General features: G+C 69.3%; 38 protein-coding genes and 1 pseudogene (1 of these 39 running past the window's edge). 16 read left to right on the top strand and 23 right to left on the bottom strand.

Going from position 1 to position 57671, the window contains the following annotated elements; translation table 11 throughout:
- The 4 genes from ABZ818_RS29185 to ABZ818_RS29170 form a co-directional block, all read left to right on the top strand.
- Positions 1-935, top strand: partial view of a glycoside hydrolase family 2 protein gene (locus tag ABZ818_RS29185; protein ID WP_361420903.1) — the final stretch only. The gene continues 1456 nt to the left of window position 1, outside the view; only the last 935 of its 2391 coding nucleotides appear in the window; the start codon falls outside the window, past its left edge; the stop codon is at positions 933-935.
- Positions 932-1960 (top strand): LacI family DNA-binding transcriptional regulator, encoded by a 1029-nt coding sequence (locus tag ABZ818_RS29180; RefSeq protein ID WP_361420900.1) that lies wholly within the window; start codon positions 932-934, stop codon positions 1958-1960. The genes ABZ818_RS29185 and ABZ818_RS29180 overlap by 4 nt, the downstream gene beginning before the upstream one ends.
- Positions 1961-2078: 118 nt before the next feature.
- Positions 2079-3299 carry an acetyl-CoA C-acyltransferase gene (locus ABZ818_RS29175; protein WP_361420898.1) on the top strand — a complete coding sequence of 407 codons (1221 nt, stop codon included), beginning with the start codon at positions 2079-2081 and terminating at the stop codon, positions 3297-3299.
- Entirely contained in the window at positions 3296-5425 is a 2130-nt protein-coding gene (locus ABZ818_RS29170) for a 3-hydroxyacyl-CoA dehydrogenase NAD-binding domain-containing protein (RefSeq protein ID WP_361420895.1), read from the top strand. The genes ABZ818_RS29175 and ABZ818_RS29170 overlap by 4 nt, the downstream gene beginning before the upstream one ends.
- Positions 5426-5495: 70 nt before the next feature.
- Here ABZ818_RS29170 and ABZ818_RS29165 read toward each other — a convergent pair whose 3' ends face one another.
- Both ABZ818_RS29165 and ABZ818_RS29160 read right to left on the bottom strand, forming a co-directional pair.
- Complete coding sequence (locus ABZ818_RS29165; RefSeq protein ID WP_361420892.1) at positions 5496-7007, bottom strand: hypothetical protein; 1512 nt, start codon at positions 7005-7007, stop codon at positions 5496-5498.
- A gap of 43 nt (positions 7008-7050) precedes the next feature.
- Positions 7051-8292, bottom strand: coding sequence for a hypothetical protein (locus ABZ818_RS29160; RefSeq protein WP_361420889.1), 1242 nt, complete (start codon positions 8290-8292; stop codon positions 7051-7053).
- Between the two features lie 130 nt (positions 8293-8422).
- On the opposite strand from ABZ818_RS29160, the gene ABZ818_RS29155 reads away from it, so the two are divergent.
- The gene (locus ABZ818_RS29155; protein ID WP_361420886.1) at positions 8423-9334 is read left to right on the top strand and encodes an endonuclease/exonuclease/phosphatase family protein; all 912 of its coding nucleotides are present in this window, start codon (positions 8423-8425) and stop codon (positions 9332-9334) included.
- 160 nt (positions 9335-9494) lie between these two features.
- On the opposite strand, the gene ABZ818_RS29150 is transcribed toward ABZ818_RS29155, so the two are convergent.
- Positions 9495-13472: a CDP-glycerol glycerophosphotransferase family protein gene (locus ABZ818_RS29150; RefSeq protein ID WP_361420883.1), complete on the bottom strand. Its 3978-nt coding sequence runs from the start codon at positions 13470-13472 to the stop codon at positions 9495-9497.
- Positions 13473-13842: 370 nt separating this feature from the next.
- Between ABZ818_RS29150 and ABZ818_RS29145 the strand changes: the two genes are divergently transcribed.
- On the top strand, positions 13843-14919 hold the full coding sequence (locus tag ABZ818_RS29145) for an LCP family protein (RefSeq protein WP_361420880.1): 1077 nt from the start codon (positions 13843-13845) through the stop codon (positions 14917-14919).
- Between the two features lie 53 nt (positions 14920-14972).
- Here ABZ818_RS29145 and ABZ818_RS29140 read toward each other — a convergent pair whose 3' ends face one another.
- Positions 14973-16088 (bottom strand): hypothetical protein, encoded by a 1116-nt coding sequence (locus tag ABZ818_RS29140; RefSeq protein ID WP_361420877.1) that lies wholly within the window; start codon positions 16086-16088, stop codon positions 14973-14975.
- Positions 16089-16437: 349 nt separating this feature from the next.
- Here ABZ818_RS29140 and ABZ818_RS29135 point away from each other — a divergent pair, with 349 nt between their 5' ends.
- On the top strand, positions 16438-16881 hold the full coding sequence (locus ABZ818_RS29135) for an NTP pyrophosphohydrolase (protein WP_361420874.1): 444 nt from the start codon (positions 16438-16440) through the stop codon (positions 16879-16881).
- Between the two features lie 275 nt (positions 16882-17156).
- Here the strand turns inward: ABZ818_RS29135 and ABZ818_RS29130 are convergent, their stop codons facing one another.
- From ABZ818_RS29130 to ngcE, 10 genes are all read right to left on the bottom strand, one after another.
- Positions 17157-17885 (bottom strand): sulfite exporter TauE/SafE family protein, encoded by a 729-nt coding sequence (locus ABZ818_RS29130; protein ID WP_361420871.1) that lies wholly within the window; start codon positions 17883-17885, stop codon positions 17157-17159.
- Between the two features lie 190 nt (positions 17886-18075).
- Positions 18076-19587 carry an amino acid permease gene (locus ABZ818_RS29125; RefSeq protein ID WP_361420868.1) on the bottom strand — a complete coding sequence of 504 codons (1512 nt, stop codon included), beginning with the start codon at positions 19585-19587 and terminating at the stop codon, positions 18076-18078.
- Positions 19588-19771: 184 nt separating this feature from the next.
- Positions 19772-21727, bottom strand: a complete 1956-nt coding sequence (gene dxs / locus ABZ818_RS29120; RefSeq protein ID WP_361420865.1) for a 1-deoxy-D-xylulose-5-phosphate synthase — start codon at positions 21725-21727, stop codon at positions 19772-19774.
- 191 nt (positions 21728-21918) lie between these two features.
- Positions 21919-23208, bottom strand: a complete 1290-nt coding sequence (locus ABZ818_RS29115) for a sugar ABC transporter permease (RefSeq protein WP_361420862.1) — start codon at positions 23206-23208, stop codon at positions 21919-21921.
- The gene (locus ABZ818_RS29110) at positions 23205-23996 is read right to left on the bottom strand and encodes an ATP-binding cassette domain-containing protein (protein WP_141357328.1); all 792 of its coding nucleotides are present in this window, start codon (positions 23994-23996) and stop codon (positions 23205-23207) included. The genes ABZ818_RS29115 and ABZ818_RS29110 overlap by 4 nt, the downstream gene beginning before the upstream one ends.
- Before the next feature lie 208 nt (positions 23997-24204).
- Positions 24205-25305 (bottom strand): substrate-binding domain-containing protein, encoded by a 1101-nt coding sequence (locus ABZ818_RS29105; protein ID WP_361420858.1) that lies wholly within the window; start codon positions 25303-25305, stop codon positions 24205-24207.
- Positions 25306-25439: 134 nt separating this feature from the next.
- The gene (locus ABZ818_RS29100; protein ID WP_361420855.1) at positions 25440-26639 is read right to left on the bottom strand and encodes an ROK family transcriptional regulator; all 1200 of its coding nucleotides are present in this window, start codon (positions 26637-26639) and stop codon (positions 25440-25442) included.
- Positions 26640-26880: 241 nt separating this feature from the next.
- On the bottom strand, positions 26881-27804 hold the full coding sequence (locus tag ABZ818_RS29095; protein ID WP_361420852.1) for a carbohydrate ABC transporter permease: 924 nt from the start codon (positions 27802-27804) through the stop codon (positions 26881-26883).
- A gap of 2 nt (positions 27805-27806) precedes the next feature.
- A complete protein-coding gene (locus ABZ818_RS29090; protein ID WP_361420849.1) occupies positions 27807-28733 on the bottom strand; it encodes a sugar ABC transporter permease in 927 nt (308 codons plus the stop codon).
- Between the two features lie 55 nt (positions 28734-28788).
- Complete coding sequence (gene ngcE / locus ABZ818_RS29085) at positions 28789-30237, bottom strand: N-acetylglucosamine/diacetylchitobiose ABC transporter substrate-binding protein (RefSeq protein ID WP_361420846.1); 1449 nt, start codon at positions 30235-30237, stop codon at positions 28789-28791.
- 462 nt (positions 30238-30699) lie between these two features.
- On the opposite strand from ngcE, the gene ABZ818_RS29080 reads away from it, so the two are divergent.
- On the top strand, positions 30700-34503 hold the full coding sequence (locus ABZ818_RS29080) for a GH92 family glycosyl hydrolase (RefSeq protein WP_361420843.1): 3804 nt from the start codon (positions 30700-30702) through the stop codon (positions 34501-34503).
- A 271-nt stretch (positions 34504-34774) separates the two neighbouring features.
- Here ABZ818_RS29080 and acnA read toward each other — a convergent pair whose 3' ends face one another.
- On the bottom strand, positions 34775-37492 hold the full coding sequence (acnA, locus tag ABZ818_RS29075; RefSeq protein ID WP_361420840.1) for an aconitate hydratase AcnA: 2718 nt from the start codon (positions 37490-37492) through the stop codon (positions 34775-34777).
- Positions 37493-38041: 549 nt separating this feature from the next.
- Between acnA and ABZ818_RS29070 the strand changes: the two genes are divergently transcribed.
- Positions 38042-39571: a UDP-N-acetylglucosamine 1-carboxyvinyltransferase gene (locus tag ABZ818_RS29070; protein ID WP_361420837.1), complete on the top strand. Its 1530-nt coding sequence runs from the start codon at positions 38042-38044 to the stop codon at positions 39569-39571.
- Positions 39572-39587: 16 nt separating this feature from the next.
- On the opposite strand, the pseudogene ABZ818_RS29065 reads toward ABZ818_RS29070, so the two are convergent.
- From ABZ818_RS29065 to ABZ818_RS29055, 3 genes and pseudogenes are all read right to left on the bottom strand, one after another.
- Positions 39588-39776: pseudogene (locus ABZ818_RS29065) on the bottom strand (flavoprotein); the annotation flags it as partial.
- Between the two features lie 148 nt (positions 39777-39924).
- Positions 39925-40488 carry a histidine phosphatase family protein gene (locus ABZ818_RS29060; RefSeq protein WP_361420834.1) on the bottom strand — a complete coding sequence of 188 codons (564 nt, stop codon included), beginning with the start codon at positions 40486-40488 and terminating at the stop codon, positions 39925-39927.
- A gap of 252 nt (positions 40489-40740) precedes the next feature.
- Positions 40741-41136 carry a hypothetical protein gene (locus ABZ818_RS29055; RefSeq protein WP_361420831.1) on the bottom strand — a complete coding sequence of 132 codons (396 nt, stop codon included), beginning with the start codon at positions 41134-41136 and terminating at the stop codon, positions 40741-40743.
- A 182-nt stretch (positions 41137-41318) separates the two neighbouring features.
- Here ABZ818_RS29055 and ABZ818_RS29050 point away from each other — a divergent pair, with 182 nt between their 5' ends.
- A complete protein-coding gene (locus tag ABZ818_RS29050; RefSeq protein WP_361420828.1) occupies positions 41319-41675 on the top strand; it encodes a hypothetical protein in 357 nt (118 codons plus the stop codon).
- A 70-nt stretch (positions 41676-41745) separates the two neighbouring features.
- Here ABZ818_RS29050 and ABZ818_RS29045 read toward each other — a convergent pair whose 3' ends face one another.
- Positions 41746-42024 (bottom strand): hypothetical protein, encoded by a 279-nt coding sequence (locus ABZ818_RS29045; protein WP_361420825.1) that lies wholly within the window; start codon positions 42022-42024, stop codon positions 41746-41748.
- Positions 42025-42833: 809 nt separating this feature from the next.
- Here ABZ818_RS29045 and ABZ818_RS29040 point away from each other — a divergent pair.
- The 3 genes from ABZ818_RS29040 to ABZ818_RS29030 all read left to right on the top strand — a co-directional run bounded on the left by ABZ818_RS29040 (position 42834) and on the right by ABZ818_RS29030 (position 45685).
- A complete protein-coding gene (locus ABZ818_RS29040; protein ID WP_361420823.1) occupies positions 42834-44399 on the top strand; it encodes an alpha/beta hydrolase in 1566 nt (521 codons plus the stop codon).
- Between the two features lie 363 nt (positions 44400-44762).
- Positions 44763-44993: a DUF397 domain-containing protein gene (locus ABZ818_RS29035; RefSeq protein ID WP_361420820.1), complete on the top strand. Its 231-nt coding sequence runs from the start codon at positions 44763-44765 to the stop codon at positions 44991-44993.
- 263 nt (positions 44994-45256) lie between these two features.
- A complete protein-coding gene (locus ABZ818_RS29030; protein WP_361420817.1) occupies positions 45257-45685 on the top strand; it encodes a hypothetical protein in 429 nt (142 codons plus the stop codon).
- 744 nt (positions 45686-46429) lie between these two features.
- Here the strand turns inward: ABZ818_RS29030 and ABZ818_RS29025 are convergent.
- Positions 46430-47896: a DUF4173 domain-containing protein gene (locus ABZ818_RS29025; protein WP_361420909.1), complete on the bottom strand. Its 1467-nt coding sequence runs from the start codon at positions 47894-47896 to the stop codon at positions 46430-46432.
- A gap of 2009 nt (positions 47897-49905) precedes the next feature.
- Entirely contained in the window at positions 49906-50841 is a 936-nt protein-coding gene (sigJ, locus tag ABZ818_RS29020; protein ID WP_361420814.1) for an RNA polymerase sigma factor SigJ, read from the bottom strand.
- 155 nt (positions 50842-50996) lie between these two features.
- Here sigJ and wrbA point away from each other — a divergent pair, with 155 nt between their 5' ends.
- Positions 50997-51617 carry an NAD(P)H:quinone oxidoreductase gene (wrbA, locus tag ABZ818_RS29015; RefSeq protein ID WP_361420812.1) on the top strand — a complete coding sequence of 207 codons (621 nt, stop codon included), beginning with the start codon at positions 50997-50999 and terminating at the stop codon, positions 51615-51617.
- A 190-nt stretch (positions 51618-51807) separates the two neighbouring features.
- Here wrbA and ABZ818_RS29010 read toward each other — a convergent pair whose 3' ends face one another.
- Positions 51808-53436, bottom strand: a complete 1629-nt coding sequence (locus tag ABZ818_RS29010) for an NAD(P)/FAD-dependent oxidoreductase (protein WP_361420809.1) — start codon at positions 53434-53436, stop codon at positions 51808-51810.
- A 186-nt stretch (positions 53437-53622) separates the two neighbouring features.
- Positions 53623-55077, bottom strand: a complete 1455-nt coding sequence (locus ABZ818_RS29005) for an APC family permease (protein ID WP_361420806.1) — start codon at positions 55075-55077, stop codon at positions 53623-53625.
- 382 nt (positions 55078-55459) lie between these two features.
- Here ABZ818_RS29005 and ABZ818_RS29000 point away from each other — a divergent pair, with 382 nt between their 5' ends.
- The gene (locus ABZ818_RS29000) at positions 55460-56896 is read left to right on the top strand and encodes an aldehyde dehydrogenase family protein (protein WP_361420803.1); all 1437 of its coding nucleotides are present in this window, start codon (positions 55460-55462) and stop codon (positions 56894-56896) included.
- Between the two features lie 129 nt (positions 56897-57025).
- Complete coding sequence (locus tag ABZ818_RS28995; protein WP_361420800.1) at positions 57026-57559, top strand: Lrp/AsnC family transcriptional regulator; 534 nt, start codon at positions 57026-57028, stop codon at positions 57557-57559.
- Positions 57560-57671 lie beyond the last annotated feature (112 nt).

Genomic DNA, 57671 nt, shown 5'->3' with positions numbered 1-57671 from the left:
CGGACTACCGGCTGAACGTGCCGCGTTTCGTGGCCGAGTTCGGCTGGCAGGCGCCGCCCGCGTACGCGACCCTGCGCCGCGCCCTGCCGGGCGAGGAACTCGCCCCGGACTCCCCCGGCATGCTGCACCACCAGAAGGCCGACGACGGCAACGGCAAGCTGGAGCGCGGACTGGCCCCGCACTTCGCCCCGCCCGAGGGGGACTTCGACCGCTGGCACTACCTCACCCAGCTCAACCAGGCGCGGGCGGTGGCCGCCGGCATCGAGCACTGGCGCTCGCACTGGCCGGTGTGCGCGGGCACCGTTGTGTGGCAGCTGAACGACTGCTGGCCAGTGACGTCCTGGGCGGCGATCGACGGCGACGGGCGGGAGAAGCCGCTGTACCACGAGCTGAAACGGCTCTACGCGGACCGGCTGCTGGCCCTCCGGGCGCGGGACGGCGGGCTGGTGCTGGCCGCGGTCAACCAGTCGGCCGCGCCCTGGGCGGCTGAACTCACCCTGCGCCGGATGAACGTCGCGGGCGAGGTCGTCGCCTCCACGCGCACCGCCCTGCGCGCCGCGGCGCGCACGGTCGCGGACGTCGCCGTCCCGCCCGAACTGGTGCCGAACGGCCCGAAGGAGTTCCTGGTCGCGGACGCGGCCGGCTTGCGCGCCCTGCACTTCCCGGTGCCGGACCGCGACGTCCTGTGTCCGCGGCCGGAGTTCGACGTGTCCGTCGCGCCGGACGCGGTCACCGTGACCGCCCGCACCCTGGTGCGGGACCTGCTGCTCCAGGCCGACCGGCTGGACCCGGCCGCACGGGCCGACACGGGGCTGGTCACCCTGCTCCCCGGTGAACGCGTGACCATCGGGGTCGACGGATGGAGGATCCCCGGCGGCCCGGAGGCGGCCGACGCCGTGCGGTCGGCCCTGTACTGCGTGGAGCCCGCCCGGTGACGGCACCCCGCGTCACCATCAAGGACGTGGCCGCCCGTGCCGGGGTGTCCAAGGGGGCGGTGTCGCTGGCCTTCAACCGCAAGCCGGGGCTTTCGGAGGCGACCCGCGACCGCATCTTCCGGGCCGCGCGCGAGCTGGACTGGGCGCCGAACCCGGCCGCCCGGTCGCTGGCCGGCTCGCGCGTGGACGTGGTCGGGCTCGCGATCTGCCGGCCGGCCCGGCTGCTCGGGCTCGAACCCTTCTACATGGAGTTCATATCGGGGGTGGAGAGCGTCCTCGCCGAGCACTCCTGCTCGCTGCTGCTGCGGCTCGTACGCGAACCGCGGGAGGAGGCGGGCCTGCTGGAGACGTGGTGGAAGGCACGGCAGATCGCGGGCTCGATCCTGGTCGACTTCCGCACCGGCGATCCCCGCCCGGCCGTGGCACGGCGGATCGGGCTGCCCGCGGTCGCCGTGGGACACCCGTCGCTGACCGGCGGGCTCACCTCGGTGTGGACCGACGACGCCACCGCGGTCGCCGAGGCCGTGCGCTATCTGGCGGCGCTCGGGCACCGGCGGATCGCCCGGGTCTGCGGCGCGGCGGCCCTCGGGCACACGGCAATCCGCGCGGCGGCGTTCGACGCGGCGGCGCGGAGCCTCCAGCTGGCCGGGGCGTGGCAGGTGGCGACCGACTTCTCCGGCGAGACGGGGGCGCGGGCGACGCGCTCGCTGCTGTCCGCGGCCCCGCCGGAGCGGCCCACGGCGATCGTCTACGACAACGACATCATGGCGGTGGCCGCACTGTCGGTGGCGGCGGAGATGGGCCTGCGCGTCCCGGCCGACGTGTCCCTGCTGGCCTGGGACGACTCCCAGCTGTGCCGGCTGACCCACCCGACGCTGTCCGCGATGAGCCACGACGTGCACGGGTTCGGCGCGGACGTGGCCCGCACGCTGTTCGGCGCCCTGCTGGAGGAGGGTCCGGGCTCGCATCCCGTGCCGACTCCGGTGCTGACTCCGCGCGGTTCGACGGCGCCGCCGGCAGTGTGACCTTCGCCGCTGTGGGCGCGGGGACTGGGCAGTCACATTACCCATGAGTAGCATGGAGGCTGAGCGCGCGCTCAGCGCTGCGCGGCAGTGCCGTCCCGCACCCTGGAGGAGAGCCATCGTGCCTCGTACCGTCAAGGACGTCGTCTTCGTCGACGGCGTCCGCACCCCGTTCGGCAAGGCGGGCCCGAAGGGCATCTACCACGAGACTCGCGCCGACGACCTCGTCGTGAAGGCGATCCGGGAGCTGCTGCGCCGCAACCCCGGTCTCGACCCGCGGCAGGTCGACGAGGTCGCCATCGCCGCGACCACGCAGATCGGCGACCAGGGCCTGACCATCGGCCGTACCGCCGGCATCCTCGCCGGCCTGCCCACCTCGGTCCCCGGCTACTCCGTCGACCGGATGTGCGCGGGCGCGCTGACCGCCGTGACCACGGTGGCCGGTGCCGTCGCGTTCGGCGCGTACGACATCGCCATCGCGGGCGGTGTCGAGCACATGGGCCGCCACCCGATGGGCGAGGGCGTGGACCCCAACCCGCGGTTCGTCAGCGAGAAGCTGGTCGACGAGTCCGCCCTGTTCATGGGCATGACCGCGGAGAACCTGCACGACCGCTACCCGCACATCACCAAGCTGCGCGCCGACGAGTACGCGGTGCGCTCGCAGGAGAAGGCCGCCAAGGCGTACGCCAACGGCAGCATCCAGGCCGACCTGGTCCCGATCTCCGTACGCCGTACGACCCCCGAGGCCGGCGAGACCGGCTGGGGCCTGGTCACGGCGGACGAGCCGATGCGTCCGGGCACCACCCTGGAGAACCTGGCGAGCCTCAAGACGCCGTTCCGCGTGCACGGCCGGGTCACCGCGGGCAACGCGGCCGGTCTGAACGACGGCGCCACCGCCTCCCTCATCGCGAGCGAGGACTTCGCCCGCGAGCACGGACTGCCGGTCAAGATGCGCCTGGTCTCCTACGCCTTCGCGGGCGTGGAGCCGGAGGTCATGGGCTACGGCCCGATCCCGGCCACCGAGAAGGCCCTGGCCAAGGCGGGCCTGTCGATCTCCGACATCGGCCTGTTCGAGATCAACGAGGCCTTCGCCGTGCAGGTCCTGGCCTTCCTCGACCACTACGGCATCGCGGACGACGACGAGCGCGTCAACCAGTACGGCGGCGCGATCGCCTTCGGCCACCCCCTCGCCTCCTCCGGCGTCCGCCTGATGACGCAGCTGGCCCGCCAGTTCGAGGAGCAGCCGCAGGTCCGTTACGGCCTGACCACCATGTGCGTCGGCTTCGGCATGGGCGCGACGGTCATCTGGGAGAACCCGCACTTCGACGGAGGCGACAAGTGAGCACCACCGCTGAGCTGTTGAAGGGCGCGGCCGAGCTGTTCCCGGGCGAGGTCGTCACACAGGCGCACGTACGCCACTTCGACCTGCCCCGGGGCGCGGGCCGCTTCGCCCTCATCACCCTGGACAACGGCCTGGACCACACCAAGCCGACCACCTTCGGCCCGGCCTCGCTGGCCAACCTCGACTCCGCCATCGACCAGGTGGAGAAGGAGGCCGCGGACGGCGACATCGTCGGCGTCGGCATCACCGGCAAGCCGTTCATCTTCGCGGTCGGCGCCGACCTCAAGGGCGTGGAGCTGCTCAAGGAGCACGAGCACGCGCTGGCCATCGGCAGGGGCGGCCACGAGGTCTTCAAGCGGCTGTCGAAGCTGGCCGTGCCCACCTTCGCGTACTACAACGGCGCGGCGATGGGCGGCGGCGTCGAGGTCGGCCTGCACTGCACCTACCGCACGGTCTCCGCGGCCCTCCCGGCGTTCTCGCTCCCCGAGGTGTTCCTGGGCCTGGTCCCGGGCTGGGGCGGCTGCACGCTGCTGCCGAACCTGATCGGCGCCGACAGGGCCGTCACGGTCGTCATCGAGAACAGCCTCAACCAGAACAAGCAGCTCAAGGGCAAGCAGGTCCACGAACTCGGCATCGCAGACGCCCTGTTCGAGGGTGCCGACTTCCTGGAGCAGTCGCTGGTCTGGACGACGGCGGTCCTCAAGGGCGAGATCGAGGTCGAGCGCCCCGTGATCGACCGAGGCGAGGCCTGGGACCAGGCCGTCGCGCGCGGCCGGTTCATCGCCGACTCCAAGGTGCACGGCGCGGCCCCCGCCGCCTACCGCGCCCTGGACATCATCGCCGCCGCGAAGAACGGCGACCTCCAGCAGGGCTTCGACGCCGAGGACCAGGCCCTCGCCGACCTGATCATGGGTGGCGAACTGCGGTCCGGCATCTACGCGTTCAACCTGGTGCAGAAGCGCGGCAAGCGCCCGGCCGGCGCCCCGGACAAGAACCTGGCGCGCCCGGTGTCCAAGGTGGGCGTGGTCGGCGCGGGCCTGATGGCCTCCCAGCTCGCCCTGCTCTTCCTGCGCCGCCTGGAGGTGCCGGTCGTCCTGACGGACATCGACCAGGAGCGCGTCGACAAGGGCGTGGGCTACGTCCACGCCGAGATCGACAAGCTGCTCGGCAGGGGCCGTGTCAACCAGGACAAGGCCAACCGCCTCAAGGCGCTGGTGACCGGCGTCCTGGACAAGGCGGAGGGCTTCGCGGACGCGGACTTCGTCATCGAGGCCGTGTTCGAGGAGATGAGCGTCAAGCAGAAGGTGTTCGCCGAGGTCGAGGCGGTCGCCCCGGCGCACGCGATCCTCGCCACGAACACCTCCTCCCTCTCCGTGACGGAGATGGCGTCGAAGCTGAAGCACCCCGAGCGGGTCGTCGGTTTCCACTTCTTCAACCCGGTCGCGATCCTCCCCCTGCTGGAGATCGTCCGAGGCCAGCGGACGGACGACGCCTCGCTGGCGACCGCCTTCGCGGTGGCCAGGAAGCTGAAGAAGACCGCGGTCCTGGTCAAGGACGCCCCGGCGTTCGTCGTGAACCGCATCCTGACCCGCTTCATGGGCGAGATCCAGAACGTCATCGACGAGGGCACCCCGGTCGAGGTGGCGGAGCGGGCGGTGGAGCCGCTCGGCCTGCCCATGTCCCCGCTGGTCCTGCTCGAACTGGTCGGTCCGGCGATCGGCCTGCACGTCTCGGAGACCCTCAACCAGGCGTTCCCGGACCGCTTCACGGTCTCCCCGAACCTCAAGGCGGTCGTCGAGGCCGGCAAGCGCGGCTTCTACGTCTACGACAGCGGCAGGCCCGAGCTGGACCCGGAGGTCGCCGCGCTGCTCAAGCAGGGCGACACCGTCCTGACGGAGGAGCAGGTGCGGGCGCGGGTGCTCGACGCGGTCGCGCAGGAGATCGGCCTGGTGCTGGCCGAGGGCGTCGTCGCCGAGGCGCAGGACATCGACCTCTGCCTGATCACCGGCGCAGGGTGGCCCTTCCACCTGGGCGGCATCACGCCGTACCTGGACCGCGAGGGCGTGTCGGAACGTGTGAACGGCAAGCGGTTCCTGGAGCCGGGGGTGGCGAGCGTTCCGGCGTAACGGCCGCCCACGGGTGTGAGGGCCCCCGCCTCGGCGGGGGCCCTTCGCCGTCCTCACGCCGCCGGCGCGGTCAGTAGGTTCCGCCGTAGTGCGCTGTCGCCGCCCCGGGGGCCGCGGCGGCCATCACGGTGAACGGCACCTGCGTCACTGGTGATTCGGCTCCCGACGGGTCGACGGCGAAGACGTCCACGACGTGCGGTCCGCCGGACCAGGCCCAGCCGGAGTCCCACGCCCACCCGCCGTCGGCGGCGACCGCGGCGCCGCCCAGCAGCACGCCGTTCTCGCGGAACCCCACCTGGGTGGCACCCGGTGAGGTGCCGGCGAACACCACCCGCGGGTCCATCATCTGTTCATGGGCCACGGGCTCGAGCACCACAGGGGCGGTCGCACTCCGGCCGACGGTCGAGACGAAGGGGTCCGCCGGGGCCTGCCCGGCGGCAGCCGTCTCGGCCGCGTCGACCGCCACGAACTGCACCTCGGTGCGCTCGGTCTGGTAACCGGACGCGTCCACCGCGTAGACCTTCAGGGGATGCTTGCCCGTGCTCCAGGCCCTACCCAGCTCCCAGGACCAACTGCCGTCCGCGGCGACCTCGGTCTGGCCCAGGTACTTGCCGTGCTCCCAGACGATGACGCGCACGGCGCCCCGGGCATGGCCCGCGAGCCGAACGGAGTCCCTGCGCACCTCCTGCTGGAACGTCGGTGCCGTCACCACGGGCGGCGGGAACTCCGGGCCCCTGACGACCGAGGTGGAGGCGAGGTAGGAGGTGAGAGCCGAACCGTCCCGCTCCGGTTCCTCGTAGCCGTTGCGCACGAAGCCGAAGCGCGGCGGGATGCCGTCCGCGAGCAGGTTCACGATGCCCATGAGCGCGGGCACATTGCGCCGGGTGACCTGGGTGTGGTCGGTGATGAACGGCGATTCGCTGTAGATGAAGTTGAAGTTCTCGTACCCCTGGAAGAGGCCCAGAAAGGGCTCCACCTGCTCCCGGTACTGCTCGTCCTGCGGGGAGGAGAGCAGGTAGATGTTGGCGGTGCGGTTGTTCCCGGAGCGAACGAGATCGGGGATGATCGCGTCCACGGCCCGTACGCTCGCCTCCGGCGCGCCCTCGCCCAGCATGAAGGCGGCCACCTTGGGGTGGACCTTGCGCACGTACGTCCCGACCAGGAATTGCGGGACGATGGAGACGATGTTCCGGAATCCGTAACGCAGCCCGAAGTACAGGGCCGCACTGCCGCCCTTCGAGCCGCCCCACATGGTGACGTCGTCCGGAGTGAGCGACAGGGCCTTCATGACGTTGAAGATCAGTCCGGCGACGGACTGCTCCACCGAGAAGTCCATCTCCCTGCACAGGTAGTAGCTGTTCATCCCCTGGAAGCGGTCGCGGATCCAGAGGATGTTGGCGCGCACGTTGTCGAAGACTCCGTTCGACCAGCCGTAGTCGTCGGGGGCCGAGAAGTTGGCGAAGACGACGACCAGGTGCCGATTGCCGTTCTTGGCGTGGGCGAACCGGTACTCCACCGGAAACGTCCCGGAGGCTTCGATGCCGACGCGCAGTTGCCGGCCAATGACGGGTGCTTTGGACATGTACGTGAATCCAGTCTCTGAAGTACTGCGAATGCGAGTGGGCTCAGTACCCGGCTGACCCGTTCTCCCGGAATCCCGCGTGGGCGGCCCCCTCGGCCGCGCCCGCGAAGCCGGCGCTCCCGGCAGCGCCGGCCTGCACGCCCGGCTGCGCCACCGCGTACTCGGTGACGGTGAACCGCACGTCGACGCGTTCGGACTGGTAGCCGCTCGCGTCCACGGAGAAGAGCCTCACCGCGTGGGGGCCCGGGCTCCACGCCTGGCCCCGGTCCCAGCCCCAACTGCCGTCGCCGGCCACCGGAGCGGACGCCAGATACCTGCCGTTCTCCCACATGCTCACGCGTACGGCTCCGGGCGCACGCCCCTCGAAGCGAACGCCTTCGGAGGGCAACATCCCGTCCTCCGCGGGCACGGTCACGACCGGTGGGGCGAACGAGTCCTGCACCACCGACGTCGACTTCAGGAAGGCGTCGATCGGCGACCTGTCGGCGTCGGGTTCCTCGTACCCGTGTCGGGTGAGGCCGATACGGGGGGCGATTCCCTCGACGAGCAGGTAGGCGATCCCGAGCAGAGGCGGCGTGTTGCGCTGGGTGACCTTGCCATGGTCGCTGATGAACGGGGACTCGCTGAAGATGAAGTTGAAGTTGCGGTACCGCTGCAACAGCCCGAGGAACGGCTCCACCTGGCTGCCGTACTGCTCGTCCTGCGGCGAGGACACCACGTAGATGTGGGCGTCCGGGTTCGCCCCCGACTCCAGCAGGCCGGGCATGATCGCGTCGAGGACACGGACGTTGTCGTCCGGCATCGCCTCGCCCAGCATGTGCCGGCCGACGTCCGGATACACGTCGCGTACGAAGGTGCCCACCCGCAACTGCGGAACGCTCGCGACGATATTGCGAAACCCGTACCTCAGGCCGAAGTACAGAGCCGCGGTCCCGCCTTTCGAGCTGCCCCACAGGGTGACGTCGCCGGGTGTGAGCCCGAGGGAGTTCATCACCTTCGAGATGAGCCCGATCACTGAACTCTCGACGGCGAAGTCCATGTCCTTGCACAGGTAGTAGGTGTTGCGGCCCTCGAACCGATCTCGGATCCAGAGAATGTTGGAACGCAGGTTGTCGAGGATGCCGGTGGCCCAGCCGTAGTCGTCCGGAGCGAAGAGGTTGGCGAAGACGACCATCAGGTGCCGGTTGCCGCTCCTTGCATGGGAGAACCGGTACTCGACGGGGTAGCCGCCGGAGGCATCTATCCCCTGGATGACCTGGCGGCCCTTCGCGGGTGTTTTAGACATGCTGTGGTTCCACTCTCGTCGGGGGCTGCGACATCGGGCGAGTGAGGCACCACCGGAGGGAGGAATACCCGAGGCGGCTTGATGTGCCGGAACTTTGGCGACTGAGGGGTCGGCCGCTCATGATGTCCTGATGCCTTGGACGACCCGCCGGCCCACGCCTGAGCGAGGCGCACGCCGCGGACAGAGAGCCGTTGCCGCCGCGGCGGCACTGCTGTCCCTCGCCACCGCGGCGACGTTGACGCAGATGTCCGGGCCGGCCCGTTCCTCCGCCGCGGAGCGGACACTCACCGTGGCGACCTGGAACATGTGCGGCGTGCGGCAGTGGAACTGCCGGGGAACCGGGAGCCGCGCCGCGAAGCGCGGTGAGTTGGAAGGGCTCGTCAGCCGGGCCGGGGCCCGGGTGATCCTCCTCCAGGAGGTCTGTGCCGGTGACCTGGAGACGGTACGCGCAGCCCTCCGCCCGTCCTGGCACACGGAGTTCCGGCCCTACACCTGGCGCGACGTCTCGGGCCGCACCAGCGCCGTGCGCTGCGCCGAGCCCGGGCAGGGCGCCGCGGGTTTCGCGCTGCTCTCGGCGTACCGGCTGTCCGCCGTCACCGTGGTGGCCGCCCAGCAGCCCTCCGCGGGGCTGCGGCGGGGCATTCTCTGCGCCACGGCCGCGGCGCTGGACGTCCGGGTTTGCACCGCCCACCTCAGCCCGCCGGGAAGCGACCGCGCCCACCCGGCCTGGGAGTTGCGCGACGACCAGCTCAAGGCACTGGTGTCCGCGGTGCCCGCGAGGCGCACGGTCTACGGCGGTGATCTCAACGTGGATCCGCCCGGACCGCGCAACCCCGCCTCGTGGGTCTGGTCGGGCGGGCCCTACGGCACGCACAGGGAGTGCGACCAGACGTCCGCGTCGTCCCGTTCCGGCCGGGCCACCCATGACTCCGGGCACAAGCTGGACTACTTGTTCACCGGGCTGCCTCGCATCCGGTGCACGGTGCGTGACACCGGCGCATCCGACCACTTCGCCCTGCTGATCCGGGTGCGAACCGGCTGAGGCTGTGCCGGCCGGACGCCCGTCCGGGCGTCGGCGGACGCCGGACGTGACGGCTGCCTCCGGCTGCTTCACGGGCGCCGTCATGGCTGCCGGCGGCCGTTCGGGGAGGCCGGCTGCCGGCGCGGCACGCCGGTGGCCTGGCCGGCCGTTCTCACCGGCGTCACACGATCACGTCCTCGTGCGCCGGGCCGTCTCCCGACTGGGGTGACGCGGACCGTTCGAACGGCTGCTGAATCCCTGCCGGCGTCCTCTGCGGTGCCGGGGAAGGAGTCGCGGGCCAGGGCTGATCGGCCGGTGCCTGCCGGTCGGCCACGGAGGTGTCGTGCGCCGGGCCCGGTTGGGCCGGCACCGTGCCCAACATCGCGCCGGCACCGGCCCTGGGCTTCTGAGCGGCGCGCCGTTGCGGGGTGAACCAGGCATGGGCGCCCCACTTGAGCGGGGTGAGCGCGCGGCCCGCGTGCCGGGTGTCGACGGTGCCGACCGCCGGGGCCTGCGCGTCCTCGGGTGCGAGGTCACCGCCCGCGACCAGCATGCGATCGGCGAGCCGCGCGGAGGCGAACCCGTCGTCCAGGTCGCAGAACTCGCGCTGGAACCAGCGGTAGCGCTCGGCGTAGGCGTCCTGGACCTGCTCGATGTCACGGATGGCGGCCACCAGGTCCTTGGAGGTGGACAGCAGCGGCCCGGGCGCGCAGCGCTCGAAGTCGAAGTAGAAGCCGCGCAGGGTGTCGCGGTAGTGGTCCAGATCGTAGGTGAAGAAGAGAATCGGGCGGCCGGTGTTGACGTAGTCGAACATGAGGGACGAGTAGTCCGTGATCATCACGTCGGTAATGAGGGAGAGATCCGCCATGTCCGGGTAGTCGGAGACGTCGAAGACGAAGCCGTCACCGGCCCCGGGGACCGGATCCACCACGTTGGGGTGACGGCGGACCAGGAGCACGTGGTCGGCGCCCAGCCGGGCGCGGGCGTCCTCGAGGTCGATGCGGAAGTCGAGCTTGTACTTCCCCGGCGCGTAGAACTGGTCGTCACGCCAGGTGGGGGCGTACATCACGACGCGCTTGCCCCTGGGCAGCCCGATGCGCCGGCGGATCCACAGCTCGCGCTGCTCCGTGCCGGCGCGGCGCAGGATGTCGTTGCGGGGGTAGCCGGACTCGACCATCTCGCCCGGGAAGCCGAAGGCGCGCTTGAGGATCGGGGTGGAGAAACTGTTGGGCGAGACCAGCATGTCCCAGTTCTGCACCTCCTTCTCGACCCGTTCCAGATAGCGCTGGTCGGCGAAGTGGATGGCCTCGATGTCGTGGCCGATCTTCTTCAGCGGCGTGCCATGCCAGGTCTGCACGACCACCTGGCCCTCGCGCTTGACGAACCAGTCGGGAAGGTGGTTGTTGGCGACCACGTACCGGCTGGTGGCCAGGGCTTCGTACCACTCGGGGGACCACATGCGGACGGGGGTGACGCTCGAGGGAACCCGGACCTGGTCGTCGCGCACGACCCACAGGTGGTCGAGGCGGACGCCGCGCCGGATCAGTTCCTCGTGCAGGGCTCGGGGGCTGTCGGAGTACTGGGTGCCCTTGAAGGCGTCGAAGAGCACCGCTGGACGCACCGGAGCGCGACGGGCCGCCGGATAGGCCTTGGTGCGCTGCAGTTTCTGGCGGTACGGGCCGCGGGCGTGGTCGGGCATGGCGGAGTGGACGAGCAGGCTCAGCCGATCGTAGGCCTCCGCCTGGAGTTCGTAGCGGCGCTCGTTCTCCTCGTAGCCCCTGGGCAGCGCGCCCACGAGATCCTGTTCGAGCTTCACCATCAGGTCTTCGAGCCGGTCCTCGCGGGCCACCGCGGAGAGATCCTGGCGGCGCAGGAAGAAGTCCCAGCGTCCGGCCGCGAGCGGGATGTCGCCTCCCATGGTCCACATCGCGGCCGGGGTCAGCACGCAGCTGAAGTGCCTGCCGTTCCAGACGAGGGGGACGCTGTGTTCGGCGCCGTGCGCCCGCGCGCGCACGACGATGTGGGCGGACTGGTACTCCGCCGGGGAAAGCCGGTCCGCGGCCGCGTAACGGCCGCTGATCTCCAACGAGCCGTCCTCGTGCCAGGCGTAGCCGGACGCGATGGGCAAGGTCGCTCGCTCGAACAGGACCAGGTAGCCCGAGCCGTTGCGGTGCACGACCACCTCCCGGTCACCCTCACGGGTCTGCAGCGAGGCGGGCATGCGGTAGTGCCCGTCGGCCGTGTCCTCGGCCATGACCGGGTAGATCGTCATCTTCCGGCCCTCGACGTGGAAGGTGGTCTTCCAGCCGTTGCTGCCCATGCTCCAGGACTGCGGGATCTCCGCCTCCTTCTGGGCGGCGGCCCGGAATCCCGGGACGAGGGTGCGCAGCGGCAGCCGGGTGGTGAAGGTGCACCATCCGTCGCCACCGGGGGTGAAGTGCGCCCATGCGTCGTGGCGCCCGGCACCGCCCATGTTGGCGACCCGGAACTTGCCCCACTGGGGCACGGTGGGACCGAGGTAGACGCCGCGCAGTTCGAGTTCCTCACCGACGAGGCGGTGCCCGGTGATCCGGCAGCGCACGACCTCCACGCGCAACTTGAGCTTGCCCTGCACGAACAGCGGCAGGATGCGCGTGTTGCGGTCGACGTACCGGTACGGCGGGTTGGCCGCGCTGCCCGCGGCGCCCCGGTCGATGCCCCGGTAGCGGAACAGCCCACGGCTGAGGACGCCGGCGGCGACGTCCCACGTGCCTTCGACCCACTTGTCCTTGCGCTTCAGACGGGCCGTGTCGAAGCGTGCCTCGAACCCGGCCCAGTCATAGCAGTAACGGTTCTGTTGCGACTGCTCGGTGGCCTGCGGGGCATAGGTGGTCTTCGCCGAGGCGATGAGGGTCCGCCCCTGCTTCTTGTTGCGCAGCGCGATCGCCTTCACCGACATGTGCTTCTTGTGCACATTGATGAAACGGATGTACGCCGTGCCGGTGATCGTCAACAGATCGGAGTCGGGGTTCCAGTCGGCTCCGGTGAGGGAACCGTGCAGCGAGAACTCCTTGTCGAGCCGGTACGCCTTCTTGTCCAGGCCCACCTCCCGGTCCCCCAGGTAGGGGTACTTCAGGTAGCGGTGGAAGCGACGGTGTACGGGCATGGGGCCGCCGCGCCGCTCGAACTCGATGACTTCGAGAAGCTCGGCCGGCCGCCCTGCCCGCACCAGGTGCCACTTGACCCGGGCCTCCGCGGGCAGTTCGTCGATGATGGTGAGGTCGGCCTCGTCGAGGAACTCGTTGGCCCAGTGCATGAAGGCCTCGCGGTACTCCTCGTCGGCGTCCGGCAGCACCTTCAAGTGGAGCATCAGGTCGGACTTCAGGCAGGCGAGGTCGTACTTGCGCTTGCTCTCCTTGAACTCGCCGGAGTGCGGATCGGCGAGAAAGCGGCTGACCGACTGCACCGCCGAGACCCGGTCGCGCAGGTTGGACAGTTCGGTGTGGCGCTGCGTGATCGAAGGGGCCGCCCCGCCCTCCCGGCGCCGCCAGAAGTAGACGATGTCGGTGATGACGTCGACCTTCTCGGCCCGGAAGTGGGCGAACATGTTGACCCAGGAGTCCTCGTACAGGACCCCCTCGGGGAACTGGATGAAGTGGTGGTCCCAGAAGGACCGCCGGAACAGCTTGTTCCAGACCGTCCGGTCGTAGATCAGCGCGTCGAACCTGGTGATGTGGGTACCGCGCCGGTTCTTCTGCATCGGGCCCTTGTGCAGGGGGGACTGCCACTTCTTCGTGGAGTTCATCATCTGCACGTTGCCGGAGACGAAGTCCGAGCCGGACTCCGCCAGAGTGCGCACCAGAAGTTCGTAGGCGTACTCGGGGATGACGTCGTCGCCGTCGACGAAGGCGAGGAACTCGCCCCTGGGGTGCATCGCGCGGAGGCCGGTGTTGCGGGCGTGACCGGGACCGTGCGGCTCCTGGCGGATGAGCCGGAAGCGCGGGTCACGGGCGCAGAAGTCGCCGGCGATCCTGGTGGAGCCGTCGGTCGAACCGTCGTCGACCAGGATCACCTCGAAGTCGCGGAACGACTGGCGGGCGATCGACTCCAGGCACTCGGCGAGGTAGACCTCCACGTCCTGAAAGGGGACGACAACGCTCAGACGCGGATGGTCCGCCAACTCGTACTCCTACCAACACATTTCGCCCACCAGGCGACACCACACCAGCGGTGGACGCCCACCCCCTGCTCGTCACGTCCGATCGGCCGCGTGGTGGCCGCTCGGACATCGCACGATTCCGCGAACTCCGGCAAGAGCCCCCTCAACCGTCGATCACAGTTTCGATATCTTAAGTGAAAGTTAAGCAAGGTCAAGACGAATCAATGCCTCGTACACCTGTCGGCCACCCCGGGGCGCCCACCCGCAAAGCCCGCACCTCGAGTTGCCTATAGTTCTCCCACTGCATTGACCACACAGTGGGCCGGCCTCCCCCCACCCGGGCCCCGCCACTCCGCCGGCGCGGAGCCCGTGAGGAGAGGAACCGAACACGATGTCGAACACGATCGAGTCCCGGCGTGCCCCGGAGGCACCGGGCACGGGGCAGCCCCCGCGCGCCAGGAAACGCTGGGGCCGCATCGTTCTGCTGACGCTGCTGGTGCTCGTACTGGCCGCGGGTGGCCTCGTCTACTGGATCTACAGCAGCCTCGACGGCAACATCAAGGGCGTCGACATCGAAAAGGCCATCGGCGACGACCGGCCCGAGAAGTTGCCGACCTCCGGGCAGAACATCCTGATCCTCGGCTCCGACTCCCGCGCCGGTGACAACGCCGCGCTCAACACCGGCAAGGTCGCGGGCGCCCGCTCCGACACCGCGCTGGTGATGCACATACCCGAGGGCCGCACCGAGGCCGTCGCCGTCAGCATTCCGCGCGACACCCTGGTGACCCGGCCCGAGTGCACGAAGTCCGACGGCACCACGGTGGCGTCGGCGAAGCGCGTGATGTTCAACTCCATCTACGGACAGGTCGGCCCGGCCTGTGTGGTGAAGACCGTGGAGCAGATGTCCGGCATCCGCATGGACCACTACATGGAGATCGACTTCGCCGGCTTCAAGGGGCTGGTGGACGCGATAGGCGGGGTCACCGTCACCGTGGACCAGGACATCCACGACAAGTCCAGCGGCCTGGACCTGACCGCCGGCACCCACCGCCTGGACGGCACCCAGTCCCTGCAGTTCGTCCGCACCCGGCACGGCATCGGCGACGGCAGCGACCTCGGACGCATCAGCCTCCAGCAGCAGTTCATGCTGGACCTGCTGAGCGAGATCAAGCAGCAGGACCTCCTGGGCAGCCCCACCAAGACGTACAAGATCGCCGACAAGCTCACCGCGGCCCTCACCACCGACGCCGAGCTCGCCTCTCTCACCAAGCTGGCGGAGTTGGGGCGCAGTCTGAACGGAGTCAACCCCTCCAGCATGGAGACGATCATGCTGCCGGTGAGCTACGACAAGATCGACCCCAACCGCGTCGTGGCCGCGGAGCCCCAGGCAACCGAGCTGTGGAAGGCGCTCCGCAGCGACTCCGCCATCCCCGAGTCCGCCAAGAAGTCCCCCGCGACCGGCGGCTGATCCTCACGGCGGGAGCCGACCGCGTGCGACGGGCGGCTCCCCCGCGGGACATGTCAGAGCCGGTGCCAGTGAGCGAGGGAGAGGCCGGCGCCTGCCTCCTGGCGTGCCACCTTCGGCACGCCGTCGGGGTCGATGAGCGCCATGACCACCCGTCCGTGCCCGTCCCGGGCCAGGACCGGCGCCCCCTGGCAGGCCTCCGCCAGGACGTACCACCAGAAGCCGTTCGCCTCATTCTCGGTGGCGCCCAGGCCGAGCACCGCGGAGCCCTCAGGAGCGCGGTGGGCCAGGAGGACCCAGTCGTGGCCGTCGAGCGAGGTGCGCAGGGTCGCGTACGGGCCCTGGGACGCGGAGCCGGACAGTGCGACGGGCGAGCCGCCCGCCCGCCAGGCCGCGGCGCCACCGGAGACGGCGTCCGCCCAGAGGAAGGTGGGCCGGTCCGGGCCGGTCTCCAGAGCGGCGACCGTGCCCGGGACCGGGCTCAGCGAAAAGCCCCGCGGCCCCGTGAAGTCGCCGCCCGGCTCCAGTTGGCGCCAGACGAGCACTCCCGTCTCGGCGGCAACACAGACCTCGATCCGCCCACTGGCAAGGGCCACCGGCGCGGGAAGCACGTCGACACCGGCGCCTCGCAGGTCCTCCCAGGCCCGCCACTTGCCGTTCGGAGCCTCGCGACGCAGCATCAGGCCGCCCTGGGCGCCGCGGACGAAGACGTGGACGGTGCCGTCCGGCGCGATCGCGCCCACCGGCGGCCCCAGTCGCGCGCCCTGCTCCCGGCCCCGCTGGGGGTTGCCCAGCGAACGCCAGTCGGTGAAGGCGAGTCCCGTCTGGTACTGGACGGCGTGGACGACGTCGACGTCGCACGAGCCGTCGGCGCCGGTACGCTCCCTGCGGCCGAGGAAGTGCACATAGGTGTCGGTGCCCTGCACGACGGTCAGGTGTGTCAGCCCGGCCACGGCCACGAAGTACGGTCCGGTCCACTCGGGACCGCCGACGACCGCTTCCGTCCAGCGCAGCAGCCCGCCCTCGGTGGGGGCGTAGAGGCTGAGCCGGCCGTCCTTGCCGCGGGTGAGCCAGGTGCCGTGGGCGGCCCCGGACGCGACCCGTCCCCGTCCGGTGTCGGTGGGCCGGTCCGCGCGGGCGGCTCCCACAGGATCTGCCGGCCTTCTCCGCATGACCTCGTGCACCTTCCTGCAGCTCGCCGTATCACGGACACGGGAACCCTGAAACTCGGAACATCATAAGCGGTTCGTTCATCAGTTCCCCCGGCGCTCGCACTTGCCCGGGCAGCGCCTGGCCGGCCGCTTGCCGGGCCGCCGGCGCGGGCACCGGCTCGTTCTTGCGGCGCGTCAGGATGAGTTGGCCGGTGGAGGCGGACAGGATCGTGGCCACCTCTCGGCCGTTGCCGCCCGGATATCGTTGAACGAACAGGAGAGCAAGCCGCTCGTGGAGCGCCGGGGTTGAACACCGGACCGCGTCGTGGCGGCGGTGCGCCGCGTCTGATTCCGACCGGAAGGAGCCCGGATGCCGACCTCGCCGGCCGCCCTGCTGATCGTCGACGGGGCCAACGTCGTCGGCTCCGTCCCGGACGGGTGGTGGCGCGACCGGCGGGGTGCCGCCGAGCGCCTGCGCGACCGGCTCGCCGGGTACGTCGAGGGAGGCGTACCCGGCGTACCGGGTCCGCTGGAGATCGTGCTGGTCCTGGAGGGCGCCGCGCGGGGCGTGCCGTCCGTGCCCGGCGTACGGATCGAGGAGGCACCCGGCAGCGGCGACGACCACATCGTCCGGCTGGCCGCCGCCGCGGCGGACCGCGTCCGGGTGGTCGTCACCGCCGACCGCGAACTGCGCCGCAGGGTAACCGCGACGGGCGCCACCACGGTGGGGCCGCGCACGGTTTACGGCCCCGGCGCGGGACCCGTTTCCGACCCCGGCGCCGGCTCCTGCACCGACCCGGGCTCCGGTTCCTAGTCCGGCTCCAGCCCCGGGATGCTCCCGGCCAAGGGCCCGGTTCCTGGCCTGCTCCCGCTCCGGCGGCCAGGATGCCTCCGGTCAAGGGTCCGGTTCCGAGTCCGAGTCCTGCTCTGGCTGCGGCTCCGAATTCGCCTTGGCCCAGGGCCCGGGGCCCAGTTCCTTCAGGTCCGGCCCGGGACCCTGTCCCGAGTCCGGCTCCGGCTCCCTCTTCGGCAACCGGGACGCCTCCGCCGCCCGGGCAGGTCTGAAAGCCCGCAGCCGGCCGGACCCCGTCAGTTCGACGTGGCCTGGTACAGCGCTACGCAGGCGCTGGCTACCAGGACGCCCAGGACTATCCGCTTGAAGCGGGTGGGATCCGTGCGGGCGAAGAGGCGGTCTCCCAGCCACCAGCCCACCAGCAAGCCGGGGAGACCCGCGCCGGTCAGCAGGAGGCTGTCCGTGGTCAGCCGGCCGACGGCGAGGAATCCGGCGAGGGCCAGGGCGTCCTGGACGCAGAACGTGGCCTGGAGGGTCGCCCGGAACTCGCGGGGCGCCAGGCCCATGGCCTGGAAGGTGGCGACCAGCGGCGGCCCGTTCATACCGGTCGCGGTCAGCAGCGCCCCGCTGGCGAAACCCGAGGCGATCGTGGGGCCCGTACCACGCCGGAAGGTCAGGCCGCGGCCGATCAGGACGGCGAACACCAGCACCACACAGGCGATGAGGGCCGACAGCGAGCGGGCGCCGAGCGCCGTCACCGCGAGCAGCCCGAGCGGCATGCCCACCAGTCCCGCCCCGCTCACCAGGCCCGCGGTGCGCACACTGACGTGCTCCCTCTGATGGACGCAGACCGCCAGCGAGAGCACCCCGCCCAGCGCGGTGACCACGACGATGGCGTTCTGAGGGCTGGTCAGCAGGGTCAGCAGCGGCACCGCCACCAGCGCGAACCCGAAGCCGCTCAGCGCCTGCGCGAACGACGCCAGCGCGGTGACCAGCGCCACCTCGGCGATCAGGGTCGTCGTCACCCACTCCCCCTCCGGCCGCTGCCGCCGGGGTGGCCCGTCCGTCCCCGTACCTGCCCGAACCCTACCGAGCAGGAGCGCGCCGACCGCTCGGGGGGTGCGCGCCGAACGGCCCGGCGCCGTCCTCATCTCCCCGATGACGACGTCAACCCGGGCGCCCGTCGGCCACCGCCGCGAGCGGTCCTCCCAAACGCTAGGAGGCACCTCCGCCGCCCGCCGGGCGCTCCTGCGCCTGGCGCTCGCCGAGCCTGCTGTGGGTGCGGCCGTAGAGGAAGTACACGACGAAGCCGATGACCATCCAGATGGCGAAGCGGAGCCAGGTCTCGGCGGGGAGGTTGAGCATCAGCCAGAGGGAGGCGCAGACGGAGAGGATCGGGATCACCGGGACCCAGGGGGTGCGGAAGGCGCGGGGCAGGTCGGGGCGGGTGTTGCGCAGGATGATCACGCTGATCGCGACCACGACGAACGCGAACAGCGTGCCGATGTTCACGAGTTCGGCCAGTTCGCTCAGGCTGGTGAAGCCGGCGACGATCGCGATGATCACGCCGAGCAGGATGGTCGGCCGGTACGGGGTGCGGAACCGCGGGTGGGTGTGCGAGAAGAACCGGGGCAGCAGCCCGTCCCGGCTCATCGCGAAGAAGACCCGGGCCTGGCCCAGGAGCAGGATCATGCACACCGTGGTCAGGCCGATGGCCGCGCCGAAGCTGATGAGGCCCGCGTACCAGGGATGTCCGGTGGATTTGAACGCGTCGGCGAGCGGCGCGTCCACGGACAGCGCACTGTACTTCTGCATACCGGTGACGACGATCGACACGGCGACGTACAGCACGGTGCAGATGATCAGCGAGCCGAGGATGCCGCGCGGCACGTCGCGCTGCGGGTTGCGGGTCTCCTCGGCCGCGGTGGCCACGACGTCGAAGCCGATGAAGGCGAAGAAGACGACGGACGCGGCGGTGAAGATGCCCATCACGCCGAAGTTCGAGGGCGCCCAGCCGAACATCAGCTGGATGAGGGGTGCCTTGAGGGTGCCGCCCGCGGGCACCGGCTGCGCCTTCGGGATGAACGGGTCGTAGTTGCCGCCCTTGATGAAGAAGGCGCCCGCGATGATCACGACGAGCACCACGGCCACCTTGATGGCGACGACGATCGAGGTGACCCGCGCGGAGAGCTTCATGCCGAGCACGAGGATGACGGTGAGGACCAGGACCAGGAGGGCGGCGAGGATGTCGAAGCCGAAGCCGGTCGCGGCATCACGGCCGCTGAGATATTCGGGCAGGTGCCAGCCGGCGTTGTCGAGCAGCGAGTGGATGTAGCCGGACCATCCGACGGCGACCACCGCGGTGCCGAGCGCGAGTTCCAGCACCAGGTCCCAGCCGATGATCCAGGCGGGGAACTCGCCGAGCGAGGCGTAGGAGAAGGTGTAGGCGGAGCCGGCCACCGGGACCGTGGACGCGAACTCCGCGTAGCAGAGCGCGGCGAGCGCGCAGACCACCCCGGCCACGACGAAGGACAGGGAGACCGCGGGGCCGGCGGTGTTCCTGGCCGCCGTGCCGGTGAGGACGAAGATGCCGGTACCGATGATGACGCCGACGCCGAACACGGTCAGATCGAGGGCGGACAGGGATTTTCTGAGCGCGTGCTCGGGTTCCTCGGTGTCCTGGATCGACTGCTCGACGTTCTTCGTCCTGAAGAGCGTGCTGCTCACGGCGTGACCTCCCCTGCTTGTCGTCCTCGACCCGGCTCGAACCGGCTCGAACCGGCTCGACATGATCGAGAGAGCTGGGGATGCGTATGCCCCGGCATTCGCAGGTTCACGCAGACGGGCCGGTTGCGCCACCCGTAAGAGGGGGCACGACCGGCCCGTGCCGTCGTCCGCGCGGTCCGGCGGCTCAGTCGCGCGCGGGCTGCACCGCCGCGTCGACCTCCGCCTCGATCTCGGCGTCGACCTCCGCCTCCGGCCGCTCGAACCGGCCGTCCAGCTTGGAGACCAGACCCGTGACCTGGCGGGCGATGTCCGGCGCGGTCAGCCCGATCTCCGCCAGCACCTCGGCGCGGGAGGCGTGGTCGAGGAAGCGCGGCGGGATGCCGAAGTCGCGCAGCGGCACGTCCACGCCCGCGTCCCGCAGGGCCTGGGAGACCGCCGAGCCGACACCGCCGACACGGGAGTTGTCCTCGACGGTGACGACCACGCGGTGCCGTGCGGCGAGCGGCGCCATGGCCTCGTCGACGGGCTTGACCCAGCGCGGGTCGACGACGGTGGTGGTGATGCCCTGCTTGTCGAGGAGCGTGGCCACCTCCAGGCACATCGGGGCGAGGGCGCCGACGGAGACGAGGAGGACGTCCGGGGTGTCGGTGCCGGGCTCGCGCAGTACGTCCATGCCGCCGACGCGGCCCACCGCGGGTACGGCGGGACCGACGGCGCCCTTGGAGAAGCGGACCACGGTCGGGGCGTCGTCGACCTCGACCGCCTCGCGCAGCTGGGCGCGGACCTGGTCCGCGTCGCGCGGGGCGGCCAGCCGCAGACCCGGGACGACCTGGAGGATCGACATGTCCCACATGCCGTTGTGGGAGGCGCCGTCGGTGCCGGTGACACCGGCCCGGTCCAGGACGAAGGTGACCCCGCACTTGTGCAGGGCCACGTCCATCAGGACCTGGTCGAAGGCGCGGTTGAGGAAGGTCGCGTAGACGGCGAAGACGGGGTGCACGCCGGCGTGGGCGAGACCGGCCGCGGAGACGGCGCCGTGCTGCTCGGCGATGCCGACGTCGTAGACCCGGTCGGGGAAGGCCTTGGCGAACTTGTCCAGACCGACCGGCTGGAGCATGGCCGCGGTGATGGCGACGATGTCCCGCCGCTCCTTGCCGAGCCTGACCATCTCGTCGCCGAACACGGAGGTCCAGTCGGCGCCGGAGGTCGAGATCGGCAGTCCGGTGTCGGGGTGGATCTTGCCGACGGCGTGGAAGCGGTCGGCCTCGTCCTGGAGGGCGGGCTGGTAGCCGCGGCCCTTCTCGGTGAGGCAGTGCACGATGACGGGACCGCCGAACCGCTTGGCGCGGGCCAGCGCCGACTCCAGGGCCTCGATGTCGTGGCCGTCGATGGGGCCGACGTACTTCAGGCCCAGGTCCTCGAACATGCCCTGCGGGGCGATGAAGTCCTTCAGGCCCTTCTTGGCGCCGTGCAGGGTCTCGTACAGCGGCCGGCCGACGACCGGGGTGCGCTCCAGCACCTCCCGGGTGCGGGCCAGGAAGCGTTCGTAGCCGTCGGTGGTGCGCAGGGTCGCCAGGTGGTTGGCGAGGCCGCCGATGGTGGGCGCGTAGGAGCGCTCGTTGTCGTTGACGACGATGACGAGCGGGCGGTCCTTGGCGTCGGCGATGTTGTTCAGCGCCTCCCAGGCCATGCCGCCGGTCAGCGCGCCGTCACCGATGACCGCGGCGACGTGGCTGTCCCGCTCGAGCAGCTGGTTGGCCTTGGCGATGCCGTCGGCCCAGCCCAGCACGGTGGAGGCGTGGCTGTTCTCGATGATGTCGTGCTCGGACTCGGCCTGCGAGGGGTAGCCCGACAGGCCGCCCTTCATCTTCAGCTTGGAGAAGTCCTGGCGGCCGGTGAGCAGCTTGTGCACGTAGGACTGGTGGCCGGTGTCCCACAGCACCTTGTCCTTCGGCGAGTGGAACACCCGGTGCAGGGCGATGGTCAGCTCCACCACACCCAGGTTGGGGCCGAGGTGGCCGCCGGTCTTGGAGACCTCGGTGACGAGGAAGGTCCGGATCTCCTGCGCCAGCTGGTCCAGCTCCTCCAGGCTGAGCCGGTCCAGATCGCGCGGTCCCCTGATGCGGGTCAGCAGCGGCACCCGTGCCTCCTTGCGTAGAGCTGATCGAGCTGTTGCCGGGCTCGTCGAGTCTAATGTTCCGCCCGGGCGCCCGGTGTCCGGGCCGGGGGTCGTACGTCACGCGAACGGCGGTACCGGTGTCGCGTCCGCCGTGACACGACTGTGCCCAGCACCGCCATGGGTGCCGGGCACAGTCCTGGATCGGACGAGGCTTACGCGCGCCCCGCCGACTTCTGCGTCTTGCGGGTCACGGCGTCGATGACGACCGTCGCCAGCAGCACGCCACCGGTGATCATGTACTGGACCGGGGACGCGATGCCCTCCAGGGCGAGGCCGTACTGGATCGAGACGATGACCAGCACACCGAGGAGCGCGTTCCAGGTGCGGCCGCGGCCGCCGAAGAGGGACGTGCCGCCGATCACTGCCGCGGCGATGACGTTCATCAGGAACTCGCCGGTGCCCGCGCCCTGGTTGGCGGAGGCGATCTTCGAGGCGACGAAGAGACCGCCGATCGCGGCGAAGGTGCCGGCGATCGCGAAGACCGAGATCCGGACCAGTTCCACGTTGATGCCGGCCCGGCGGGAGGCCTCGACGCTGCCGCCGAGCGCGAAGACCTTGCGGCCGTATGCGGTGCGGCGGAGCACGAAGTCGGTGAGCACCAGCACGGCGAGGAAGATCACCACGGCGAGGGGCAGGCCCTTGTACTGGTTGTACATGACCGCCACGGCGAAGGAGACGACGGCCAGCAGCACGGTGCGCACCACGAGGTCGCTGAGCGGCCGGGACGGGATCCCGGCGGCCTCGCGGCGGCGGTTGCCCAGGTACGCGGTCAGGAAGTACCCGCCGACGGCCACGACGGCGAGCCCGTAGGCGGCGGCGACATCGGAGAAGTAGTAGCTGGTGAGCTTGGTGACGATGCCGTCGTCGAGGTTGATGGTGCCGTTGCTGCCGAGGATCTGGAGCATGAAGCCCTGCCAGAACAGCAGACCGGCCAGCGTCACGGCGAAGGCGGGGACGCCGATGCGCGCGAAGAAGAAGCCGTGCAGGGCGCCGGCCACGGTACCGGTGAGGATGGCCAGCACCAGGGCCAGCAGCTCGTTCATCCCGTGAGTGATGTTCAGCACCGCGAAGGTGGCGCCCGCGACACCGGAGACCGAGCCGACCGACAGGTCGATCTCGCCCAGCAGCAGGACGAACACGATGCCGACGGCGATCATGCCCGTGCCGACCATGGCGACGGAGATGTCGGAGAGGTTGCCCGCGGTCAGGAAGTTGGAGTTCAGGCTCTGGAAGATGATCCAGATGACCAGCAGACCGATGACGACCGGGACGGAGCCCAGGTCACCGGCCTTCATCTTGCGCTTGAACTCGGTGACATAGCCCGCGAAACCCTGTTCGCGCACCAGCAGCCGGGGGTCCACGACGGTCGCCGCGCCGGCCGCCGCCTCGGTGTTCTCCAGCGCGCTGCTCTCGGGGGGCGTGGAGGTCTTGTCGATGCTCACTTCTTGATCTCCCCATTGGTGCGCGCCGCACGGCGGGTGACGGCGTTGTCCGTGGCGCCGGTGATGGCGGAGATGATCTCTTCCTGGGAGGTCGACTTGACCTCGAAGACACCGTTGTTGCGGCCCAGGCGCAGCACGGCCACCTTGTCCGCGACCGCTTTGACGTCGGCCATGTTGTGGCTGATGAGGATCACCGCGTGACCGCGCTCACGCAGCCGCTCGACCAGGTCGAGGACCTGTGCGGTCTGCTCCACGCCGAGGGCGGCGGTGGGCTCGTCGAGGATGACCAGCTTGGGCTCGCCGAGCATGGAACGGGCGATGGCCACGACCTGGCGCTGGCCACCGGAGAGCGAGGCGATCGGGATGCGGACGCTGGGGATGCGGATCGACAGCGTGTCCAGCAGTTCGCGGGAGCGGCGCTCCATCTCGACCTCGTCCAGGACGCCGCGGCGGCGGATCTCCCGGCCCAGGTAGAGGTTGCCGACCACGTCGATGTTGTCGCACAGCGCGAGGTCCTGATACACCGTCGCGATGCCGAGGTTCTGGGCGTCGTGCGGCTTGTTGATCTGGACCGCGCGGCCGTCCCACTCGATGCGGCCCTCATCGATGGGGTGCACGCCGGCGATCGTCTTGACCAGCGTGGACTTTCCGGCGCCGTTGTCGCCCACCAGGGCGACCACCTCACCGGCGTGGACCTCAAGCTCTACGTCGGTGAGCGCCTGGACGGCACCGAACCGCTTGGAGACCCCGCGCAACGCCAGCACGGGCGTAGCGGACAAGTGAACCATCTCCTTCGCCGCCTGACCCGGCGGGAGGTTGTGCAGAAGTTTGGGGGGTTGTTCCGTCCGGCGCCCCGCACGAGCTTGCGGGGCTTTGGATACGCGGGGCGCCGGACGGAGCCTTGGGGCGCGTCCCGTCAGGGGGATCCGGGGGTGAACTCCCCGGACTCCCCTGGCGATGGAGGCGCATGTGTCGCTTTGCGGTGGACCGGTCCGGTTACTTCAGACCGATCTTGTCGCAGGCCGCCTTGTACTGGGCGGTGCAGATCTCGGGGACGGTGTAGACGCCGTCCTTGACGACGGTGTCCTGGATGTTGTCCTTGGTCAGCGAGGTGACCGCGACCAGGACCGACGGGACGCCCTGGGTGGTGGGGCTGTCGACCTTGTCCTTGGCGATCGAGTCCAGCGACTTGCCCTGGGCCAGGGCGACAGCCATCTCGGCTGCGGCGTCGGCCTCGGGGGCGTACGGCTTGTAGACGCTCATGTACTGCTCACCGGAGACGATGCGCTGCACACCCGCGAGTTCGGCGTCCTGGCCGGTGACCGGGACGGAGATGCCGGCGGCCTTCAGGGCGGTGATGATGCCGCCGGCCATGCCGTCGTTGGCGGAGTAGACGCCGACGATGTTCTTCTTGCCGATGGAGGAAATGGCGCCCTCCATGTTGGAGTTGGCGTTCTCCGGCTTCCACTCCTTGGTGTCGTACTCCTTGCCGATGTTCACCTTGCCGTCGAGGACCGAGTGGGCGCCGTCCTTGAACTGCTTGGCGTTCGGGTCGGTGGAGGAACCGTTCATCATGACGATCTTGCCGGACTTGGCCTTGGCGCCCAGCGCCTTGAGCAGCGCCTCGCCCTGGGTCTTGCCGACGGTCACGTTGTCGAACGAGGTGTAGGCGTCGATCGGGCCCTGGGCCAGGCGGTCGTAGGCGACGACCGGGATGCCGGCGTCCTTGGCCTTCTGCACCGAGTTCTTGATGGCGGCGGCGTCCACGGCGTCGACGATCAGCACGTCCACCTTGTTGGTGATCATCGTCTCGACCTGCTGGCTCTGCAGGGTGGCGTCCTGCTTGGCGTTGGCGTAGACGACCTTGCCCTTGTTGCCGGTCAGCTCCGCGACCTTCTTCTCGATCAGCGGGCGGTCGAACTTCTCGTAACGAGCGGTCTGGTTCTCCGGCAGCAGCAGGCCGACCTTGATGGCGTCGCCCTTCTTCTCGCTGCCGGCCGACTTGGAGGAGTCGCCGCCGGACTCCTTGGCGCTGCCACAGGCGGCGAGCGAGACGGCCATGGCACCAGCAGCAACGGCGAAAGCCGCACGACGCATACGCGTGTTCACTTCTTCAAACCTCCCTGACGAGGCCGCGTCGTTGCGGCCGAGGTGGCTGGAAGTCAACTCGGCCGCGCGTGCGACGTCAAGAAGTAAATCCTTAACGAGATGGCAACGGTGCCATCCGTTCTCTAAGTGAAGGCAGGCGTGGCCGCGTGCAGCGTGCCGTCCAAAAGTGTCGAATCGCCCATCTCGCTCAACGCCAGGGCGAGCGCCCCGAGGACTTCGGCGCGGCCCCCGAGTGCCCCGGGAAGCACCGTGAGTTGGCGCGCCGCACTGGGGATGGCGTACCGTCCCACCGACTCCCGGATCGGGCCCAGCACCAGCTCACCGGCCTCGGCGAGGTCCCCGCCGAGCACCACCCGGCTGGGGTTGAGCAGGTTGCAGAGATTGGCGACCCCGCTGCCGATGTGGCGGCCGACGTCGGCGATCACCCGACGGCAGCCCGGATCGCCGTCCCGTGCCAGCCGTACGACGCCCTCCATGGTCAGGTCGGTGCCGTGACTGGGCCGGAGCAGCGGGAGCACGTACCCGGCGGCGGTGAAGGTCTCCAGGCAGCCCCGGTTCCCGCAGCGGCAGACCGGGCCGGACTCGTCGAGCGTGATGTGCCCGATCTCACCCGCCGTGCCGCCGGGGCCGCGGTAGATCCTGCCGCTGATCACGAGGCCCGCGCCGACCCCGCTGGCGATCTTGATGTAGGCCAGGTCGCGCACGCCCCGGCCGCTGCCCCAGACCAGCTCGCCCAGAGCGCCCAGGTTGGCGTCGTTGTCCACGTGCACCGGCACGCCGAGGCGCCCCCGCAGCTCCTCGGCGGGCTTGACGCCCGTCCAGCCCGGCAGGATGGCCGTGGAGCCCAGCGTGCCGGACTCGACGTCGATCGGGCCGGGTACGCCGACACCCACGCCGGCGATCTTGGAACGGTCGACGCCCGTGGCCGCGATCAGGCGGTTGACCAGCTCTTCCGCCCGGTCGAAGCCCTGCGCCGAGGAGGCGTCCACGTCCAGCGGCTCGGACTCCTCGGCCAGCACCTGGTGGGCGAGGTTGCCTATGGCGACCCGCAGGTGCGTGTGCCCGAAGTCGACGCCGATCACGATGCCGGCGTCCCCGCTCAGGGACACGCTGCGGGCCCGGCGCCCACCCGCGGAAGTAGGCGTGACCTGGACCGTCCCGCCGTCCTTGAGTTCGCGCACGATGTTGGAGACCGTCGCCGCGGACAGGCCCGTGGTCCGCGCGATCTCCGCCTGCGTGAGTGATCCGGCAAGGCGCACGGCACGTACGACCCGCTCCAGGTTGGCTCGGTGCAGCGACGACTGCGACCCTGGAGTCTCCACGACGACCTCCTGCGCGCGGGGCCGCTTCGGCGAGGCCCCGTCCAATGTCCAACTAGTGAACTCTAAGCTGAGCTGTTCGGGTCCCCTCCCGTCAAGAGGTTGAACGACATCCGGGTCCGTGGACACGCTGATGGAGCCCTGTCCCGCACACGTGTGCGGACATGCGTGCGCCGCCCCCGCACGCCCCGGAGGGGGCGGCGAGAGCGGCGTACAGGGCCGGCGCGGCGGCGGGGCGCCAGAGCTACTTCAGGGCGCCCGCCGTGAGCCCCTGCACCACCTGGCGCTGGAAGATGATGTACGCGGCGAGCACCGGCAGCATCGCCATCACCAGCCCGGCGAAGAGACCGGACCAGTCGCCCTTGTAGCCCTGGCTCACGGCCAGCTGCACCAGGCCCTGGGTGAGCACGTGCTTGTCCGGGTCGGTGTTGAGCACCGTCGGCAGCATGTACTGGTTCCACTGCCCCAGGAAGTTGAAGATCCCCACGCTGATCAGGCCGGGCTTGGCCATCGGCAGCATGATCTGGAAGAACGTCCGGGTGTGCGAGGCCCCGTCCACGAAGGCCGCCTCCGCCACCGAACTCGGCAGGGTCCGGAAGAAGGCGGTCAGGAAGAACACCGTGAACGGCAGTGAATAGGCGATGTAGACCAGGATCAGGCCGTGAATGGTGTTCAGCAGTCCCATGTTGTTCACGACGTAGAACAGCGGGACCAGGGCCAGCATGATCGGAAAACTCATGCCGCCGATGAAGAGGTAGTAGATGAAGCGGTTGCCCGGAAAGTCGAAACGGGCCAGCACATACGCCGCCATCGAACCGAGCACCAGGGTACCGACGAGCGAACCGCCCACCACCAGAACGGTGTTGAGGAAGTATTCGCTCATATTGGCTTCGGTCCAGGCCCGTGCCCAGTTGTCGAAGTGCAGCTTGTCGGGCAGCGACCAGGGCGAGCCGAAGATGGAGCCGTCGTCCTTGAAGGACGTCATCACCGCCCAGACCAGCGGCATGACCACCATGATCGCCCAGATGATCAGAACGCCGTGCGAGAAGACGTTGAGGACGGATCCGTCCTTCTTCCGTCCGCCCGGCTTTCCGGCCGGTACGCCGGCCGTGGCGAGGCCGACACCGGACTCGGCCGGAACGGGGGCGGGGGACTCGGTCGTTTTCATCGTCAGAACTCCAGCCGCTCGCGCCGGCCCAGCCGCATCACGACGGCGGCGAAGGCCAGCGTGACGATGAGCAGGGCGACGCCGATCGTGGTGGCGTAGGCGGCCTGACCGTCACGGAACGCCTTCTGGTACACGTACAGGACCATGACGGTGGTCGAGTAGTCGGGGCCGCCCGGCCCGGTCGTCATGATCTGTACGACCGCGAACGACTCCGCCCCGAGGGCGAGGATCCCCATGTACACCCAGCCGGACTGCACGGTGTCCCACAGCAGCGGCAGGGTGATCCGGAAGAAGGTGGCGAACCGGCTGGCGCCGTCCAGCAGCGCGGCCTCGTACAGGTCCGCCGGGATGGACGCCATACCGGCCGAGAACAGGACCACGAAGAAGCCGACCGTGGACCAGACCAGCACCCCCATCACGCACCACAGCGCGAGACCCGGGTCGCCCAGCCACAGCGGTTGCACGCTGCCGAGCCCGATCCCGCGCAGCAGGGAGTTGATCGCGCCGCTGTCCGGGTTGTACGCGAAGGCGAACAGGATGGCCACGATCGCGATGGACAGTACCTGCGGGAAGAAGTAGACGATCTTGTAGAACGCGGAGCCTCGGACGCCGGAGATCGCCGGTCCGCCCCGGCGGCGCCGCCCGCCCACATTGATCATGAAGGAGAAGAACAGCGCCAGACCGATCGTCACCAGCGGTAGCACCAGGGCGAACAGCAGGCTGTGCTGCAACGACTTCCAGAAGATGTCGTCGTCGAGCATCCTCTGGTAGTTGTCGAAGCCGACCATCTGGAAATCGGGGCTCAGACCGGTCCAGTCCGTGAACGAGTAGTAGATGGACTGGATGAACGGCCAGACGACGAAAAGCGCGTACAGCCCCAGGGGAACCGCGAGGAACCCCACGATGAACCGGTACTTGCCGTGCTGCATTGCTGCCGACCCCGATCTCTGGGCGGGTGGTACCGCTGGTGACGGATCCTCAGGACTACTGGTGCTTGTAGTGCTTGATCGACTGGTCCTTGGCGGCCTCGTCGGCGAAGCCCTGGATCTTCTTGATGGCCTCGGCCGGGGTGAGGCGGCCGGCCATCATCTCGCCGATGCCCGACACACCGATCTTCTCCTTCTGGAGCTGCACGTACCAGTCCTGGAGCCGCGGGTTCACCACGTTGGAGCCGGCCTTGTCCAGTGCCGCGACTCCGGACTTCAGTCCGGGGGTGAGGTCGATGCCGTCCGTACCGCCGTTGTACGCGGTGAGCGACTTCACCTTGGCGGTGAAGTTCTTCGAGGAGGCCTCGCTGAGCATGATGCGCAGCTGCTCCATGCCGCCCTCGGCGTTCTTGGCCTTGGCCGGGACGATGAACGGCTCGCCGCCGGAGGCCCAGATGGTGCCGAACGGCATCTTGTCGGAGCTGTCGATGCCGGTGGGCGCGGAGACGGCGAGGTCGAAGTCCTGCGGGATGACGTTGGCGGACTCGTTCTCCACCCAGGAGCCGTTCGGAAGGAACAGCGCCTTGCCCTTGGCCCAGGCGGTCTGCGACTGGATGTGGTCCAGACCCGGAGTGCCCTTGAGGACGTAGCCCTTCCGGTAGAGCTCGTAGTAGGCCTCGAAGCACGCCTTGACCGCCGGGTGCTTCCAGGCGTTGGGCTCGAGGTTGTCGATGGCGTCCAGGACCTCGCGGCCGCCGACCTTCCCGATCATCGGGTAGAGCGAGAAGGGGAGGTAGTACGGGTACTTACCGGCGTAGGTCCAGCCGGCCATGCCCTTCTTCTTGGCCTTCTCGCAGACCTTGAGCATCTCGTCCCAGGTCTCCGGGTACTTCTCGTCCAGCGAGTCCAGGGCCTTCTGCGAGTACCACACGCCGTAGACCGTGTAGGCGTAGTACAGGATCCAGACCGGCTGGCCGTCGAACTGGCCCATCTCCACGATGCCCGGGCGCAGCGTGTCGCGGACCTTCTTGCTCGGGTCGTCGTAGGACGCCGCGTCCAGCAGCGGAGTGAGGTCCGCGAGCTGGTTCTTGCCCACGAGGACGCCCATGTCCATCTGCTCCGCACCGGAGTTGTCGATGAGGTCCGGCGGGTTGCCCTGGTTGAAGCGCGGCTGGAGCGTCGACTGGATCTTCTGGATGGCGGAGAACTTGGTCTTCGCCTTGGGGAAGTTCTGCTCGTAGAGCTTCACGGCGTCCTGGGCGTACTCCTTGCCGAAGCCGCCGTCGAACAGGACGAATTCCATCTGCGCGGTGTCGTTGACACCGAGCGGGTTCTTCTCGGTCTTCTTGCCCGTCTTGGCCTTGTCCTGTTCGCCACCGCCACCACCACTGGCGCAGGCGGACAGGAAGCCCATCGCGGGAACGCTGATGAGACCGAGTGCGGCGGACCGCTTGATCAGAGCCCGGCGGCCGACGCCTCCGTGGTTCTCGGCGGAAGTGGATCCCATGCTCAAGTCCTCGCCTTCTCCAGGACTCAGGCGGTGAACCGGATCCTCCCCGGCACCGCGGTCGGGTCAAGCTGGGTCGTGCAGGAAGTGCTTCGTGCGTCATCTACCGGGATCGGACGGAAGACAAGGAGGCGAACGCGTTTCACACGTCGAACCACCCTTTCCGACTGACTCCCCCGGGTCCGCTTCCGGCCGTTCTCGCGGTCGCACGGACGCCGACAGGTATAGTCCACTTCCCGTCAACGGAGCAAGATCGAGAGCAAGGTTCACCGCGGGTCTTTTCCGAGTTGAGACCTCACGCAAAACATGAGGCGTCCATGGGCTTCCGTTGACGGAGATATCCGTGCCTTTGCGCCCGAATGCCACACCCAACACCCTTGACATCACTGGCCACTTGGCTCCCTACTGGTCCTTGCGTAAAGAGCTGACAACGTTGTCTGAAACCAGGGAGGGACGCCGCGCATGCAGCGCAGAGTACGGCACAGATGGGGTCCGGCGGTCGTCATCACGGCCGCCTTCGTCACGGCAGCCGGCTCGCAGGGGGCCGCGGTCGCCCTGCCCGGCAAGCCCCCGGCCGCCGACCGGGAGTTCAGCTCCTCGTTCGAGGCCGGCGATCCGGCACCGGACTGGCTGAACACGGTCGACACCGCCCCCGGCGGCGGCAAGCGCGCCGCGGGCGTGGACGGCGGCTACAGCACCGGCATCCCGGGCAATGTGGACGACCACATCACCGAGGTCCGGGCCAGCGGGGAGAACGCGGGCGGCGGGGAGGTGAAGGAGAACCTCGTCGACGGGGAGTCCGGCACCAAGTGGCTGACGTTCGAGCCCACCGGATGGGTCGAGTTCGACTTCGACAAGCCGGTGAAGATCACCCGCTACGCCCTCACGTCCGCCAACGACTTCGACGGACGCGACCCCAAGGACTGGACCCTGAAGGGCTCCGCCGACGGCAAGGACTGGAAGGCCCTCGACACTCGCACCGGGGAGAACTTCTCCGAGCGGTTCCAGACCAGGACCTTCGACCTGGCCGAACCGGCCGAGTACCAGCACTTCCGGCTCGACGTCACCAGGAACAACGGCGCCTCGGGCATACTCCAGCTCGCCGATGTGCTGTTCTCCACCGGCGGCGACGACGCGCCGGTCCCGCAGGACATGCTCTCGCTGGTCGACCGCGGCCCGAGCGGCTCCCCGACCGCGAAGTCCGGCGCCGGCTACACGGGCAAGCGGGCCCTGCGGTACGCGGGCCGGCACACCGCGAAGGGCCGGGCGTACTCGTACAACAAGGTCTTCGACGTCAACGTCAAGGTGCTCCCCGACACGCAGCTGTCGTACCGCCTCTACCCGTCGATGGCCGACGGCGACCGCGACTACGACGCCACCAACGTCGCCGTCGACCTCGCCTTCACCGACGGCACCTACCTGAGCCGGCTGGGGGCGACCGACCAGCACGGCTTCACCCTCAGCCCGCAGGGCCAGGGCGCGGCCAAGACGCTGTACGTCAACCAGTGGAACAACGTGGCCTCCCGGATCGGTTCGGTCGCCGCGGGCAAGACCATCGACCGGGTCCTCCTCGCCTACGACTCCCCCACCGGCCCCGCGAAGTTCCGCGGCTGGCTGGACGACGTGGTGATCAAGCAGACGCCGCAGGAGAAGCCGAAGGCGCATCTGTCGGACTACGCGCTGACCACCCGCGGCACCAACTCCAGCGGCAGCTTCTCGCGCGGCAACAACTTCCCCGCGACCGCCCTGCCGCACGGCTTCAACTTCTGGACGCCGGTGACCAACGCGTCCTCGCTGAGCTGGCTGTACGAGTACGCGCGCGCGAACAACGACGACAACCTGCCGACGATCCAGGCGTTCAGCGCGAGCCACGAGCCGAGCCCCTGGATGGGCGACCGGCAGACCTTCCAGGTGATGCCGTCCGCCGCCGCGGGCACCCCGGCCACCGGCCGCACCGCCCGCGCGCTCGCCTTCCGGCACGAGAACGAGACCGCGCGCCCGTACTACTACGGGGTGCGCTTCGAGAACGGTCTCAAGGCGGAGATGGCGCCGACCGACCACGCGGCCGTCCTGCGCTTCACCTACCCGGGCGACGACGCGAGCGTGCTGTTCGACAACGTCACCGAGCAGGCGGGCCTGACCCTGGACAAGGAGCACGGTGTCGTCACCGGCTACTCGGACGTCAAGTCCGGGCTGTCCACCGGCGCCACCCGGCTGTTCGTCTACGGCGTGTTCGACAAGCCCGTGAAGGAGGGCTCGTCGAGCGGCGTCAAGGGCCACCTGCGCTTCGACGCGGGCAAGGACCGCACGGTCACCCTGCGCCTCGCCACCTCCCTCATCAGCGTCGACCAAGCGAAGGACAACCTGCGCCAGGAGGTCCCGGACGGCGCCTCCTTCGACACCGTCAAGGCATCCGCCCAGCAGGCCTGGGACGAGCTGCTCGGCAAGGTCGAGGTCCAGGGCGCCACGCCCGACCAGCTGACCACGCTCTACTCCAGCATGTACCGGCTGTACCTGTACCCGAACTCCGGCTTCGAGAAGGTCGGCGGGAAGGACCAGTACGCCTCCCCGTTCTCGCCGATGCCCGGCCAGGACACGCCGACCCACACCGGCGCGAAGATCGTCGACGGCAAGGTGTACGTCAACAACGGCTTCTGGGACACCTACCGGACCACCTGGCCGGCGTACTCGCTGCTGACACCCGGTCAGGCCGGTGAGATGGTCGACGGCTTCGTGCAGCAGTACAAGGACGGCGGCTGGACCTCCCGCTGGTCCTCCCCCGGCTACGCCGACCTGATGACCGGCACCTCCTCGGACGTGGCCTTCGCGGACGCGTACGTCAAGGGCGTGCCGATGGACGCCAAGGCGGCCTACGACGCGGCCCTGAAGAACGCCACCGTGGTGCCGCCGTCCTCGGGCGTGGGCCGCAAGGGCATGGCCACCTCGCCCTTCCTCGGCTACACCAGCACGGCCACCGGTGAGGGCCTGTCCTGGGCGATGGAGGGCTACGTCAACGACTACGGCATCGCGAAGATGGGCGAGGCCCTCTACAGGAAGACGGGCGAGAAGCACTACAAGGAGGAGGCCGACTACTTCCTCAACCGGGCCCAGGACTACGTGAACCTGTTCGACTCCCGGGTCGGCTTCTTCCAGGGCCGCAACGCCCGGGGCGACTGGCGCCTCGACGCCTCGAAGTACGACCCGCGCGTGTGGGGCTACGACTACACGGAGACCAACGGCTGGGGCTACGCCTTCACCGCCCCGCAGGACAGCCGGGGCCTGGCGAACCTGTACGGCGGGCAAAAGGGCCTGGCGGACAAGCTCGACACGTACTTCACCACTCCCGAGACGGCCTCCCCGGAGTTCGTCGGGTCCTACGGCGGCGTCATCCACGAGATGACCGAGGCGCGGGACGTGCGGATGGGCCAGTACGGCCACTCCAACCAGGTCGCCCACCACGTGAACTACATGTACGACGCGGCGGGGCAGCCGTGGAAGGCGCAGGCGAACGTCCGTGAGGCGCTCTCCCGGCTGTACGTCGGCAGCGAGATCGGCCAGGGATACCACGGCGACGAGGACAACGGCGAGCAGTCGGCCTGGTACCTGTTCTCCTCGCTCGGCTTCTACCCGCTGGTCATGGGCAGCGGCGAATACGCCATCGGCTCCCCGCTGTTCACCAGGGCGACGGTGCATCTGGACGGCGGGCGCGATCTGGTGATCCAGGCCCCGAAGAACAGCGCGAAGAACGTGTACGTGCAGGGCGTGCGGTTCAACGGCAAGGCGTGGAACTCGACGAGCCTGCCCCACCCCCTGCTGGCCAAGGGCGGTGTCCTCCAGTTCGACATGGGTCCGCGGCCCTCGTCGTGGGGCACGGGCAAGGACGCGGCGCCGACGTCGATCACGACCGGCGACAAGGCGCCGAGCCCGCGGGCGGACGTGCTGAAGGGCGACGGGGCGCTGTTCGACGACACCTCGTCGACGGAGGCCGCGGTGACGACGGTGGACCTGCCGGTGGCCGGCCCCGTCAAGGCCGTCCAGTACACCCTGACCTCGTCCGCCGACCGCACCAAGGCCCCGGCCGGCTGGACCCTCCAGGCGTCCACGGACGGCACGACCTGGAAGACGGTGGACCAGCGCTCGGGCGAGTCCTTCGCCTGGGGCAAGCAGACCCGCCCCTTCACGATCGCCGCACCGGGCACCTACCAGAAGTACCGCCTGGTCCTGGACGGCGCATCGACGCTGGCGGAGGTGGAACTGCTGGCCTGACGCACCCACGGCATCCGGCATGAGGAAGGGGCGGGCCCGCCGGGCCCGCCCCTTCGTGCCGTCCCGGGGAACGGGGGTCCGGTCAGCCCGTGGCAGTGGGTGAGGTGGGGCGGCCCGGACGACAGGTTCCGGTCCGCCGTCATGGGAGCGCTCCCACCTCACTTGCCAGTGAAGCTAGCGCGGACGGCGGCGGCTGTAAACGTCTGGTGCGAAAGAGCGAGGGCCGCACCCCCTTTACCGGGGATGCGGCCCAACTGCCCTACTGGATCCGTTACTTGCCGATCAGGTTGCGCAGGACGTACTGCATGATGCCGCCGTTGCGGTAGTAGTCCGCCTCACCGGGGGTGTCGATGCGGACGACCGCGTCGAACTCGACACCGCTGTCGGTGGTGACCTTCATCGTGCTCGGCGTGCGGCCGTCGTTGAGCTCGGCGACACCGGTGATGGAGAAGGTCTCCTCGCCGGTGAGGCCGAGGGACTCGGCCGTCTGGCCCTCCGGGAACTGGAGCGGCAGGACGCCCATGCCGATGAGGTTCGAGCGGTGGATGCGCTCGTAGGACTCGGCGATGACGGCCTTGACGCCGAGCAGGGCGGTGCCCTTCGCGGCCCAGTCGCGGGACGAGCCGGAGCCGTACTCCTTGCCGGCCAGGACGACCAGCGGGATGCCCTGCTCGATGTAGTTGCGCGAGGCGTCGTAGATGAAGGAGACCGGCGCGCCGCCCTGCGTGAAGTCGCGGGTGTAGCCGCCTTCCGTGCCCGGCGCGATCTGGTTGCGCAGGCGGATGTTGGCGAACGTGCCGCGGATCATGACCTCGTGGTTGCCGCGACGGGAGCCGTAGCTGTTGAAGTCGCGGCGCTCGACGCCGTGCTCGGTGAGGTACTGGCCCGCCGGGGTGTCGGCCTTGATGGCACCGGCCGGGGAGATGTGGTCGGTGGTGACCGAATCGCCCAGCTTGGCGAGCACCCGGGCGCCGGCGATGTCCGCGACCGGGGCCGGGTCCATCGTCATGCCCTCGAAGTACGGGGGCTTGCGGACGTAGGTGGACTCGGTGTCCCACTCGAAGGTGTTGCCGGTCGGGATCGGCAGCGACTGCCACTGGGCGTCGCCGGCGAACACGTCGGAGTAGGACTTGGAGAACATGTCCTCGCCGATGGCGTTGGCCACGACGTCGTTGACCTCGGCCTCGCTCGGCCAGATGTCCTTCAGGTGGACCGGGTTGCCGTCCTGGTCGACACCGAGGGCGTCCCGGGTGATGTCCACCTTCATGGAGCCGGCGATGGCGTAGGCGACGACCAGCGGCGGGGACGCCAGGTAGTTCATCTTGACGTCGGGATTGATCCGGCCCTCGAAGTTGCGGTTGCCGGAGAGGACCGAGGTGACCGCCAGGTCGTGCTCGTTGACGGCCTTGGAGACCTCCTCCGGCAGCGGGCCGGAGTTGCCGATGCAGGTGGTGCAGCCGTAGCCGACGAGGTTGAAGCCCAGCTTGTCCAGGTACGGGGTCAGGCCGGCCTTGTCGTAGTAGTCCATGACGACCTTGGAGCCCGGCGCCAGCGTGGTCTTGACCCACGGCTTGCGAGTCAGGCCCTTCTCCACCGCCTTCTTGGCCACCAGCGCGGCGGCGACCATGACGTACGGGTTGGAGGTGTTGGTGCAGGAGGTGATGGCCGCGACGGTGACCGCGCCGTGGTCCAGCTCGTAGGTGGTGCCGTCGGGGGCGGTGACCTGGACCGGGTTGGTCGGGGTGCCGTTGGGGTGGACGGCCGGGGCGTCGGAGGCCGGGAAGGACTCCACGCCCGCCTCGTCGACGCTGTCGACGTAGTTGCGGACGTCCTGCTTGAACTGCTCAGCGGCGTTGGCCAGGACGATGCGGTCCTGCGGACGCTTGGGGCCGGCGATGGAGGGCACGACGGTGGACAGGTCCAGCTCGAGCTTCTCGGAGTAGTCCGGCTCGGCGTTCGGGTCCAGCCAGAGACCCTGCTCCTTGGCGTACGCCTCGACGAGCGCGAGCTGCTGCTCGGGGCGGCCGGTCAGGCGCATGTAGTTGATGGTCTCGTCGTCGATCGGGAAGATCGCGGCGGTGGAGCCGAACTCCGGCGACATGTTGCCGATGGTGGCGCGGTTGGCCAGGCTCGTCGCGGCCACGCCCTCGCCGTAGAACTCGACGAACTTGCCGACCACGCCGTGCTTGCGCAGCATCTCGGTGATGGTCAGCACCAGGTCGGTGGCGGTGGTGCCGGTGGGCAGCTCGCCGGTGAGCTTGAAGCCGACGACCCGCGGGATCAGCATGGAGACCGGCTGGCCGAGCATGGCGGCCTCGGCCTCGATGCCGCCGACGCCCCAGCCGAGGACGCCGAGACCGTTGACCATGGTGGTGTGCGAGTCGGTGCCGACGAGGGTGTCCGGGTACGCCTTGCCTTCACGGACCATGACGACACGGGCCAGGTGCTCGATGTTGACCTGGTGGACGATGCCGGTGCCGGGCGGGACGACCTTGAACTCGTCGAAGGCGGTCTGGCCCCAGCGCAGGAACTGGTAGCGCTCCTTGTTGCGGCCGTACTCGAGCTCGACGTTCTGCTTGAAGGCGTCGTTGGTGCCGAACTTGTCGGCGATGACGGAGTGGTCGATGACCAGCTCGGCCGGGGCCAGCGGGTTGATCTTCGCCGGGTCGCCGCCGAGCTCCTTGACGGCCTCGCGCATGGTGGCGAGGTCCACGACACAGGGCACGCCGGTGAAGTCCTGCATGATCACGCGGGCCGGCGTGAACTGGATCTCCTGCGACGGCTTGGCCTGGGAGTCCCAGCTGCCGAGGGCACGGATGTGGTCGGCGGTGATGTTCGCGCCGTCCTCGGTGCGGAGCAGGTTCTCCAGCAGCACCTTCAGGCTGTAAGGCAGTCGGGCCGAGCCCTCGACCTTGTCAAGCCGGAAGATCTCGTACGACTCGTCGCCCACGTGCAGCGTGCTGCGGGCGTCGAAGCTGTTCGCCGACACGGCAGTCTCCTTCATTCATGTGCGCCTACCACCACGATCCTGCCGCCACGGCATCTCGACCGATCCAGTAAGGTAAGGCTAAGTTAGGTATGCCTTACCGAGTGGCGACTGTGGTGCACCCCGGCAGATATCTCGATGTCGAGATAACTCTAGTACATGGGGGCCGAATGGTCATGCGCGGACGGGGCCGGACTGGCCGACGGGCGTCCGACCCCCCAGAGTGAGTACGCCACCCGGCCGCAGGAATCGACACCTGGACGCACAAAGCGGGCGTCGCACCCTCCGCGACCGAGGCGGCGACACGGCGCGAACGCCCTCCCCGCACTGCGCGCCACGCACCGCGCACCGCACGCCACGCACCGCACACCGCGGCAACCGCCGCTCACCGCCACGGAACATCGATGAACGCACCCGGAATGCCCAGAATGCCCGGAACGCCTGGACCTTTCGGGCGACATCGAACCCTTTGGCCCAGGCCTCACTGACGGCTCATCACCCGAATGGACCCCCCAGGAGGCGCCATCTCATATCTGAGATAACCTCAACCCCATGGCAGACGACTACCTCGTACGCATCGGCAAGCTCATCCGTGACGCTCGGCAGCACCGGGGCTGGACGCAGGCACAGCTGGCCGAGGCGCTCGGCACCAGCCAGAGCGCCGTCAATCGCGTCGAGCGCGGCAACCAGAACATCAGCCTTGAGATGATCGCCCGCATCGGCGAAGCCCTGGACAGCGAGATCGTCTCGCTGGGCTACGCCGGCCCCATGCACCTGCGAGTGGTGGGCGGCCGCCGGCTCTCCGGCGCGATCGACGTGAAGACGAGCAAGAACGCGTGCGTGGCGCTGCTGTGTGCCTCACTGCTCAACAAGGGGCGCACGGTGCTGCGCCGGGTGGCCAGGATCGAGGAGGTGTACCGCCTGCTGGAGGTGCTGAACTCCATCGGCGTACGCACCCGCTGGATCAACGAGGGCACCGACCTGGAGATCGTGCCGCCGGCCGTCCTCGACCTGGACGCCATCGACGCCGAGGCCGCCCGCCGTACGCGGTCCATCATCATGTTCCTCGGGCCGCTGCTGCACTGGATGGACCACTTCAAGCTGCCCTACGCGGGTGGTTGCGACCTCGGCACGCGGACCATCGAGCCGCACATGATCGCGCTGCGCCGGTTCGGTCTCGACATCACCGCGACCGAGGGCCAGTACCACGCCGTGGTGGACCACGATGTCCGCCCGGACCGCCCGATCGTGCTGACCGAGCGCGGCGACACCGTGACCGAGAACGCGCTGCTGGCCGCGGCCCGCCACAACGGCGTGACCGTCATCCGCAACGCCTCCTCCAACTACATGGTCCAGGACCTGTGCTTCTTCCTGGAGGCGCTCGGCGTCAGGGTCGAGGGCATCGGCACCACCACGCTCACCGTGCACGGCGTGCCCAACATCGACGTCGACGTCGACTACTCCCCCTCCGAGGACCCGGTGGAGGCGATGAGCCTGGTGGCCGCCGCCGTCGTCACCGAGTCGGAGCTGACGGTGCGCCGGGTGCCGATCGAGTTCCTGGAGATCGAACTGGCGGTCCTGGAGGAGATGGGCCTCGACCACGACCGCACGCCCGAGTACTTCGCCGACAACGGCCGCACCCGGCTGGTGGACCTCACCGTCCGGCCCTCCAAGCTGGAGGCGCCGATCGACAAGATCCACCCGATGCCGTTCCCCGGCCTGAACATCGACAACGTCCCGTTCTTCGCGGCGATCGCGGCCTCCGCGCAGGGCAAGACGCTGATCCACGACTGGGTCTACGACAACCGCGCGATCTACCTGACCGACCTCAACCGCCTCGGCGGCCGCCTGCAACTCCTCGACCCCCACCGGGTCCTGGTCGAGGGCCCCACCCGCTGGCGCGCCGCCGAGATGATGTGCCCGCCGGCCCTGCGGCCCGCCGTGGTCGTCCTCCTGGCCATGATGGCCGCGGAGGGCACGTCGGTGCTGCGCAACGTGTACGTCATCAACCGCGGCTACGAGGACCTCGCGGAGCGGCTGAACTCGATCGGGGCGCAGATCGAGACCTTCCGGGACATCTGACCGACGGTCGTCACGGTCACGTGCGGATGTGGCGCCGGCCCGCCGGCTCAGGTTCCAGCAGATCCAGGGCCTCCGTCCATCGGAAGCGGTCGGCGCCTCCCCCGGCCTTCGGCCGGTGCGATTCGTACGAGCCGAGCAGGACGCCCATCCCGGCCGGCCGTCCCAGGCTCTGCCGGTGGGCCGGGTGGGCGGCCTGGGCGGCATTCTCGGGCCGTCCGGCCGCTCCCGGTGACCGACTGACCTTCTCGTCTCCCGACTCGGTCGGCGTGGCCCCCTCATGCCAAGCCTCGCCAGGGACCACGCCCGCTCAAGGGAGAAAACGACCTCTCACGGCCGAAACGTGGCCGACACGCCTACAGGCTGAGGCTCCAGCGGCCCGCGTGCCCGGTGAGCGCGACGGGCGACAGGGGGCGTACGTCGATGTTCCAGTACGTCGCCGGGGGCGCCTTGAGCGCGTAGACGAGCGCGGCCCGTACGACCGCCGGTTCGGCGACCGCGACGATCCGGCCGTCGTCCTCGACGGGCCGGGTGTCGAGCCAGCTGCCCACGCGCGAGATGAACGTGAGCAGGGACTCACCGCCGTGCGGGGCCGAGCGCGGGTCGCCGAGCCAGGCGTCGACGGCGCCCGGTTCACGGGCTGTGACCTCGGCGAGGGTGGCCCCGCTCCAGCGGCCCATGTTGCAGTCGCGCAGCGCGGGCTGCGCCAGCGGCATCAGGCCGAGCGCTTCGCCGGTATCCCGGCTGCGCGGGGTCGGCGAGCAGTAGCGCAACTCGGCGGCCGCGAGCGGCCGCAGGGCATGGGCGGCGCGTTGTACCTCGTTCCAGCCGGCCTGGTCGAGCGGCCGGTCGTCCTGGAAGCGCTCGGCCAGCAGCGGTGCGTTGCGCGCGGCCGTGAGGAGTGTGAGCCGAACGTGCATACGGCGATCGTGGGCCGCGTGGCTCTCGCGGTCAAGCGGCGGCTTCCGGAGCGGAGCACCACGACCGTGCCGCCACCGCTCGCCATCAGCGCGGATCTGCGGTCAGGATGCGGCTGTGAGCCCCGCCACCTCGCGGGCCGCAACAAGGTCGAGCCCCCCAGCCGAGTTGCTTCGGGACGAAGAGGTCCAGCGTCAAAGGCTCGCGCGGTCAGCAGGCGCAATGCCGGCTGCGCGAGTCCGACGCTCCTGCGATCAGGCCGGCGCAGGCATGAAACCACCTCGCGCGGTGCCCGAGGACAGCAAGGCGGACCAGTCGAGTACCTCGGGCAGTTTGTCCAAAGACAGAACGACTGCTCCGCCGGCCTGCTCTGCATCCGTGCACCAGTCGCCCATATCGCTCGGTGCCGTGCCACCGTCGGCCCCGCCGACCACCGGCGCAGCGAGAGCGGGGACCACGAGTCCGTGCTCGCCAGGTCCGTCTACGACGCACAGGGTGAGTCGAGGAACGATGCTCCAGCCCTCGCACAAGGGCACCGCCCCGTCCGGCGCGGTCAGAGACGGCAGGGCATCGTGGACGGGCGCATCGGCCAGTAGGAGCACGGGCGTGACACCACGGATGAACAGTGTGTTCTCAGGATCCAGCAGCATGGGACCAATCTCGCAGGCCGGGACATCGGGGCGGCAGGGTGGTGCCGAGCCCACAGAGGTCTGATCGAACTCCTGAAGCGGGTGTCGATTGCCTGCGCGTGCTTCTGCGAAGTGCACCGGGTGCCGGCACCATCCTCTACGCCGTTGCCCGTTGCATCCCTTCACCGGGTGCAGGACCGATCATGGGGTTCATGGTGTCAAGCATCGTCGTTCAGTACACCGATCTCCTGCGGACCAGCGACTACGACCTATGGAGCCGGTTGCGGGAACTCCTGAAAGGCCAGGGACTCGATCCAGACCGGACGGTCGTCGTTGATCTCTTGCAGGAGGGCCCCGATCACGAGGATGGCCAAGTCATCTCCGAAGACGGCAGGGTCTACAGATTCACCCTCTTCCATGACCAAGCAGCAGAGCACGGCGCGCGTAGCGCCTACCTCCACGGCTGGACCGACGTCACCGATTCCTGGCGGATCGGATCGCTGGCTACCCGAACCGCAAACGCCTTCGCTTGGATGTCCCCGTCCACCGAGTCGAGTTGACCGCCGGCGCGAGGACGGTCAGCCGCCGGCCCGGCTGAGTGTCCAACTGCGTACGCCAACGGCTCCCAGTTCAGCCGGTGGGAAGCCCGGCTCGGTTTCTGCTCTGTCGAGCGCGGATCTCGTACAGCGACGTGACGACGACCGCGAGGTTCAGGGGGAAGGCAATGGCGTTGGCTATCTGGGGGATGTCGAAGGCGCGCAGGAGGCTGGCGCTGAGCGCGATCAGGAAGAGGGACAGGGGGAGGTATCGGCGCCACGCGGGGAGGTCCTGCATCCGGGCAACGGTGAGCGAGCACCAGAGAGTGAGGCAGAAGACCGTGATACCCACGGCGGCGATTGCAATCAGCATGAGGACACGTTGTCTCTGTAGGGAGTAGGGAGTCGTTACGTTCGAGTGCGGGGTCCGTGCGGCAGGGGAGGGGATTCACTTACGAGGTGCCTTGCCGGTCTGTGCCGATGGAAGCGCAGGAACTCCTACCTCGTGCGTCAGCCCCTCCCCGTGAGTCACCGATCGGCGGATCCAGGCTCAGGAGAGGGTGTCCCCTCAGTTTCCGGTGTGCCTTTCGCTGCCCGTCCAGCGACGCGTGAGCGTAGACCTTCATTGTCACGACAATGCCGCTGTGACCGACGACCTGCCGCACGATGGGCTCCGGCACCCCCAGATCGAGCAGCAGCGAGACGTTCGTTGTCCTGGTCCTGGTCCTTGCCCAGTGCGCCGATGGCCGTTGGCGTTCACCGCTGTACGCGTACCCCGTCTGAGCCGGCGCGCGAGCGCCTATGAACGCCACAGAACGGGGACGCGCTACGCCGACCTAACTGCTGACTGAGCATCGTGTCGATCGTCTTCAGAAGACGGCGGGCTCAGTACTCGTTGCGAAAAGGGCAGGTCAGAGAGGGTTCCATCACCTGTGACCCCGCCTATGGCCGCGGGAACTCATGACGGGGCCTCGTTTGAAACGTGGAGCAGCACGGTTCACACATTCGCCTCAGTCGAACGGTCACACGAACACGATATGTGGTGCATTGGTTACACATCGTGAGGCGGATCGGCGAGAGCGCCGCTCGAGGACGGGTCCCGGCGCCAGGGCCGGCGATCGCGACCCCACCCTCGGGTCCCCACAAGTTCCATGTCCCGCGCGGGCAGAAGCGAGGCTGGCGATGAACGCTGACCCGACCAGTGACCGAATACCCCGGCGCAGGCTCCGCGGCGCGCTTGCGGTGCTGAGCGCCGGCGGGCTGCTGCTGACCTCGTGCGCGGCCACCCACCTGCGGCTGAGCGCGGCACATAGGCCCGCCGGAACGGAGGCCACCGCCGCCACGGCCCCCGTCCCGGCAGGTCTGCTGCGCTATTACCAGCAGCAACTGGACTGGAAGCCCTGCCCGGACAAACCGGCCTTCCAGTGCACGACCCTGAAGGCGCCGCTGGACTACGCCCACCCCGACGCGGGCGACATCACGCTGGCGGCCACCCGCAAACGGGCCACCGGGACCGGCGCGAAACGGATCGGCTCCCTGCTGTACAACCCCGGTGGGCCGGGCTTCCCGGCCATCACCGCACTGTGGGCCGCCGCTGATGCCTTCTCGCCATCGGTGCGCGCCGCCTACGACCTGGTCGCGGTCGACCCGCGTGGGGTCGGCGACAGCACCCCGGTGGACTGCAACACCGACACGGCCATGGCCCTCCCCCATGCTGGTGTGATCACCACCATCGGGAAACCGGACTTCGAGGGCGTGGACGCGGTGAACGAAAAGATCGCCGATATGTGCCGCCTGCACTCCGGGCGGCTACTGCCCCACGTCGGCACCCTGGAGGCAGCACGGGACTTGGACCTCATGCGCGCCCTCGTCGGAGACGAACGGCTGCACTTCCTCGGCCTCTCCTACGGCACCTACCTCGGGACGACCTATGCCGAACTCTTCCCCTCCCGTGTGGGCCGCATGGTCCTGGACGGAGCCGTAGACCCCTCCATCGACGGCTACCACCGCTTCCTGGACTCCGCGCACGGATACCAGGTCGCCTGGGCGTCCTTCGCCGCCGACTGCGCCACCCGCACCGACTGCCCCGTCGGCCACTCTGTCGAGGAAGCCAACCGCACCCTCGACGCCCTGGTGGTCGCACTCGACCAGAACCCGCTCCAGCCAGGCAAGGACGTCACCATCACAGGGCAATTCCTCCTCGCTGTTGTGACGATAGCGCTGCGGTTGCCCGCGTGGGAGGACCTGCGCGTGTTGCTGAGCGAGGTGACCCACCGCGACACCACCGGGCTGCAGAAACTCACCGCCGCGAACCAGGAACACTCCGTCGTCGGCAACTTGGATTTTACGGCGGTCAGCTGCCTCAGCGCCCCGCTCGGCCCGCGGTTCACCCCCACGCAGGCTGAGGCGGCACTCCCCGAGTTCGTCCGTGTCTCACCCCAGTTCGGGGCGCTCGACTCCACTTTCCTCCAGGCGTGTGCGCACTGGCCGGTCGGGCCGACCCAGCCCTCGCATCGCATCACCGCACCCGGCACCCCGCCGATCCTGGTCGTCGGCACCACCCGCGACCCGGCCACGCCCTACGTCTGGTCCCAGGCGCTCGCCCGCCAGCTCGCCTCGGGCCGCCTCCTCACCAGGAACGGCGACGGCCACACGGCCTTCTTGCAGGGCAGCACCTGCGTCGACACCGCCATCGACCGCTACCTGCTGAACGGTCAGCTCCCGCCCGTGGGCACCGTCTGCACCTGACGCAGGGGCAGAAAGCGAGTCTCGAAGATCGAGGCCCATCGGGCCATACAGCAAGCCCAGCAACCGCCCCCTGTCCGGCAGCCTCTTCGCAAAGCTGTAGGGAGGCCGCCCGAAGCACGTTCAGTGGCGGGAAGCCCGCAACCTCGGCAGGGCCTGCTTTCTCGCTGAAATGTCCTGTATCACGGGATCGCGACGAGTCAGGCACGCAGGTCGTGCAGTCCCGGCCTCGCAGGAAGCGGGCGGTCGAGAGGCGCCTTCGGACTGACGGCGTTTTGTCGGGTTGCTGCCGTTTCTGGTGCACATCTAGGCCATCAGGGTGATGCTGAAAAGAGAACGTCCGATTCGATATCAACAGGAGATCCAATGGTGGACGCAGCAAAGGTTGAGCTGTACGCAATGGACCTGACCGATGCGCGCTGGGTCAGGAGCAGCTACACCAACAGGTGGACAAAGACGTGTGTGGAGGTCGCAGACCTCGGCGACGGAGCGGTTGCGGTTCGCGATTCAAACAACAGGGAACTGCCGCCGCTGCGATTCACCGCAGAGGAGTGGGCGGCGTTCCAACGGGGCGTGCGCGACGGCGAATTCGACTAGAGGCCTTGGAAGCTGGGGGCTACTGACTCCGTTGGCGTGTCCGGTGGCGCGCCGCAGGCCCTGGAGGCGCTGCGGCAGCAGGTACCGGCGTGCGTGGAGTAGCGGCGACGGGTTTCCGGCCCGGCGCATTTTGATCAAGTGTCGGTCAGGCTGTCGACGGCTGCCTCGTTGGGGTGCTTACCGCCGGGTTCGGTGTTTACCGACCGGGTTCGGGCCGCTACGTTCTGCGGTCCGTAGGTTCATCAGGGGGAGGCACTCACAACATGCGTACGCGTATCTGGCTGGCGGCGGTGGCCGCTGCAGCGGCTGTACTGACGGGCTGCACCAGCACCAGTACCGGCACCAGCTCGGGGGGCAGCGGCGATACCAAGGCGGAGTCGAAGCCGGCCGCGGAATCGAAGCCGGCCGAGGTGCACAAGCCCGAGGACGACGTCAAGATCACGAAGTGTTCGTCGACCGACAATCTCGCCGGCTTCCCGCAGGCCGAGCTGACCATCGAGAATCACGACTCGCGTAGCCGCTCATACATGGTGCAGGTGGAGTTCGTCGACGGCTCCGGCACGCGCTCCAGCGCGGGCGTGGCGATGGTGAACAACCTGGCGGCGGGCCAGAAGGCCAACGAGAAGGCCGGGGGTCTCGCCAAGGCGCCCGATGGACTGAAGTGCCGTATCACCAAGGTCAGTCGGCACTGACCTGACATCGGGCTGTGCGGCGCGCGGCCCTCGCCGAGGAGTTCGGCGGGGGCTGCGTCGCGTCCGGGGAAGGACCAGTCCACTTCCGACTAGCTGCCGGGATGCGGGCCGCCGAGCCGGTGGGCGAGGCTGAGCAGGAGGCGGGCTGCCAGAGGGGGCCTCGGGCCGGGGCCGGCCGGTGGGGCCTCAATGCCCCAGGCATCGGCCGCTGTTGAGCGCCAGGCGACGTATCCAGGCGGCATGGTGGCCAGCTGGGCAAGCGACGGGTCCGAGCCCACGACGTGCTGGAGGCGGAGGACCGATGAAGCCTCACCGTTGGGATCGTGTACGCCGTCGCTCACGAGCCAGTCATCCTCGTCATCGTGGATCACGATCAGGGCCGGAAAGTCCCCTGCCGAGACGGTCTTTGGATGATCGCGAGCAGGCCTTGAGGGAAGACCTCACCTTCAAACGGCCAGCTCAGCTCAGGCTGCATAGATCCCATGCGGGTGATTCTGCGTACAGCAGCGAAGATCGAACTCCTGAAGCGGGTGTCGCAGGTTCGAATCCTGCCGGGTGCACAGACAGAAGGGCCGGCTCAGGAGGGGTTTCCTCCCAGGCTGGCCCTTCGTCATGTTCGGAGCCGTGCCACACGTGTGCCACTAGGGTCGCGCGGAGTCCGCATCCCCTGGGCGGGGGCGTCTCCTCCACCGTCGCGGATCACGGACCGCCGGCTGCCCGCCCCCGGCGGAACGGGGCGTCAGGTCAGCGGTAGTACTCGAGGCTCCCCCCGCTGCTGTTACAGGCTCCCTGGTCGGTCGTCGCCGGCGGCCGTTCCTTGAGGATCCGTCGGGCGCGAACCTCTCCCCAACTGATCTCGTACCAGGACGCCGTTGCCGGACCGAGCCCCTCCGCCAGGGGACCGAGGACGCAGGACCGCATGGGCTCTCTCAGCCTGTCCAGAGCCGGGACCGCGTCCGCCGAGAGACCACGCACGTAGTCCAGGTCGAACTTGTGGGTCGTCTCGTACCGCCGCACGTTGTTCTCGGCGATCAGCCCGTCGGGAGAGGCCAGGCCGAAGGCGAGGGCCCCGGCAGCGGCCGACGCGGCGACGGCGCGGGGCAGCCAGCGTGCGCCCCAGACTCCGGCGGCCATGATCAGCAGGACGACCAGGCCGAGCCACAGCTCCACGGTCACGACGGAGATCCGCAGCCGCGTCAGCCCGTACGCCTCGACGTACATGTCCATGCGCCGTACCGCCGAAGCGACCACGACCAGGGTGAGTGCGCAGAGGGTGCCGAGAACCCCCCGCACCAGGCTCCGGTCACCGGGCCCGCCGCGCGGTGCCCAGCGCAGCGCGAAGACGATGACCAGCAGGGTGAGGAGCGTTGCGAGCAGGAGTTGCCAGAAACCCTGCCGCGCGTACTCGGAGTAGGTCTGGCCGGTCTTGTCCAGGACAGCCTTGTATCCGCCGAAGAGGACGGCGAGCTGGATGGCGTTGAAGACGGCGAACAGCACGCACAACACGAGCAGTGGAAGCGCCCACTCGCCCCGGCCGCGGGCGCGGCCCGGGCTTGTCTCGAAGCTGTCCCACCGCAGAGGGGCGGCGGCGGTGTGTGCCGCCGCGAGGGCACCGAAAAGCCCGAGGGCGAACAGCACCAGGCGCCAAGGGCCGTCGCCGACGGACGTGTCCGGGACCAGCCTGCTCAGCAGGTCGGCGAAGGCCGCGTCGGCTCCGGCGAACAGCGCGCCGAAGACGAGGAGGAGCACAGCCGTCACGGCAAGGGCGCGCAGCGCGGAGCCCACGCTGCCGGAGGCGTTGCCGGCACGGGTGCGCACTCCTCGCCAGCCCCAGAGTGCGCCCTTGGGCAGCGAATCGACCAGCCCGAAGGGGCTGAGGACGACGCCGGACCAAGTCCGCGAGCCGTGGAGGGCGAGCGATGCGAGACCGATGGCAGTGACCACGGCGAGGAGGGAAGGCCACTGGGCGGCGCGGACCGCCGGAACCAGCAGGAGAGCAAGTCCTCCGATGCCCCAGCCGAGCGTCCAGGGACGGGCTTGTACCCGGCCTGCCTGGCGCGCGGCTAAGTATGCGGTGACCGCGGCCGGCAGGGCGACGAGGAACAGATTGACGCCCACACCGTCGTTGAGCAGCACCATGCTGAGCACGCCGGTGGCGAGCGCCGCCCAGAGGACGGCGGTGTTCACGGTGGAGGGCGGTTCGCGGCGCAGGTCGGGGAACGAGGGTTTGTAGGGGTAAACGCCCGCGTACAGAGGGCTGGGAGGAGTGGGCGGAAGGTGCGGCGGGCGCCCGGCACTGACGGCTTCGCCGGGCCGCGTGTCCGTCGTCGCGCGCGACCTGCCCTCCGGTGGTGTTCCCGCCCGCTGTTCTCCTCCCGTGTCCGCGGCCTCTCCCTCAGGTATTCGCCCCGACTGCCGGGACCGCTCAGGCGGTTCGGCGGGCGCAGTTGGTTTCTCTGTCACGGGGACCCCCTCCCAACCGGCCCCGGAACGCACGTACTTGGGTACGTTGAGCAGGTACCGGTGTCGCTTGCGAAGCCGACCGCCATGATCGACGGGGCGGCGTGCACGCAAGGGTAGCGGGACCGACGGGAACGTCCGCGCTCGCGCAGTTCCCGAAGGCATGGCGGATCCGGCGGTCCCCCGTGCGCCTTCGGGGCCGTCTCATGGCAGGCGCCGAGGGTGGGTCATACCCCACCGAGCAGACCCGGCCCGCTGTTGTACAGCAGTGGAGTAGAGCAACCGCCGCGATACAGCCGACCAACAAAAACGAGGGTCAACCGCGGTCAACAAGGGTGTCTGGCGGGCCTATCCATGCCTGTAGCTCGGCCATGAAAGCCACAGGTCGCAGGCGAGCGCGGCGGGCGCCGTCCCTCAGTTGGTGGACGGCGCCCGCTGACTTGACAAGGTCATTGACTACGCCGACCTCAGTTACTGTCTGGGGGCCCGAGAGTCGGGCGCAGTGACGGGGAGGCCGCCGCCGTGTCGATACGCGAGAACTTCGCCAAGCTCTTCAAGACCACGACCAAGACTCCTGACGGCGACGCGTTCGCGGTGGAGCGCACGTGCCAATGCTCGCCGGAGTGGCCCGACTTGGAGACGACGGCGAACGGGCACATGCTCCCGGCTCAGCCCTCCAGCCACTACAGCGTTCTCACAAACCCCGAGGTCGGTCCGTTCGTCGCGCGCTGCACCGGTTGTCACGCTCGCTATCCCCACCCTTGGTTGATCCCGCAGGGCGCGCCGATGCCTTTCGACTGGGCTCGTGAGGCTCCGCCCACCGCGTGAGCGCCGAGCAGGCAGAGCCGTCGAGCGCGGCCAGGAACCTGCCGGCCTCAGCCTCACCTGCTCAGCAGTATCGGTCTTCTGCTCGGACGAAACCGGCGCTGTACCCATCGCTGTAGCCGCGGGCGTAGTCCCTGTTGGCGTGGCTGTAACCCCGATAGCCCCTGCGCATCAGGCAGTCATCCCGAGCGTCCTGGTAACCATCCCGGAATCCATCGCGGAAGCCCCGTCGGTAGTCGCGCTGGCTGTCGACCGAGCTGGCGTGGGTCTGGCTCGACGGTGCCGCTGCTGCCGCCACCGGCTGCAGGCCAAGTGGGGCAAGGGCGAGGATGAGGGCCGAACCAGCAACGGCAGATCGCTTACAGAGCCTTGCGTTCATGACCGTACCCCTTTGCAACATAGGTCACATCGGTCACTTCTACCCTATTAGTCCATATGGGTCTCGCAACTTGCTGACATCAGCGCCGGAAGCACATTCGCTCCACGGCGCAGTGCGCCGACGACCTCGTATGCGATCAACAAGCGCGGATAACCGGCGGTCAGCGCCGGACTTCACTGGGCGATCAGGTGGCTGGTGGGCATCGCGCAACACAACGGGGCCGTTCACATGCGCGGTGGGCGTGCGATTTGAACCCACGGTGGTTTGCGCCACGACGGTTTTCAAGATTGCCGGCAGTCCTGACTGGGCTATTTGCTTCCGACCTGAGGCAAAGCAACACAACGTCCGGACGGATCGAAAGAATGCATCCTGGGTGTATGCCCCTCTCCGCCGCAGTCCGTGACCTGTGCCAGGCGACGTTCGCCCCGGAGTCACTGGCTCTCGCTCTTCGCACCCTGGGCACCGTTGCGCGCTGCGGCATGGCGTCTCAGCCAGATCAGCGCCGCGGTAACCGGCATCTGAAAACGCGGGGCCCCGACGTGATGCCGATTGGGTGTCAGCGCTCCGTCCAAGGGCGGAGTTTGTCGGGGTTGAGTACGGCCCAGATCCGCTGGATCCGGTCGTTCGCGACGTCGAATGCCAGGACCGACACGGTGACGCCGTCCAGTTGGGCCACCAGGCCGGGTCGGCCGTTGACCGTGCGTTCCAGGACCGTCGTGTTGGGGGCCGCGCCGGGGCGGTCGGCGAAGAAGTGGGCGATCTGTTCAGCGCCTTCGAGCGGGCGGAGTTCGGCTCGGACGAGGCCGCCGCCGTCGCCGGTCGCGGTGGCGTCGGGGGCCAGCAGGCCGATGAGGGCCTCGATGTCCTTGGCCTCCCACGCCTGCTTGAAGGCTCTGACGAGGTCGGTGCGCCGGGCTGCCGGGATCGTGACGGGACGCGACGCGCGAAGGCGGCGGCGGGCCGACGAGGCCAGTTGGCGGCAGGCCGCCGGGGTGCGGCCGACGATCTCGGCCACTTCGGCGAACGGGTAGCGGAAGACGTCGTGCAGGATGAACGCGACGCGCTCGGCCGGGGTCATCGATTCCAGTACGACGAGGAAGGCCATGTCGACCGACTCGTCCAGGGTGACCCGGTCGGCCGGGTCGGGCGGGTTGCCTTCCCATCGTCCGCTGATCCACTCCGTGCCGTCGGGCAGCGGCTCCGGGAGCCATTCGCCCACGTAGCGCTCCCGCCTGGCCCGTGCCGAGCCGAGCAGGTCGAGGCAGACGCGACTTGCGACCGTCGTCAGCCAGCCGCCGGGGGATTCGATGGCTTCGCGTCGCTGAGGGGGCATGGCGTACCAGCGGGCGTACGTCTCCTGCACGACGTCCTCCGCCTCGGCCAGCGAGCCGAGGAGCCGGTACGCGAGATTGATCAGCTGGTTCCGCTCGCTCGTGATCGCGTCCAGGCCCGGATCGGGCCGGCTGGGTCCGGGCCCGGCTGGGTTGGTCATGGTGTCGTCTACTCCCTCGGTCGCTCTGCCCCTACCCGGTTCGACGAGACACCCCGTCGGACTGTGAGGCCGACCCGTCGCCTCACATCGCGCGGGGTCGTGTCGTCGTAACCGGTGAAGCGAACACCGCGCCGGCGGATGAGGAAAGGAACCCCATGTCGGACCTCGGGAACGTCGTGAACGTCGCGATCATCTACTACAGCGCCACAAGTACCGTGCACACCCTGGCGCGAGCCGCCGCCGAGGGTGCCGAAAAGGGCGGCGCACACGTGCGACTGCGCAAGGTCGCCGAAACGGCGTCACCGGAGCAGATCAGTGCCAGGCCGGAGTGGGCCCAGCACCTCCAGGACACCTCCGACGTCGTCGAGGCCTGCCACGACGACCTGGAGTGGGCCGACGCGGTGCTGTTCGGTACCCCCACCCGCTTCGGCAACCCGGCCAGTCAGCTGAGGGCGTTCATCGACAGCACGGGTCCCCTGTGGTTCCAGGGCAGGCTCGCGGACAAGGTGTACTCGGCCTTCACCGCCTCCAACACCGCCCACGGCGGACAGGAATCCACCCTCCTGGCGCTGGGCAACACGTTCTACCACTGGGGCGGCATCATCGTGCCTCCCGGCTACACCGATCCCATCCAGTTCCAGTCGGGCAATCCCTACGGCACCTCCCACGTGGCCGGCGACGGCCCGCCCGGTGAAGTGGCCCTGCAGGCGGCCCGCCACCAGGCCCGCCGCGTCGTCGAGACCACGGCCGCGCTCAGGGCCGGCCGGGCCGCCTGACCCGTGCGGAACTCCGGACCCGCCGGTCCAGTCGATGGCGTTCGGCTCGGCGACCAGGTGATTCCGTCAGACGTGCCGATCACCTCACCAGCTCCGGATCCGGATCGCTGTGGTGGAGGCCGCAACTCCGGTCGGACCACGGTGTGGCCCCGGAGACTCCTCCCGGGCCACATCGTGGTCCATGCCGGTGTCAGGGGGCGATCTCCTTCGACACCCGCTCGCCGGAGGCGATCGCGCCGTCGAGGAAGCCGTAGCTGTCCAGGGACGTGTGCTCGCCGGCGAAGTGCACGTTGCCCTCGGCCCCGGGTTGGGCACCCCAGAGAGTCGTGTACTGGCCGACGCGGGGGCAGCTGTAGGCGCCCTTGGACCAGGGGTTGAGGTACCAGACGTCGCGGTACGCCCTGCCGTTGTACGCGGCCGTCACTCCGGGGAAGATCGGCTCCATTCCGGTCAGGAAGGTGCTGACCTGCGTCGCCGGAGCGGTGCCGAAGGCCGCTCCCGTCCAGCCGCTCGTCACGGCGGAACCGGCCGGGAACTGGCACAGGATGCCCTGGGGCAGGGCCTGGCCCACGGTGTCGTCCCACACCGTCTGCAGGGTGTCGGGGTTGGTGTACGCGACGCCGCCGTACTTCTGCGCCACCCACGGCCGGCTGGTGAACTGCACGTGGAGCTTGGCGTTGGTGCCCAGGTCGAGCTGCTGGATCGCCTGGGTCTTCAGCGCGGAGAATCCGGCGTTGGTGAGGTCGCAGTCCCGCAGTGTGGTGAAGGGCAACGCCAGGACCACCTTGTCGGCGGTCACGTCGGAGACTGCCGCGCCGTCGCTGAACGTGCAGGTGACCGTCCCGTCGGCGTTGGACCGGAGCGCGGTGAGCTTCTTCCCGTACTGCACTGTGTCGGGCGGCAGTTGGCCGATCATCCCCGTGACGAGCTGGTCGTTGCCGCCGACGATCGAGTACTTCTCGTCGTCGCCGGCGAGCGGGCCGAGGGAGCCCGGTGTGTTCCAGCCCAGCAGGTAGATCAGATTGAGGGCGGACTGCCGGCCGGGGTCGAGGCCGTACTCGGAGAGCACGTTGGACTGCATGAGCTTGGCGAACCTGCTGCCGAGGCCGCCGGGGACGTTGGCCGCCATCCATTCGTCGACCGTCATCAGGTCCAGTTGGCGGCCGCGTGCGGTGTGGTTGTCGTAGGTCTGCGGGTAGGGCGCGGCGGCCAGTTCGGCGGCGAACTTCGGCTGCACCGCCTTCCAGTCGGCGTTGGCCTCCTTGGTGCTGTAGAGCGCCCCGTCGATCCAGTACTTGTCCCCGTAGGGTGACGTGTTGCCGCCGTTGACGACCCGCAGGGTCAGGCCGAGCGACGCCGCCAGGTTGCGGGCCGCGGTGTGGTCGGTGTTGATGAAGGCGCCGCCGTGTTCGACGACATGGCCCGCGTCGAAGAAGTCACGCAGACTCCAGCACCGGCCGCCGGCACGGGAGTTGCCCTCGTAGACCGTGGCGGCGATACCCTTCCTGCGGTAGAGGTCGTGGGCGGCCCGCAGACCGGCCAGGCCGGCTCCGACGACGACCACTCTGGGCGCGGTGGCGGCGTTGGCCGCCGGAGCCTGGAGCAGCGAGCGGACGCCGAGCCCGCCGGCCGCGGCGACCGCCAGTCCGCTCGCGGCACCGTGCAGGAACTGCCTGCGGCTCGCGCCCTCGGCAGCGGCGGCCGCCCGCCTGCCCTGGATCTCTTCCACCGGCATGCCGGTGCGGGCCGCTTCGTGGTGTGCCGAGAACATCGCGCGCATGTGGGTGCTGAGACGGGTACGACCCTGGAAACCTGCCATGCCGAAGTCCTTGCCTGTGAAGGGGAGCGGTGAGCGGCGGCTGCGAAGCACGAACGCCGGTCTGGGGACGCGTGAGGGGTTGGGTCGTGCGTGACGCCGTGCGTACGGCACGGCTCGGGACGGGATGCGGCGGGAGTCAGGGGGAGCGAGGCTCTCGCCGGCCGGACGGTCACGGAAGCGAGACGTTCAGCGGCGGGGCGTTTCCTTCGCCTCGTCGTGGGCCGGGGCCCCGTCGGTGTGAGCGGCGGATGCGTCGGTGGGCGGTGGGGCGGCCCGGTCCTGGACGCGGCGGCGGTACTCCCACAGCACGACCGCCGCGGCCAGTACGCCCAGAGCGATGGCCAGTTCCCTGAAGCCGCCGTAGCCGGTGATGGAGAAGCCGGTGGCGCCGACGACCAGGATGACGGCCAGCAGTGCGGTGAGGAACCAGGCCAGCGGCACGAAGACGTCGGGGAGCCGGATCGGGCGTGCCAGGTCGGGGCGGTCCCGGCGCAGCAGCGCGAAACCGGAGATCGCCAGGATGTGGGTCAGGATGTAGCCCAGGTTGCCGGTGACGATGATCGCCAGCGGCGTCTTGAGCACCACCAGCACGATCACGTTGATCACCAGGGCGACGGTGAGCGCTCGAGCGGGCACGCCGCGCCGGTTGAGCACGCCTACCTGGCGGATGGTCACACCCTGTCGGCCCATGTCGTAGAGCACCCGCGAGCCGTCGGCCAGTCCGGTGATCATGATGAGCAGCAGTGAGGCGATGAGGAACACGATCATCAGGTCGGCGGCGCCGCCGACCAGGTCGTGGAAGGCGCCGACGTAGAAGGCGGTGGGGTCCTCGCCGATCTTCTTCTCACCGACGTAGCCGGAGAGCGCCAGCGGCAGCACGATGAAGATGCCGAGGCAGAACAGAACTCCCGCGCGAAGCGCGCGGGAGGTGTCCCGCACGGTCTCCTTGTACTCGGGGGCGAAGGTCGCGCACACCTCCACGCCGAAGGAGGTCCAGGCCATGATGTACAGCCAGACCAGGGCCTCGCGGAGCCCGCTCGTGCCGTGCAGGTTCCAGTGCAGGCCGGCCGTGCTCCAGTCACCGGAGAGGAACGGCCCCACGATGAAGACCGCGAGCGGGATCAGCAGGATCCCGCCGGTCACGTAGACCACCCACATCGCCGCGTGCAGGCCGTACATCGCGGCCGCGTACAGCAGTCCCATGACGACGAGTCCCACCACGATCGGCAGGCTCAGCTCCGCCACGCCCAGGTCGAGCGTCCAGGTCTGATCGGGGAACCACTGCGCCTGCACAAGGGAGCCGATGATCCCCGCGTACACCGACAGGGCGGTCGTCCAGGGAAGCCAGTAGCCGATGCCGGCCAGGGCTCCGACGACGGGGGCGCGGCTGCGCCAGCCCTCGGTGGCGTAGTGCGCGATACCGCCCGAGGAGTCGGGAAACATCGCGGCCATCTCGGTGTAGATCCAGTTGGTGGCGGTGGCCAGCACCATGGACACCGTCCACAGGGCGATGGCGCCCCATGCGCCGAGCCCTCCGATGGAGGCCCCCAGGGACGCGATGAGCGCGGCCGGCATGGTCAGCGACATGGCGAAGCCGTCGTACCAGCGCATCTTCTTGGCAAGGGCGGGTTGCTCGGACATGGGTGTCTCCTTCGGATGGAGAGCGGTGACACAGCCGGAGGGAGGAGCGGAGCAGGGAGAGCCGGGAGCAGAACCGGGAGCAGAGAGCCGGACGCAGAGTGCTGAGAGCAGAGAGCCAGGAGCAGAGAGCCGGACGCAGAGCCAGGAGCAGAGAGACGGGGGGAAGAGCGGAGAGGCGTACCCGGGGCAGGGTCCTGGCCTATGAGCCCCGCACCGTAGGGCCACCGATTTCGCAGTGTCAATGGCTTGAGCCTGCTGATTCAGCAATCAACTGGCCTTTGGATTGCGGGTTCCGGCCTATTGACAGCCTTTCACTGCCCACCCGATGGTGTGGGCACCACTCCCCCTCTGCGCTCCCCCGTTACGACCAGAAGGGTTCTTCATGTCTGCCGTGCACCCGTTCTTCGTCAACGGCGACTACGCCGACAGCACCGGTACCGAGACCTACGACGTCGTCAGCCCGGTCACCGGCGCGCGCATCGGTACCGTCCCGCTCCCCTCCGCCACGGACCTGGACGCCGCGGTGAAGGCCGCGAACGAGGCACAGCAGGCCTGGGCGAGGGTCAACGTCTGGAAGCGGGCGGAGATCTGTCACCGTGTCGGCGACGCGCTGTCCGCCCGGGTGGATGAACTGGCCCGTCTGCAGACGCTGGAGCAGGGCAAGCCGCTCGCCGAGTCGGTCGCCGACGTCGAGGAGGCGGCGCAGCTGTTCCATCTGCACGCCGAGGACGCGGTGCGGCTGCATGGCGAGACGATGCCGTCCACGGACAGCACCAAGCGGATGTGGACCTTCTACCGGCCGGTCGGCACCTGGGGCATCATCACGCCCTGGAACTTCCCGCTGCTGATGCTCGCCGAGTTCGTCGCTCCCGGCCTGGCCACCGGCAACGCGCATGTCGTCAAACCGCCGGCGAACACCCCGCTGACCGTGCTGAAGGCCATGGAGGCGATGGTCGAGGCGGGAGTGCCGGCGGGCCTGGTGAACGTCCTGCCCGGCGAGGGCGCGGCCGGGGACATGCTCGTGCGCCATCCTGGTGTCGATGCCATCGGTTTCATCGGCTCCTCGGCGACCGGCGCGAAGGTCGCTGCCGCCGCCGGGCTCAAGCGCTCCCTCATGGAGTGCTCGGGCAACGGCCCGCTGGTGGTGCTCGCCGACGCCGATCTGGACGCGGCGGCTCGCGCCGCGGTGTACGGCGCGTACCTGTGCTCCGGACAGGTGTGCTGTGCCACGGAGCGCGTGGTCGTGCACGCCGACGCGCACGACGGCTTCGTCGAGGCCGTGCTCCGCGCCGCCGAGGACGTCGTCCTCGGCGACCCGTTCGACGCGGCGACGAACCTCGGCCCGCTCAACAACGAGGGAGTCGCGGCCAAGATGGACCGGCACATGGCCGACGCCCGGGAGCGTGGTGCGCGGATCCTGCTCGGCGGGCAGCGCCGCTCCGGCCAACCCACCGATCTCTACTACGAGTTCACCGTGGTGGACGGGGTGCCCGAGGACAGCCTGCTGTCCCGTGAGGAGTCCTTCGGTCCGGTCGTGCCGATCATCACCGGTGGCAGCGACGACGAACTGCTGAGGATCGCCAACGACGACGAACTCGGCCTCCAGGGTGCGGTGTTCACGCAGAGCATGGCCTCGGCGTACCGGTTCGTCGAGGAGTTGGCCGTCGGTCAGGTCGTCGTCAACGACAGCACTTGCTTCTGGGACGTCAACATGCCGTTCGGCGGTGCGGGCAACCGCGGTACCGGCTGGGGCCGGATCGGCGGCAAGCACACGCTGCTCGACATGTCCGACCTCCGTACGGGCGTCATGAGCCTCTGATCCGGGCTGGTGACCGGCCTGCTCCGCGGCTCCATACCCTGGACCGGCCGGACACGGTGGCCGTCCCCGCGCCGAGGGGGCTGCCACCGGCCCGGTCCACCTCTTGGTCGCGACCTCAGGAGCAGCCGTATGTCCTCCCCGAGCCCGCTCGACGACATCGACCGGCGCATCATCGCCATCCTGCAGACGGACGGACGTCGCGCCTACAGCCTGATCGCCTCGGACGTGGGCATCCCGGCCTCCTCCGTGCGCTACCGGGTGCAGCGACTGAAGGACGCCGGGATCCTGCAAGTCGTCGGCATCGCCAACCCGCTGACCATCGGGTTCGATCGGCTCGCGATGATCGGCATCCGGGTACGGCCCGGTACCGCCCCGTCGGTCTGCCGGGCGCTGCGGGAGCTTCCCGAGACCGCGTACGTCATCATGACGGCGGGCGGATTCGACATCATGGCCGAGGTGATCTGCCGGGACACCGCGCACTTCACCGACCTGATGACGCGACGCCTCCATCTGATCGACGGGATCGTCGCCACGGAGTCCTTCTTCGTGCTGGAGGTGCACAAGCTGGCGTACGGGTGGGGCGTCGGCGAGGTGGAGACCTCCGTCCTCGACGCCCCGGGTCCTCCCGACGACGCCGGTATCGACCAGCGGGCCGAACGCTGACCTCCGGCCGTCGCCGCACGCCCGGCTGCCCCGCCCACAACGTCGTCCGCCCCGACCGGAGCGAATCCCGGTCGAGCATCAGCACGATGATAAAGTGCAACATGATCGCCAC

The organism is Streptomyces sp. NPDC047453 (assembly GCF_040643155.1).
In the GTDB taxonomy this organism is placed as follows: domain Bacteria; phylum Actinomycetota; class Actinomycetes; order Streptomycetales; family Streptomycetaceae; genus Streptomyces.
Note: the sequence above shows the minus strand (reverse complement) of the source record. Positions and strands in the feature narration are given on the sequence as shown.

Bases quoted from the DNA above. Each gene is read 5' to 3' on its own strand.
- ABZ818_RS29140 (WP_361420877.1), bottom strand. From the start codon at position 16,088: ATGCGGAGAAGGCCGGCAGATCCTGTGGGAGCCGCCCGCGCGGACCGG.
- sigJ (WP_361420814.1), bottom strand. From the start codon at position 50,841: ATGACCAACCCAGCCGGGCCCGGACCCAGCCGGCCCGATCCGGGCCTG.
- ABZ818_RS29010 (WP_361420809.1), bottom strand. From the start codon at position 53,436: ATGGCAGGTTTCCAGGGTCGTACCCGTCTCAGCACCCACATGCGCGCG.
- ABZ818_RS29155 (WP_361420886.1), top strand. From the start codon at position 8,423: ATGCCTTGGACGACCCGCCGGCCCACGCCTGAGCGAGGCGCACGCCGC.
- ABZ818_RS29110 (WP_141357328.1), bottom strand. From the start codon at position 23,996: ATGGTTCACTTGTCCGCTACGCCCGTGCTGGCGTTGCGCGGGGTCTCC.
- ABZ818_RS29105 (WP_361420858.1), bottom strand. From the start codon at position 25,305: ATGCGTCGTGCGGCTTTCGCCGTTGCTGCTGGTGCCATGGCCGTCTCG.
- ABZ818_RS29145 (WP_361420880.1), top strand. From the start codon at position 13,843: ATGTCGAACACGATCGAGTCCCGGCGTGCCCCGGAGGCACCGGGCACG.
- ABZ818_RS29165 (WP_361420892.1), bottom strand. From the start codon at position 7,007: ATGTCCAAAGCACCCGTCATTGGCCGGCAACTGCGCGTCGGCATCGAA.
- ABZ818_RS28995 (WP_361420800.1), top strand. From the start codon at position 57,026: ATGTCCTCCCCGAGCCCGCTCGACGACATCGACCGGCGCATCATCGCC.
- ABZ818_RS29050 (WP_361420828.1), top strand. From the start codon at position 41,319: ATGGGGTTCATGGTGTCAAGCATCGTCGTTCAGTACACCGATCTCCTG.
- wrbA (WP_361420812.1), top strand. From the start codon at position 50,997: ATGTCGGACCTCGGGAACGTCGTGAACGTCGCGATCATCTACTACAGC.
- ABZ818_RS29160 (WP_361420889.1), bottom strand. From the start codon at position 8,292: ATGTCTAAAACACCCGCGAAGGGCCGCCAGGTCATCCAGGGGATAGAT.
- ABZ818_RS29005 (WP_361420806.1), bottom strand. From the start codon at position 55,077: ATGTCCGAGCAACCCGCCCTTGCCAAGAAGATGCGCTGGTACGACGGC.
- ABZ818_RS29070 (WP_361420837.1), top strand. From the start codon at position 38,042: ATGGCAGACGACTACCTCGTACGCATCGGCAAGCTCATCCGTGACGCT.
- ABZ818_RS29030 (WP_361420817.1), top strand. From the start codon at position 45,257: ATGCGTACGCGTATCTGGCTGGCGGCGGTGGCCGCTGCAGCGGCTGTA.
- ABZ818_RS29035 (WP_361420820.1), top strand. From the start codon at position 44,763: ATGGTGGACGCAGCAAAGGTTGAGCTGTACGCAATGGACCTGACCGAT.
- ABZ818_RS29055 (WP_361420831.1), bottom strand. From the start codon at position 41,136: ATGCTGCTGGATCCTGAGAACACACTGTTCATCCGTGGTGTCACGCCC.
- ngcE (WP_361420846.1), bottom strand. From the start codon at position 30,237: ATGGGATCCACTTCCGCCGAGAACCACGGAGGCGTCGGCCGCCGGGCT.
- ABZ818_RS29000 (WP_361420803.1), top strand. From the start codon at position 55,460: ATGTCTGCCGTGCACCCGTTCTTCGTCAACGGCGACTACGCCGACAGC.
- ABZ818_RS29060 (WP_361420834.1), bottom strand. From the start codon at position 40,488: ATGCACGTTCGGCTCACACTCCTCACGGCCGCGCGCAACGCACCGCTG.
- ABZ818_RS29095 (WP_361420852.1), bottom strand. From the start codon at position 27,804: ATGAAAACGACCGAGTCCCCCGCCCCCGTTCCGGCCGAGTCCGGTGTC.
- ABZ818_RS29080 (WP_361420843.1), top strand. From the start codon at position 30,700: ATGCAGCGCAGAGTACGGCACAGATGGGGTCCGGCGGTCGTCATCACG.
- ABZ818_RS29040 (WP_361420823.1), top strand. From the start codon at position 42,834: ATGAACGCTGACCCGACCAGTGACCGAATACCCCGGCGCAGGCTCCGC.
- ABZ818_RS29045 (WP_361420825.1), bottom strand. From the start codon at position 42,024: ATGCTGATTGCAATCGCCGCCGTGGGTATCACGGTCTTCTGCCTCACT.
- ABZ818_RS29090 (WP_361420849.1), bottom strand. From the start codon at position 28,733: ATGCAGCACGGCAAGTACCGGTTCATCGTGGGGTTCCTCGCGGTTCCC.
- ABZ818_RS29135 (WP_361420874.1), top strand. From the start codon at position 16,438: ATGCCGACCTCGCCGGCCGCCCTGCTGATCGTCGACGGGGCCAACGTC.